Here is a 57671-nt window from a genome sequence, read left to right on the forward strand (position 1 = left end):
TGCGTATGCGCGCGGTGTGGACCAAAGAAGACGGTGCGGTGGTGATCACCGCGCTGCCGCATCAGGTCTCCGGCGCCAAAGTGCTGGAACAGATTGCCGCCCAGATGCGCAATAAGAAGCTGCCGATGGTGGACGACCTGCGCGATGAATCGGATCACGAGAACCCGACTCGTCTGGTGATCGTGCCGCGTTCCAACCGCGTGGACATGGAGCAGGTGATGAACCACCTGTTTGCCACCACCGATCTGGAAAAAAGCTACCGTATCAACCTGAACATGATTGGCCTCGACGGACGCCCGGCGGTGAAAAACCTGCTGGAGATCCTCACCGAATGGCTGACGTTCCGCCGCGATACGGTACGCCGTCGTCTGAACCACCGTCTGGAGAAAGTGCTTAAGCGCCTGCATATCCTCGAAGGTTTGCTGGTGGCGTTCCTCAATATCGACGAAGTGATTGAGATCATTCGTACCGAAGACGAGCCTAAGCCTGCGCTGATGTCGCGCTTTGGCATCAGCGAAACCCAGGCCGAAGCGATCCTCGAACTGAAGCTGCGCCATCTCGCCAAACTGGAAGAGATGAAGATCCGTGGTGAGCAGAACGATCTGGAAAAAGAGCGCGATCAGCTGCAGGCGATCCTCGCGTCCGAACGCAAGATGAACAACCTGCTGAAAAAAGAGCTGCAGGCCGATGCCGATGCTTTCGGCGACGACCGTCGTTCTCCGCTGCACGAGCGCGAAGAAGCGAAGGCGATGAACGAGCACGACATGCAGCCGTCCGAGCCGGTGACCATTGTTCTGTCTCAAAGCGGCTGGGTGCGCAGCGCCAAAGGCCACGACATCGACGCGCCGGGGCTGAGTTACAAAGCGGGCGACAGCTTCAAAGCTGCCGTGAAAGGGAAGAGCAACCAGCCGGTGGCGTTTATCGACTCTACGGGCCGTAGCTACGCGATTGATCCAATCACGCTGCCTTCCGCGCGCGGGCAGGGCGAGCCGCTCACCGGCAAGCTGACGCTTCCGCCGGGTGCCACGGTTGACCATATGCTGATGGAAACCGATGAGCAGAAACTGCTGCTGGCGTCTGATGCCGGTTACGGTTTTATCTGTACCTTTAACGATCTTGTCTCGCGCAACCGTGCCGGTAAGGCGCTGATTAGCCTGCCGGATAACGCCCACGTTATGCCGCCGCTGGTGATTGAGAACGAGAGTGACATGCTGCTGGCGATCACCACTGCCGGACGTATGCTGATGTTCCCGGTTAGCGATCTGCCTGAACTGTCAAAAGGCAAGGGTAACAAGATCATCAACATCCCGTCCGCGGAAGCGGCGAAAGGTGAAGATGGTCTCGCGCACCTCTTCCTTCTGCCGCCGCAGAGCACGCTGACCATTCATGTCGGTAAGCGTAAAATCAAACTTCGTCCGGAAGAGTTGCAAAAGGTCGTCGGTGAGCGCGGTCGTCGCGGCTCACTGATGCGTGGCCTGCAGCGTATCGACCGCGTGGAGATTGACTCTCCTGCACGCAGCACCGCAGGTGACAGCGAAGAGTAATGTCGTGATATCCCCCTCTGTCCGGAGGGGGAGTTTCAATAAAATTTCCCGTAAAATCGTTGTTAATTCGTGCGTTGCGATTAACAATACGCGCTCGTAATAAAGTCCTTACCTGGCCACAGGTGAAGTATAATTGTCAGCTGTTGGGGCTTCAGAGGTCGCTATGCTATACATTGTTCGTCTTATTCTTACCGTTATCTACTGCATTCTGGTCTGTATTTTCGGCTCTATTTATTGCCTGTTCAGCCCGCGTAATCCGAAGCATGTTGCCACCTTTGGTCATATGTTTGGTCGTCTTGCGCCGCTGTTTGGTCTGAAGGTTGAAAAACGTCTGCCAGAAGGTGCTGAGAATTTCGGTAATGCCATCTTTATCGCTAATCATCAGAACAACTACGATATGGTGACGGCCTCTAATATCGTTCTTCCTCCAACCGTCACGGTGGGGAAAAAGAGCCTGCTGTGGATCCCGTTTTTCGGTCAATTGTACTGGCTCACCGGTAATCTGCTCATCGACCGTAATAACCGTGCAAAAGCGCACGGCACTATTGCGGAAGTCGTGAATCATTTTAAAAAACGCAGAATATCCATCTGGATGTTCCCGGAAGGGACGCGCAGCCGTGGTCGTGGCCTGCTGCCGTTTAAAACGGGCGCGTTTCATGCCGCAATTGCGGCAGGTGTTCCAATTATTCCTGTGTGTGTTTCCAATACTTCTAATAAGATTAATCTTAATCGCCTGAATAATGGGTTGGTGATTGTCGAAATGCTGCCACCTGTCGATACCAGCAAATACGGTAAAGACCAGGTGCGTGAGCTGGCAGCACACTGCCGCGAGCTGATGGCTCAGCATATTGCGCTGCTCGACAAAGAAGTCGCAGAGAGAGAAGCCGCCGGTAAGATTTAATCCGGCGTTAAAGGGAAAACGAATTCCCGCGTTGTTAGTCGTTTCAGATGGAGCTTATATGTCACTCAGTCGGCGTCAGTTTATTCAGGCTTCAGGGATCGCCCTTTGTGCGGGTGCGATGCCGCTGACAGCCAGCGCCGCCGGGCAGCAACAGCCGCTGCCCATTCCGCCGTTAATTGAATCCCGTCGCGGACAACCGCTTTTCCTGACATTACAGCGCAGCCACTGGTCCTTTACCCAGGGGACGCGTGCGCCGGTATGGGGCATTAACGGGCGTTACCTTGGGCCGACCATACGCGTATGGAATGGCGATGACGTTAAACTCATCTACAGTAACCGCACGTCCGAAAATGTTGCCATGACCATCAGCGGTTTACAGGTTCCTGGCCCGCTGATTGGCGGTGCGCCGAGGATGATGTCACCCAATGCTGACTGGGCGCCAGTGCTGCCCATTCGTCAGAGTGCGGCAACGCTGTGGTATCACGCCAATACCCCTAACCGCACTGCACAACAGGTGTATAACGGTCTGGCCGGGATGTGGCTGGTAGAAGATGAGGTCAGCAAATCCCTGCCGATCCCGAATCACTATGGTGTGGATGATTTCCCGATCATTATCCAGGACAAACGTCTGGATAATTTCGGTACGCCGGAATACAGCGAGCCGGGCAGCGGTGGCTTCGTCGGCGACACGCTGCTGGTCAATGGTGCGCAAAGCCCCTACGTTGAAGTCTCGCGTGGCTGGGTGCGTCTGCGTCTGCTCAACGCCTCAAACTCGCGCCGTTATCAGCTGAAAATGAGTGATGGCCGCGCGCTGCACGTGATCTCCGGTGACCAGGGCTTTTTACCTGCGCCGGTTTCCGTCAAACAACTGGCGCTGTCGCCGGGTGAACGTCGTGAAATTCTCATTGATATGACGAATGGGGATGAAGTGTCTGTCACCTGCGGTGAAGCGGCAAGTATTGTTGACCGTATTCGAGGGTTCTTTGAGCCGTCGAGCATTCTTGTTTCTACCCTGGTGCTGACCCTGCGCCCAACCGGCCTGCTGCCGTTGGTGACCGACAGCCTGCCCATGCGCCTGCTGCCGCAGGAGATCATGAGCGGTTCGCCAGTGCGCAGCCGCGATATCAGCCTGGGCGACGATCCTGGCATCAATGGTGCGCTGTGGGACGTCAACCGTATCGATATTACCGCGCAGCAGGGCACCTGGGAGCGCTGGACCGTTCGCTCCGACATGCCGCAGTCGTTCCATATTGAAGGTGTGTCATTCCTGATCCGCAATGTGAACGGCGCGATGCCTTTCCCGGAAGACCGTGGCTGGAAAGACACCGTCTGGGTGGATGGTCAGGTCGAACTGCTTGTCTACTATGGTCAGCCTTCGTGGCCGCACTTCCCGTTCCTGTTCCACAGCCAGACGCTGGAGATGATGGACAGGGGGTCAGTGGGGCAGATGCTGGTCAACCCTGCGCCATAACCCCCCGACATTCCCGGTTCGCCGGGAATGTTTTATGCCCGCCAGAAAAAGCGCGAGAAGAGGATCAGCACCGGATAAATTTCCAGACGCCCTAAGATCATCGCTGCGCACATCAACAGTTTGGCCTCTTCTTTTAATGTCCCGAAGGTGGACGCCGTCTCGCCAAAACCCAGCCCCATGTTATTGATACAGGCCGCTACCGTTGCAAATGACGTAAACAGGTCGTAGCCCATCAGATTGAGCGCCCAGACAAAAAAGCCCGTAATCATCACGTAGAGGAAAAAGAAGCTCCATACCGAGCGCAGGACGCGTTCATTCACCACGCTTTTACCGACCTTAATGCTCAGTAGCGCGCGTGGATGTGCAAGCTGATTCATTTCCTGAATACTCTGTTTGAACATGATCAGAAAACGCAGCGCTTTGATCCCGCCACAGGTCGATCCCACGCAGCCACCAAAAAAGCTGGCGCTCAACAGCAGGAAAATGGTGTGGGCAGGCCAGTGCGCGTAATCGGCCGTCGAAAGACCGTTATCGGTCATCATCGAACTGGCCAGGAAGAAAGCATGAACAAGGCTATCCGTCGCGTTGTACATCCCCGCATGCCAGACCTGCCAGGCGGTAATGACAATCACCACTGCGGCGGCACCCAGAAAGAATTTAACCTCCGGGCTGCGGCGAATCGGCTTCAGGGTGCGTCTGACAATCGCGACGTACCAGAGGGTGAAGTTGAATGCGGAGAGCAGCGAAAACGCGCCGGCGACGAGTTCAATTGCGTGGCTGTCGTAAAACCCGATGCTCTCGCTGCGGGTAGAGAATCCGCCCAACGACACGGTCGAAAGCCCGTGACAGATGGCGTCAAAAAAAGACATTCCCGCCAGCCAGTAGGCCAGGGTGCAGGCCGCACCCAGCGCGAAATAAGTCACCCACAGCGTACGCGCGGTATCGGCAAGGCGGGGAGTCAGACGCTCCTCCTTGAACGGTCCTGGCATCTCTGACTGATAGAGCTTCATGCCGCCGATACCTAATAGCGGCAGCACCGCGACGGCCAACACGATGACGCCTAAGCCGCCAATGAAATTTAGCTGAGCGCGGTAATAAAGGTATGACTTAGGCAGGGCGCTGACGTCCCCGATCACCGTTGCCCCGGTAGTGGTTATCCCGGAAACCCCTTCAAAGAGCGCGTCAGCAAAGGAGAGCTGGAGCCCGTCATCCATCCATAACGGCATGGCGCTGATCAATGAAAACAGCAGCCAGAACAGCACAATAATTACGAAACCGTCGCGGGTACGCAGCTGAATACCGGCATGACGGGTTGCCCTCCACGTTAGTCCACCAAGGCTGAAAAAGGTTAAAAAGGTGGTTAAAAACGCAAAATAGGTCCGCTCTTTATTCAGCAGGGCGATGACCATTGGCGGCAGCATCGAAAGGCTGTACAGCAGAACCAGAAAACCGCAGAGGTGAAGGACAACCCGCAGCTGAGATATATGTAACGAATTGTTGGACTTCACAACAGAACTCCGTGCAAGAACACATTCCGGGGGCAACACGCCGGAAGATATAGTGGATATTATGATCCAAAATTAACAGGGCGCTGTATTTTAACGACTTCCACGAATATCTGTCTGCTTCATGCATCCTTTTCTTCAAATCTGGCTGATGAACAGCGTATAATCCCGCTCCTTTTGTTTATTTTTTCTTCGGAAGCATTATGAGCGCAATTTCCCTGATCCAGCCGGATCGTGACCTCTTCTCCTGGCCCCAGTACTGGGCAGCCTGCTTTGGACCGGCACCTTTCCTGCCGATGTCCCGGGAAGAGATGGACCAACTGGGCTGGGACAGCTGCGACATCATTCTGGTCACAGGCGATGCCTACGTTGACCATCCGAGCTTCGGCATGGCCATTTGTGGCCGTATGCTCGAAGCACAAGGCTTCCGCGTGGGGATCATTTCTCAGCCAGACTGGAACAGCAAAGACGACTTTATGCGTCTGGGTAAACCCAACCTGTTCTTCGGTGTGACCGCCGGCAACATGGACTCGATGATCAACCGCTATACCGCTGACCGTAAGCTTCGTCATGACGATGCCTATACCCCGGATAACGTGGCGGGTAAACGTCCGGACCGCGCCACCCTGGTGTATACCCAGCGCTGTAAGGAAGCCTGGAAAGATGTGCCAGTGATCCTGGGCGGCATTGAAGCAAGTCTGCGCCGCACTGCGCACTACGATTACTGGTCAGATACCGTTCGCCGTTCGGTGCTGGTGGATTCCAAAGCCGACATGCTGATTTACGGTAACGGCGAGCGTCCGCTGGTGGAAGTCGCACACCGTCTGTCGCAAGGGGAGCCGGTGAGCAGTATTCGCGATGTGCGTAATACCGCGATCATGGTGAAAGAGGCGCTGCCGGGCTGGAGCGGAGTAGATTCCCGTATTATTGATATGCCGGGCAAAATCGACCCGATCCCGCATCCGTATGGTGAAGATTTGCCGTGCGCGGATAACAAGCCGGTTGAGCCAAAGAAAGCGGAAGCGAAGGCGATTATTGTACAACCGCCACGCCCGAAACCGTGGGAAAAAACGTATGTGCTGCTGCCGTCCTACGAGAAGGTAAAAGCTGACAAAGTGCTTTACGCGCATGCGTCCCGTATTCTGCACCATGAAACCAACCCGGGCTGTGCCCGCGCACTGCTGCAGAAACACGGCGAGCGCTATATCTGGATCAACCCGCCAGCGATCCCGCTGTCAACTGAAGAGATGGATAGCGTCTTTGCACTGCCGTATAAGCGCGTACCGCACCCGGCATATGGCAACGCCCGTATCCCGGCGTATGAGATGATCCGCTTCTCGATCAACATCATGCGTGGTTGTTTCGGTGGGTGCTCATTCTGTTCTATTACCGAGCATGAAGGACGCATTATCCAGAGCCGCTCTGAAGATTCGATCATCAATGAGATCGAAGCTATTCGCGATACCGTACCGGGTTTTACTGGCGTGATCTCCGATCTGGGCGGCCCAACCGCCAACATGTACATGCTGCGCTGTAAGTCGCCGCGTGCAGAGCAAACCTGTCGTCGTCTGTCCTGCGTCTATCCGGATATCTGCCAGCACATGGATACCAACCATGAGCCGACAATCAATCTCTATCGCCGCGCGCGTGATCTTAAAGGCATCAAGAAGATCCTCATCGCCTCCGGGGTACGTTACGACATCGCCGTGGAAGATCCGCGTTATATCAAAGAGCTGGCGACACACCACGTCGGCGGCTATCTGAAGATTGCGCCGGAGCACACCGAAGAAGGCCCGCTGTCGAAAATGATGAAGCCGGGCATGGGCAGCTATGATCGCTTTAAACAGTTGTTCGATACCTACTCTAAGCAGGCAGGGAAAGAGCAGTACCTGATCCCTTACTTCATCTCTGCCCACCCGGGTACGCGCGATGAGGACATGGTGAACCTGGCGTTGTGGCTGAAACAGCGTCGCTTCCGTCTGGATCAGGTGCAGAACTTCTACCCGTCACCGCTCGCCAACTCGACGACCATGTATTACACCGGCAAGAACCCGCTGAGTAAGATTGGTTATAAGAGCGAAGACGTAGTGGTGCCAAAAGGGGATAAACAGCGCCGTCTGCACAAAGCGCTGCTGCGTTATCACGATCCGAAAAACTGGCCGCTGATCCGTCAGGCGCTGGAAGATATGGGTAAAAAGCACCTGATTGGCTCGCGTCGCGACTGTCTGGTACCGGCACCTACCCTGGATGAAATGCGCGAGGCGCGTCGTCAGAATCGCAATACGCGCCCGGCGTTGACCAAGCACACACCGATCGTGCACCAGCGTTCAAACGGTGGGGCGACGGCGAAGAAGCCAGCCAAACGTAAAGCGTAAAATAAAAACCCCGGCAAGCCGGGGTTTTTTTATCTATCCGCCAAACTGATCCGGGTCTGGCCCAAGCCGTTTGCCCTTATCCAGTTTCGCAATCTCACCCAACTCATCTTTGTCCAGGCGGAAATCCCAGACGTCGAAGTTCTCGGCGATGCGCGAAGGGGTGACCGATTTCGGGATCACCACCAGGCCGTTATCCAGATGCCAGCGAATCACAATCTGTGCTGGCGTCTTACCGTATTTATCCGCCAGGTCGCGAATAATTTTCTGATCAAATACGCCTTCACCGCCCTGAGCCAGCGGGCTCCAGGATTCGGTCTGGATATTGTGGGTTGCGTTCCAGGCGTGAAGCTGGCGCTGCTGCATCAGCGGGTGCAGCTCGATCTGATTGATGACAGGAGCGATACCTGTCTCGTCGATCAGGCGCTGCAGATGGTGAACCTGGAAATTACAGACACCGATACTTTTCACCCGCCCCTCTTTTTGCAGCTCAATCATTCCTTTCCAGGCGTCAACATAATGGTCGATAGCCGGAACAGGCCAGTGCATCAGCCAGAGATCGATGTAATCGAGCCGGAGCTTGTCCAGGCTCTCCTGCAGGGCTTCGCGGGGACGCTTTTGATCGTCGTTCCACAGTTTAGTGGTAATGAAAAGGTCGTCGCGGGGCAAGCCAGCGCTGGCCAGTGCCTTACCCACACCGTCTTCGTTTTTGTACGCAGCGGCGGTATCAATCGACCTGTAGCCGACTTCCAGGGCTTTATGAATGGCGGAGACGACCTCGTCGTTACCGGCTTTCCATACGCCGAGCCCCAGTTGGGGCATCACGTTGCCGTCCTTCAGCCTGATTACGGTTTGGTTTGCCATTTTTCCTCCTTCAGGTGCGCATCGTCGGAGGGTTTCTCCGACGATGGGGTGTGCATTAAGTCTGGACGAAATGTCAAAAAACGAAAGTCGGGAGGACAAAAACGCTTAGCGTGCCGCTTCGTAGATACGACGGCTCACGTCCAGCGTGATGTCGCCGTGCTCGCCCAGGTGAGTCATACCGTGTTCTTCCAGTTTCGCCAGCAGGGCAGGGATGGAGCTACCATCCAGGCCGTAGCCAGAGAGACGCGTTGGCACGCCCAGACCTTCGAAGAAGCTGCGGGTTGCTTCGATGGCGGCATCAATCCGCGCATCGTCAGAACCCTCGGTGATGTTCCACACGCGCTCAGCGTACTGCAGCAGTTTGGCGCGTTTGGTATCACGTTTTTCGTTCCACAGCGCAGGCAGAACTACGGCCAGCGTCTGAGCGTGATCCAGACCGTGCATTGCCGTCAGTTCGTGGCCCAGCATATGGGTTGCCCAGTCCTGAGGCACACCCGCACCGATCAGGCCATTAAGCGCCTGCGTTGCTGCCCACATCACATTGGCGCGAACATCGTAGTTTTCTGGCTCTTGCAGCGCTTTCGGACCTTCTTCAACCAGCGTCAGCAGAATGCCTTCCGCGAAGCGATCCTGAATTTTGGCATCCACCGGGTAGGTCACGTACTGCTCCACGGTATGCACAAAGGCGTCGACCACACCGTTAGCCACCTGATGTGCAGGCAGGGTGTAGGTGTAAACCGGGTCGAGGATGGCGAAAACAGGCTGAACATGTTCGTTCATAAAGGCCTGCTTATCACCCGTGGTTTTGCGGGAGATCACGGCACCTTTGTTGGATTCAGAGCCCGTGGCTGGCAGAGTCAGTACGGAGCCCATCGGGATAGCGCTTTTCACGTCGCTGCCACGGGTTTCCAGGATATGCCATGGGTCGATGCCGTCAGCGTAATGTGCCGCTGCGGCGATGAATTTGGTGCCGTCCAGCACAGAGCCACCGCCAACGGCCAGCAGGAAGGTGATGTTCTCTTCGCGGGCGATTTTCACTGCATTCATCAGCGTTTCGTAAGACGGGTTTGGTTCAATGCCGCCGAATTCACGCACGTCCAGACCTTCCAGGGCACTGTAAACCTGATCCAGCACGCCGGTTTTTTTCACGCTGCCGCCACCGTAGGTGATCAGTACGCGGGCGTCAGCAGGGATCTGTGCGCGCAACTCGGCAATAGCGCCTTTACCAAACAGAATGCGGGTTGGGGTGTGGAGATTAAAGTTGTTCATTGCTCGTTCCCTTATGTGGGTGAAAAATCGTGGTGGCGCAGAAGGCTACCTGATGCTGCACATTGTGGCTGTCCGGGGCTATCCTCTCAATGCACATTCCTGCCGATGTCTTGCCCATTTCTACAGAGCGCTGGAGAAAGCGCGAAAAAGCACGCACACTATCAATGTCGGAAACCGTACCCGGAGTAACGTAATATGAACCGTGAAGCGATCTGTCATCAGCTCACAATGCAGATTAAGAGACTGATAGATAATGAAAATGGTGTCAGCAATTTGCTGCCAGACATTCGCCTGCTCTATGGTACCCAACCCGGGACGCGTACGCCGGTCATGTATCAGCCTGGCATCGTTTTTCTCTTTTCTGGCCATAAAATTGGCTATATCAATGAACGTGTTTTCCGTTACGACACCAATGAATACCTGCTGCTGACAGTACCTTTACCCTTTGAATGTGAAACTTTCGCGACAGAGGCCGTTCCGCTGGCAGGTATTCGCGTCAATGTCGATATTCTTCAGTTGCAGGAGCTGCTGATGGAGATTGGTGAAGACGAGCTTTTCCAGCCATCAATGGCATCAAGCGGGATTAACTCCGCGACATTATCTGAAGAGATCCTCTGCGCCATTGAGCGTCTGCTGGACGTAATGGAAAGGCCGCTGGATGCACGAATTCTCGGCAAGCAGATTATCCGCGAGATCCTCTACCATGTACTGCTGGGGCCGGGGGGAGGGGCTTTACTCGCGCTGGTGAGCCGACAGACCCACTTCAGCCTGATAAGCCGCGTGCTCAAGCGTATTGAAAGTCAGTACACGGAAAACCTGAGCGTCGACCAGCTCGCTGCAGAAGCGAACATGAGTGTCTCGGCGTTTCACCATAATTTTAAGTCGGTCACCAGCACTTCACCGCTGCAATATCTCAAAACCTACCGTCTGCATAAGGCGCGGATGCTGATGATCCACGATGGTATGAAGGCCAGCGCGGCGGCGATGCGGGTGGGCTATGAAAGTGCATCGCAGTTCAGTCGGGAATTTAAGCGCTACTTCGGTGTTACGCCGGGGGAAGATGCGTCACGTATCAGAACCATGCAGGGAGCGTGAAGGGGAAGCGTAGGCCGGGTAAGCGGTGGCGCCACCCGGCTTTTGTTTATGCACTGCAGTACTTTTTCTTAATCACTACCGCAATGGTCCCTACCAGCCCTGCCACCAGCAGGAAAATCGGCAGCACCATCAAAAAGGTCATCACCTGATCTTCGTGGTGTTTCACGAACGGGATCATATTCAGCGCGTAGCCGAGCGTCGTGACCACACCAACCCACAGCAGGGCGCTCAGCCAGTTGAAGAACTGGAAGCGGCGGTTCGACAGACCAGAAATGCCCGCCATTGTTGGCAGCAGAGTACGAACAAACGCCAGAAAACGCCCGGCCAGCAGTGCCAACAGGCCGTGCCGATCAAACATGCAGGTCGCACGTTGATGATATTTATGCGGTAACTGCGCCAGCCAGCTTTTCACGACGCGCGTGTTCCCAAGCCAGCGCCCCTGCAAATAGCTCAGCCAGCAACCCAGACTGGCAGCGGAAGTGAGGATCACCATCGTTGGCGTGAAGTCCATGACGCCTTTGCCGATTAACGCCCCGGCAAGTAAAAGCAAACTGTCACCGGGTAAAAATGACGCTGGCAGTAATCCATTTTCCAGAAACAGAGTCGCGAACATCACGAAATAGACGATACCTAAGACGTGAGGGTTCGCCAGCGCGGCAAAATCGTGTTGCCAGAGCGCTGCGATAATATCTTGAATAACAGCCATGGACTTTCCTGTGGAACAGCAGATATAGAGCTATTGTACTCCTTTATTTGCGCTTCGGGTTTGATCCCGGGCGCAACTAATGCGGACTTTTCTGGTGGCAATGTTCACAAAAACGTCCAGGGAGTACATTTTCAGCCAGCACTCTACACGATACGTTCAAACCCTGCTGTTAAATCCGCAATTAAATCGTCTACATTTTCTAAACCGATATGCAGTCGAATCAGGGTTCCGCTGAAGTCCACTTCACCACCGGGACGCAAAGCCGCGATCTGCTCCGGTTGGTTTGGCAGGATCAGGGATTCAAAGCCGCCCCAGGAGTAGGCCATGCTGAAGAGGGTAAAATTATCCAGATAGTTTGCCAGTTCGTCATTATTCAGCCGTTTTTTAAGAACGAATGAGAACAAACCGCTACTCCCCGTAAAGTCCCGTTGCCAGTATTCATGACCTTTGCTGCCGGGCAACGCCGGATGGTTGACGCGCTCAACCTGCGGGTGTTGCGCCAGCCATTCGGCTATTTTCAGGCTGCTTTCGTGATGCTGACGCAGGCGCACGCCCAGCGTACGGAGCCCGCGGCTGGTCATGTAGGCGGTATCCGCATCCACCATTTGCCCCATCAGGTAGGCATTTTCACGCAGCTGATCCCAGCAGCGTGCATTGGATACCGCAGTGCCAATCATGCCGTCAGAATGGCCAATCAGGTATTTGGTCGCCGCCTGAATCGAGATATCAATGTCAAACTCCAGTGCTTTAAACAGCACGCCCGCCGCCCACGTGTTGTCGATCATGATGATCGCTTCTGGCGCTTTGCTACGAACCGCTTTCACGATAGCCGGGACGTCGTGGACTTCCATGGTGAGTGACCCTGGAGATTCCAGGAACACGATACGCGTGTTTGGCTGAATAAGTTCTGCGATGCCTTCGCCGATCAGCGGGTCGAACCAACCGGTTGTTACGCCGAGCTTACTGAGGATTTTGGTGCAGAAGTCCTGGCTGGGTTCATAGGCGGTGTTGGTCATCAGGATATGATCGCCATGTTCCACAAACGCCAGAATAGTATTGGCGACGGCTGCCGCCCCACACGGGAACAGCGCACAGCCCACGCCGCCTTCCAGTTCGCACATGGCCTCCTGGAGTGAAAAATGGGTTAGCGTGCCGCGACGACCATAAAAAAGTCCGCCTTTTGCGCGGTTACGCGTGGCGATTTTTTTCTCCTCAACGGTATCAAATACCAGTGAGGAGGCTCGTTGAATCACGCTATTGACCGATCCCTGGGTGTATTTTTTGCTGCGTCCTGCCTGTACCAGCGTGGTATCAAGATGCTTCTTTGTCATGTTCGCTAACCCTGTTTTTATACGTCTGGACGTCCAGACTACCACGATTGTAAAAAACTGCACCCGGATGCTTATCGAATAAGCAGAAAATATTAGCAAAAAACCGCATAAGAAATTTTTACTGCGTAAGCGCAAGGAAAGTGAGCGAAAATTACGGCACCATGTAAATACTAATGAGAACTACTATCAATTCGACGATGTTTTGATATTATTACGTTCAGATTTTGTGATTTGCGTCCTGGAGATACAGAGTGGGTAATAATTTGATGCAGACGGATCTCTCCGTTTGGGGCATGTATCAACATGCTGACATCGTGGTTAAGATTGTGATGATCGGCCTGATTCTGGCGTCCGTTGTCACCTGGGCCATCTTCTTCAGCAAGAGTGCTGAGCTGCTTTCGCAGAAGCGTCGCCTTAAGCGGGAACAACAGCAACTGGCTGAAGCCCGCTCTCTGGATCAGGCTTCAGATATGACCTCATCCTTCCACGTAAAAAGCCTGACCACCCTGTTAGTTAATGAAGCTCAGAACGAGCTGGAACTTTCCGCTGGCAGTGAAGATAACGAAGGTATTAAAGAACGTACCGGCTTCCGTCTGGAGCGTCGTGTTGCCGCTGTAGGTCGACATATGGGCCGTGGCAATGGTTATCTGGCGACTATCGGTGCGATCTCGCCGTTCATCGGGCTTTTCGGTACGGTCTGGGGCATCATGAACAGCTTTATCGGTATCGCGCAGTCTCAAACTACCAACCTTGCGGTGGTTGCGCCGGGTATCGCGGAAGCGCTGCTGGCGACGGCAATCGGTCTGGTTGCCGCAATCCCGGCTGTGGTTATCTACAACATCTTCGCGCGTATGATTGGCAGTTACAAAGCCACTCTCGGTGATGTTGCAGCACAGGTTCTGCTGCTGCAAAGTCGCGATCTTGATTTGAATGCCAGCTCGGTTAAGCCGGTGCACGCGGCGTCTAAACTGCGCGCAGGTTGATGCTATGGCGATGCGTCTGAACGAAAATCTGGACGATAACGGCGAAATGCATGAAATCAACGTAACGCCGTTTATCGACGTTATGCTAGTTCTGCTGATTATCTTCATGGTGGCTGCGCCGCTGGCGACGGTGGATGTGAAGGTGAATCTGCCTGCCTCTTCCAGCCAGCCACAGCCGCGCCCGGAGAAGCCAATCTATATCTCGGTAAAAGCGGATAAATCCATGTTCCTCGGGAACGACCCGGTGACGGCCGACTCTGTCATCCCGGCGCTGGATCAGCTCACGGGCGGCAAGAAGGACACTACGGTCTTCTTCCGTGCGGATAAAACCGTCGATTATGAAACCATGATGAAGGTAATGGACACACTGCATCAGGCGGGTTATCTGAAGATTGGGCTGGTCGGCGAAGAGAAAGCGGCCTCGAAGTGATAAAGAAGCTGGCGAAAGCCGGCTTTTTTTTGGTCTGTTGGTTTATGTTTTTTTGTTATCCGTCGGTGCGGTAGAGGCGGTTGCCAGCGCATCCTCATCAAGTGCCACGCAGGTGACGTTTGAGGTACGGTACTCACCGTCTGACAGCTTGCGCGTCAGACGCAGGGTGGCGATTTCTCTGGCAAGCAGGTACTGATAATTGGCCTCGAGACGTCCGAGAAGCTTCTCTTTCAGTTCTGGCCGCTGTTTAATGATGGCGTTCATCACCGCACCGTAAATTTCTTCTTTCACCTGTAGCGGATAAATTTCGCGGCGATTCTGCCATTTCAGACGGACCAGCGTGGCCGGGATCGATACCAGGTCTTGTGTAATACGCGTCATCTCGGTATTTTTTGTGGTTCGCAGTGCTTCGAGATTTTGCTTTAAGATAAATTCATCACTTTTTTTATCATCTAAAGTCAAATAAACGTCGTTGTTTTTAATTTCTTTCACGTTAATCTTCCCCCAGGTTATAAAAAATTGGGTTGTTTTTTTCTCGCGTAATTAAATTAAGCCAAATTTCATTGCCCGCTTCATTAATTTCTTCGGTTTTCTCGGCCATTATTTGACTTAGTTTCTGGGCATCTATTTCACCTTCGGCTTGCAGGTCATTCAACAGATGGACAAAGGCTTCAATTTTTATAGCGCGAAATAAGCGGTCCTTTATATGACGATCGTGCTCTTCCAGCAACATATTACGGGATTTCCCTGTTTGGGAAACGCCAATTAATATGTCAGGCTCGAAATCGGAGAGCTTTCTTTTTCCCTGAGTGAAACTCGCCTCTTTTTCTGCTTCCGCGGGTTGCTGTTCCACAGACGCAATGTGGTACTTAGCCGGGACGAGATAGTCGGGCAGCATTTTTAATTTCCTTTAATTTCAACAGGGTGGGGTTGGTAAAGGCGTGAGATTCGTTGACAATATCATGAGGCAATTTTAAAATCAAAAAAAATGGAGCCTACCCATGAACAGCATCTTTTTTACGGTCATCACATTACTATTACTGACCGCTGGTGTTCTTTTATTGATGCAGGAATTCAATAAAACGAAAGTGTCGAAGGACGCCAGTGAACCTCCACAACCTGAACGGATGACAAAAGAGGAAGGGGAAGATCATTTCTCCGTATTGATGAACTCAGTAACGCCTGTTTGGTACTGGCGGGTGAACCATGAATATATCGACTTTTTACATGCGACAATAAAACGCATGAAAATGTCGGAAATTAATGATACGCCCGGACTGTTTGAGGCACAGCGTCGCTGCAGCGACCTGAATTCAGCAGTGTATAAATATTATGATAATATCAAAAAACGCTGTCTGAACGGTGAGAAAGTATCATATTCCGACCTCGACGTATTAAATCTGCGTCAGTGCTTTCGTGAGTTCAGTCTGGAAGCCTATCCTGAGCTGGTGGCGCTTGTCTGGCCGGAGTACGCACGTCCGGAGGTTAACCCGGATAACGTCTGAGTGACGTACCGTTGAGTTATTGCAAACAGTCAGCGCCGTTGCGATATACTGGGCGCTGGTTTCTTTTGCAAACAGGACTTTATGGAACGCTTTTTTGAAAATGCCATGTACGCTTCTCGCTGGATACTGGCTCCCGTCTATTTTGGCCTTTCGCTGGCGCTGATCGCACTGACGATTAAGTTCTTTCAGGAAATCTGGCATGTTCTGCCGAACATTTTTTCCATCGCTGAAGCGGATTTGATTCTGGTTCTGCTGTCTCTGGTGGATATGACGCTGGTGGGCGGATTGTTGGTGATGGTGATGTTCTCCGGCTATGAAAATTTTGTCTCCCAGCTGGATATTGATGAGCGTAAAGAGAAGCTCAACTGGCTGGGCAAAATGGATGCCTCGTCGCTGAAGAATAAAGTGGCCGCGTCGATTGTGGCGATCTCCTCTATCCACCTGCTACGCGTATTTATGGACGCGAAAAATGTCCCGGATAACAAACTGATGTGGTACGTCATTATCCATCTGACGTTTGTGCTGTCAGCGTTTGTGATGGGGTATCTGGATAAGATCAGTAAGAAGTAAAATACTTGTCCCCCTCGTCCTACGGGCCGAGGGGGCGAAAAAGACCTATTTATCCGATGATGCCTGCCACAGGTTCAACTCCCCATCCACAACATGTCGATCAATTCTTTCCAGCTCATCTTCGCTGAAGTGCAGGTTATCCAGGGCCCGAACGTTTTCTTCGATCTGTGCCGGGCGACTTGCACCGATCAGCACTGAGGTGACGCGTTCATCCTTGAGCAACCAGCTCAGTGCCATCTGCGCCATTGTCTGTCCGCGGGCATGTGCCATTTCACTTAGCAAACGCAGACTGTTGAGATTGGCTTCGGTCAGCATTTTTTCCGTCAGGCCGCGCACTTTTTTACCTTCGCGCTGCATGCGAGAATCTTCAGGGATCCCGTTCAGGTATTTGCCGGTAAGCAACCCCTGCGCCAGCGGGGTAAACGCAATGCAACCCGTCCCGTTTTTCTTAAGCGTATCCAGCAGGCCGGTCTTATCTACCCAGCGGTTGAGCAGGTTGTAGGATGGCTGATGAATAAGCAGCGGAATTTTCCACTCACGTAACAGGTCAGCCATTTTCTGGGTGCGCTCCGTTGAATAGGATGAAATCCCGATATACAGCGCTTTACCGCTTTGCACTGCATGGGCCAGTGCCGCCGCAGTCTCTTCCATCGGCGTATTTTCATCGACGCGATGGGAATAGAAAATATCAACATACTCCAGCCCCATCCGCTTCAGACTTTGATCGAGACTGGCAAGCAAATATTTGCGCGAACCGCCCGACCCATACGGTCCCGGCCACATGTCGTAACCCGCTTTAGTGGAGATAATCAGTTCGTCGCGATAGCCAGCAAAATCCTCCCGCAGAAGGCAGCCAAAATTTTCTTCCGCACTACCCGCTGGTGGGCCGTAGTTATTGGCAAGATCAAAATGGGTAATACCGAGATCGAAGGCTTTATGCAGCAGCGCGCGCTGGGATTCGAGAGGGTGTACGTGGCCAAAGCTATGCCACAAACCAAGCGACAGTGCTGGCAGGCGCAAGCCGTTTTTTCCACAGTAGCGGTACTGCATATTTTCATAGCGGGCGGGGTCAGGGGTCCAGGACATGATGTCTCCTTTCTTATCGTTGAATTTTCGAAACAACGTTTTCATTCTGAACTTATCACATCACAAATGACATAACTAAGCGCGGGGATAATGGTTAATGACAGCTGTGTGACCAATGAAGCCACGCTAATCAAAAATGATCACAAAACGTTATAATTTCCCCGGTTCCTGCCGATAACGAGAGAAGTACTCGCCTCTGGGCGAATTCACCCTCACGGCAAGGAAGACTTATGAATATGCTCCGTAATTTCACGATCCGCTTCGTCATGCTGACGATCCTCGGGATCTTTTGTTTAATGTGGGCGGGTGTTGGTCTGTACAGTACCTGGTCCCTTTCGCGTGTTTCGGATGGCAATGACGTGGATCGTCAACTGGTCAAACAGATGACGGTACTCAGTCAGGGTAATGATCAATATTTCCGCTTCGTGACCCGTTTGAGCCGTGCGATGGAAGTCAAAGCCGCAGGTGGCACGCCGGATTTGGCCTCTGCCCAACAGGCTCTGGATAACATGGGTAAGAAACTCGCCGAGATGAAAGCGATCTCGCCAGGACCGATGGACGAACAGATTTCTGCTCAGGTCATTGGTACCTGGCAGGCGCTGCTTGATCAAGGTGTCACGCCGCAAATGCAGCAGGCGAAGCTGGAGACTCTGGATGGCTATCGCCAGCAGGCCAATAACGTTACCCCACCGCTAAGCCGCGCGTTTGGTGCCGCAGCTGAGAACTTTAACAACGCGGCCGCGAAGGCGCTCGACAGCACCCGCGTGGTGGTGGACAACCTGACCAGCATGACGCGAACGGTGATTATCACCGCCACCATTATTGGCCTGCTGATCCTGCTTTTCACCGACCGCTACCTGGTCGCGATGCTGGTCAAACCGCTGGGCCGCATTCGCCAGCAGTTCCGCCAGATTGCCCAGGGCGATCTCAGTCAGCCAATTGAACCCTTCGGCCGCAACTGTGTGGGGCAGTTGGTTCCTCTGTTGAGCGCGATGCAGGACAGTCTGCGCGAAGCGGTCAGCACTATTCGCTCCGGCAGTGAAAATATCTGGCGAGGTGCGACGGAAATCTCCAGCGGTAATAACGATCTCTCTTCCCGTACCGAAGAGCAGGCTGCCGCACTGGAAGAAACGGCTGCCAGCATGGAACAACTGACTGCAACCGTGAAACTGAATGCGGAAAGCGCGCGTCAGGCAAGCCAACTGGCAGATGTGGCATCGACCACCGCCAGCCGTGGCGGCTCGCTGGTGGAAGAAGTGGTCACCACCATGAGTGGTATTTCTGAAAGCTCTAAGAAAATTGCTGAAATCACTAACGTCATCAACAGCATTGCCTTCCAGACCAACATTCTGGCACTCAATGCGGCCGTTGAAGCGGCGCGCGCGGGTGAGCAGGGGCGTGGTTTCGCCGTGGTGGCGGGTGAAGTCCGTAACCTGGCAAGCCGTAGCGCCAACGCGGCAAAAGAAATTGAAGGGCTGATCGCTGATTCCGTTAATCGGGTAGAGCAGGGGGCGCAGCTGGTAGGCGACACCGGTACCACCATGGATGCGATTTTGCGCGACGTGACGGAAGTGACAACCATTATGAAGCAAATCGCCTCCGCCTCTGAGGAGCAAAGCAAGGGCATTTCTCAGGTCGGGGTTGCCATTACCCAGATGGACGGCGTTACCCAGCAAAACGCCTCGCTGGTGGAAGAGGTTTCCGCAGCAGCGGCAGCGCTGGAGCGTCAGACCGAAGAGCTTCAGCGCTCGGTGCAAAAGTTCCGCCTGACGGCATAACGCAACGTTGCAAGGCCGCCTGGTGTGGCCTTGCATTATTAACGCCTTCCTCATTCAGCGCGCGCTGAAACTGCTATTCTTTTGCTAACCCCCCTGACGTTCTGGGCTCTCTTCTATGAGGTGTTGCTATGAACAGATCGTTGTCCGTCATCCCTGTTCTCTCTTTCATGTTTCTTGTGCTGTTTTCGGTATCTGTCAGCGCCACCCAGCAGGCGCAGGAGCGGCGTGTGTCGCGTGATGTCAGGCAGGAAACCCGCGACGCGTCACGGCAGGTGAAGCAGACCTGCGTGACGAACAATAACCAGAGTAATCACGACTGCCGTCAGGACAAGCGTCAGATGAAACAGGCCGGACGGCAAAAAGCGCGGGATATTAAGTATTAATGAGATTTGCGAGGTGGTTCAGGGGATATCTCCTGCTACCTCGATATTAAAAAATAATTCCTGTTTCTTTTTTTAATATTTATTCATTCAGTTGTAACGATATATTTGGCATTTTCTGCACATTGAAAATAGCAATAATTAATATTGTCTTAATATTCTGCCGACATACTTATATTTCTTTTCTTTATCGGCAATAATACAAATTATGAACAAGCTTATTATTTTGTTCTCTGCCCTGGCAGGGTTAGCAATGGTCAATTCAGCCATCGCGCAGAGCGTTACGGTAGATGTCCCAAGTGGTTATAAAGTCGTGATCGTTCCAACGTCAGTCACAGTGCCTGAGGCGGTGGGCGTTGCTCCAGCCCCCGCACAGACACCAGCACCGGTTTATCACGCTCGTGCGCGGCATGTTGCGAGCGTAGCGGAAGGGATGGTGATTGAACATCAATACGATGATCATCATTAATATTCGCTGAAAGGAGTGAACAAGCATGCCGGGCAAAACGCAGTGTCGCCCGGCTAGACCTATCAGTGCGTCGCTTCACCGATTAACGCACCCGTGCCCGCACCAACCGCCGCACCTTTCAGCACGTTATTGCCTGTCACCGCAGCCGCGCCCGCGCCAACCACAGCACCTACGGCACCGCCCTTACGCGCGTCTTTGCCTTTTTCGCCATTTTTGAACATCGCACCGGTGCCTGCGCCAACGACGGCACCGCCAACGGTTGATTTCAGATCTTTGCCCGTGGCTGCGCCAATAGCCGCGCCTGCTACCGCGCCGGCAGCGGTTTTGTCGATGGCCATTCCCGAGGAAGAAAAAATGAGAGCGCTGATAACCAGCGTTGTTTTAATAAGTTTCATAACAGATCCTTTGTGACTGCTGTCGGTTAATTCGTCGTGTCTCACCGTCTGGTGTGAGAAAAACGGACAAATAGTGCCAGCAATATAGGGTCAGCCTTTAAGCTAATCATGCCCTGGGAAAGGATCCTTGCAGCCGGGCGGTGACCCGCCCGGCCAGTCATCATGCCTGACGTTTGTCTTCGGTATGGGTATCGAAGTCACTCGCAGCGTGGCGTTCGTGGAGCTGCTCGTTCAGCTCGCCGCTGGTGCGGTTCACGATACGTCCACGCTTCACGGCTGGGCGATGCGCAATGTCTTTCGCCCAGCGCTGAACGTTGGTGTACTTCTCCGCGTCCAGGAACTCGGCGGCGTTATACACGCTCCCCAGCGCGACGCAGCCAAACCACGGCCAGATTGCCATATCGGCGATGGTGTATTCTTCACCAGCCACGTAACGGCCGCGGGCGAGTTGTTTATCCAGCACGTCGAACAGGCGTTTGGCTTCCATGGTGAAGCGGTCAATCGCATATTCAATTTTCACCGGCGCGTAGTTGTAGAAGTGGCCAAAACCACCGCCGAGGAACGGGGCGGCCCCTTGCAGCCAGAACAGCCAGTTTAGGGTTTCTGTGCGGCCTGCCGGATCTTTTGGCAGGAAGTGACCAAATTTTTCTGCCAGGTAAAGCAGAATACTACCGGATTCAAATACGCGCGTCGGCGGAGTCGTGGAGTGATCGCGCAGCGCGGGTATTTTCGAGTTCGGGTTCACCTCTACAAAACCGCTGGAGAACTGATCGCCTTCGCCAATGCGGATCAACCATGCGTCGTACTCGGCGCCCGTCACACCCAGCGCCAGCAGCTCTTCGAGCATAATCGTTACTTTCTGACCGTTCGGTGTGCCCAGGGAGTAGAGCTGTAGCGGATGAGAACCCACAGGGAGCTCTTTCTCATGTGTCGCACCGGAGATTGGACGATTGATGTTGGCGAATGCACCGCCGTTGTTCTTTTTCCATTCCCACACTTTCGGTGGCTGATAAGTGTTGTCTGACATGTTGGCCTGCCTTTTGAGTGATGTGTTGAGGCAGTGTAGCAGGTGATAGAGGAACCGTTTAACGATGTGAGCGCAACGGTCAGTGTAGGTGTATGATAAATCCACCTCTGTCAGGTTAATTACAACGTGCAGACGACAACCCCTTAAAAAAATTGCCGCCTGCCTGTTTTAGGTTGGATACATGCGTAAAGGAAAGTTAAGCAGTGACGCGCCATTCGGGACGTTATTAGGCTATGCGCCGGGTGGCGTGGCGATTTACTCTTCAAATTACGGCAGTCTCGATCCGCGTAAGTACCCGGAAGATGCGGATTTTCGCAGCTATATCGGCAATGAATACATGGGCCACAAGTGGCAATGTGTTGAGTTTGCCCGCCGTTTCCTGTTCCTCAACTATGGTTTCGTTTTTACCGATGTCGGCATGGCGTGGGAGATCTTCTCCCTGCGCTTTTTGCGCCAGGTAGTGAACGATAACATTCTGCCGTTACAGGCCTTTTCCAACGGTTCGAAACGCGCGCCGCGAGCCGGAGCGTTGCTTATCTGGCAAAAGGGTGGGGAGTTTCATGAGACCGGCCACGTAGCGGTGATCACCCAGCTTCTGGACGATAAGGTCCGTATCGCGGAGCAGAACGTCATTCACTCACCATTGCCGCCTGGGCAGCAGTGGACGCGCGAACTGCGTTTGAGCGTCGAGAACGGGTGCTACACCATTCATGACACCTTCAACGACACTGAAATTCTCGGCTGGATGATCCAGACGGACGACACGGAACACAGCATTCCCCAGCCGGAAATCGACGGTGCGCTGTTGAAAATCAGCGGCGCGCGGCTGAAAAACAAACGTCAGTTCGACGGTAAATGGCTTAACGAAAACGACGCGTTGCAGCAGGCATATGTCCGCGCGAACGGCCACTTTATCAATAAAGATCCCTGCCAGTACTTCACCATTACCGAAAGCGCCGAGCAGGAGCTGATCAAAGCGACTAACGAACTGCATCTTATGTACCTGCATGCGACCGACAAAGTGTTGAAAGACGACAACTTACTGGCACTTTTCGACATCCCTAAAATTCTCTGGCCACGTCTGCGCCTCTCCTGGCAGTGGCGCCGTCACCATATGATTACCGGTCGTATGGATTTCTGCATGGATGAGCGGGGCATCAAGGTTTACGAGTACAACGCCGACTCCGCGTCCTGCCACACCGAGGGTGGACTAATTCTCGAAGAGTGGGTGAAAAACGGCTATCGCGGCAACGGGCATAACCCGGCGGAAGGGCTGCTGGAAGAGCTAACCGGGGCGTGGAAACACAGCCATGCGCGTCCGTTTGTGCACATCATGCAGGACAACGATGTCGAGGAGGATTATCACGCGCTGTTTATTCAGCGCTCTTTGTTGCAGGCTGGGTTTGAAACCAAAATTCTGCATGGGCTCGGCGCACTGAGCTGGGATGCTGCCGGACAGCTGATTGACGACGAAGGCCGTCACGTGAATTGCGTGTGGAAGACCTGGGCGTGGGAAACCGCGATCGAACAGATCCGCGAGGTGAGCGAAACCGAGTATGCCGCCGTGCCGATCCGCACCGGACATCCTGAAGGCGAAGTGCGCCTGATTGACGTCCTGCTGCGCCCGGAAGTTCTGGTGTTTGAACCGCTGTGGACGGTTATTCCCGGCAACAAGGCAATCCTCCCGGTACTCTGGCAGCTGTTCCCGAATCATCGTTACCTGCTTGATACCGATTTTGAGGTTAACGACCTGCTGAAACAGACCGGCTATGCCGTTAAACCGATTGCCGGACGCTGCGGCAGCAATATCGATCTAATCAGCCCTGAGGATGAGCTGCTTGATAAATCCAGCGGCAAGTTTGTCGACCGCAAAAACATCTACCAGCAGCTGTGGTGCCTGCCAAACGTTGATGGCAAGCACATTCAGGTCTGTACCTTTACCGTGGGCGGTAACTACGGCGGAACCTGCCTGCGCGGCGACGACTCGCTGGTGGTGAAGAAAGAGAGCGATATTGAGCCATTGATTGTGGTGAAAGATGAATAGCCTCCGCAGAGCGTAAGCAAAGATCCGCAAGCGACCCTTGCGGATTTTTTTTATCCGTGAGCGAAACCTTCAGGCGTTAGCGTGCGAACTATTATTCATACATCTTCTCCCTTCAGCAGGCGCTGCGGAAAGGCCCGGTGGTGCTCTATTTCTTCCCGGCGGCATTTGCCAAAGGCTGCACCCTTGAGGCTCATGCTTTCGCTGAAGCGACGGATGACTTTATAAAACTGGGCGCAACCGTGGTGGGGGTAACTGCCGGGAATGTCGATCAGGTGCACGAATTCTCGAAGCTGGAGTGTCGCGATAAGTTTGCCGTTGCGGCTGACCCTGGCGCGAAAGTGGCAGCCGAATACCTGACGTTGCTGTCATTTTGCCATCCGGTGGAGGTACATCCATTGGATTTTCTGCTGCATGTGGCGGCGGGAGTAACGATTGTGGTGACGACGATGGCTGTGGGATGGCGGTGGGTCAGAGTAAGGTGAATTTAAACTCATCGGCAGAGCGTGATTGCATCGCTCATAGCGATAATTTTCTTATATTCTTTCCGGTATTGTTCTGTGGGGACTATTGATTGATAGTTCCTGTGAATAATTTTGTGTGTATTTTATGATTTTATAAATGAATTAATAGTGCACATCATGCTGGTTGTGAGGGCTATTTTAAACATGCTTCGTCACTTCCAATCTCTCATTTTTCTTTAAAAGTACAAAATCAGATATTTCACGTATCAGGTGAGATTTTGCACGTTTCCGTACTTAAGTGAAATTGATCACTTGCTGAACACCCTTATTCCATGGGGTTTGCGAGGTGTTATAGAGAAAATTCTTATAAATCAGAAAGATGATCTCTTTGAGGTAAAAGCTTCTTTTGTAGCTTTTTGTTACATATTTTCATTTCCAGTCCCGTAGGGAACGTTCCTACACTCCTGCTATTGGGTCTTATCCGAAATTTTTTTATTTCAGAACAATACCCAAAATACAGTGTCGACATGCTGGTGAATAGAATGCGCTCGCTTTTAACTCCGGGATTTTGATTCTCGTCGGATTATGTGAACCAGGAAGATGTTCTGGCTGGGTTTGCCATTCTTATTAAATTCTCGCTGGTATTGATCGTTTTTATAACTCCATAGAACAGGGACAGCTATGTCTAACTCTTCCTATCAATCCGAAATTCCTAAGGCACGTATTAATCTAAAACTGGATCTGCATACCGGTGGCGCGAGTAAGAAAACGGAGCTTCCTCTGAAATTACTGGTGGCTGGCGATTTCAGTCATGGCCAGGAGTCCGCGTCATTATCCGAGCGTAAAAAAGTTAATCTGAACAAAAATAACTTTGACTCTGTGCTTTCCGAATATTCCCCAAAAGTAAATCTGACCGTCAAAAACACGCTTGCCGGTGATGGCAGTGAAGACAATATCAGCCTGACATTCCAGAGCATGAAGGATTTCACCCCGGAACAGGTTTCACGACAAATTCCACAGCTGAAGGCGATGCTGTCCATGCGCAATTTGCTTCGTGATTTAAAAGCAAACCTGCTGGATAACCAGGCATTCCGAAAGGAGCTGGAAAAAATTCTCCTCGACCCGGAATTGAGCGCAGAACTCAGAACTGAGCTGTCTGCTCTGGCTCCAAAACAGCCATAACGGTCACGTTGTTTAAACGGATTAATAAGGAAGATGTTGATGTCTGTAAAAAATGAGAATGCCGCTGGTGGCGAGAGTGTGGTGCTTGAACGTCCTGCAGCAGGTGGGGTTTACGCGTCTCTGTTTGAGAAAATCAATCTGAACCCGGTGTCTGAACTGAGTGCACTGGATATCTGGCAGGACGCGCAGGCGATGTCGGATGCGACTGCGGATGAACGTTTAACGGCGGGAATGCAGGTGTTTCTGGAGTGCTTGACAAAATCGGGCTCAAAAGTTGAAAAACTCGACAAAAACCTGATTGACCATCATATCGCAGAGCTGGACTACCAGATTAGCCGCCAGCTTGACGCTGTCATGCACCATGAAGACTTTCAGGCGGTAGAAAGTTTGTGGCGCGGTGTTAAATCCCTTGTCGACAAAACCGATTTCCGCCAGAACGTGAAAGTCGAACTGCTTGATATGTCTAAAGAAGATCTGCGTCAGGACTTCGAAGACAGCCCGGAAATTATCCAGAGCGGATTATATAAACAGACATACATTGATGAGTATGACACGCCGGGTGGAGAGCCGATTGCTGCGCTAATTTCCGCTTACGAATTTGACGCGTCTGCGCAGGATGTTGCCCTGTTGCGCAACATCTCGAAAGTCTCTGCAGCCGCGCATATGCCGTTTATCGGCTCTGCAGGCCCGAAATTCTTCCTGAAAGATACCATGGAAGATGTCGCGGCTATTAAAGACATAGGTAACTACTTCGACCGTGCGGAGTACATCAAGTGGAAATCGTTCCGCGAGACGGATGATTCCCGTTATATCGGCCTGGTGATGCCGCGCGTGCTGGGTCGTCTGCCGTATGGCCCGGACACTGTGCCGGTGCGCAGCTTCAACTACGTCGAGGAAGTAAAGGGCCCGGATCACGACAAATACTTGTGGACCAACGCCTCGTTTGCCTTTGCATCCAACATGGTTCGCAGCTTCATCAACAACGGCTGGTGTGTACAAATTCGTGGCCCGCAGGCCGGTGGTGCCGTGCAGGATCTGCCGATCCATCTGTATGACCTGGGTACCGGCAATCAGGTGAAGATCCCGTCAGAAGTGATGATCCCGGAAACTCGTGAATTTGAATTTGCGAATCTGGGGTTCATTCCCTTGTCCTACTACCGCAACCGCGATTATGCGTGCTTCTTCTCGGCGAACTCCACCCAGAAACCGGCGCTGTACGACACTGCTGATGCTACCGCCAACAGCCGCATCAACGCCCGTCTGCCGTACATCTTCCTGCTGTCGCGTATCGCACATTACCTGAAGTTGATTCAGCGTGAAAATATCGGCACCACTAAAGATCGTCGTCTGCTGGAGCTGGAACTGAACACCTGGGTTCGCGGTCTGGTGACAGAAATGACCGATCCAGGTGATGAGTTGCAGGCGTCACACCCACTGCGCGATGCGAAAGTGGTGGTGGAAGATATCGAGGATAACCCGGGCTTCTTCCGCGTGAAGCTGTTTGCTATCCCGCACTTCCAGGTGGAAGGGATGGACGTCAACCTGTCACTGGTTTCCCAGATGCCGAAAGCCAAGTCGTAAGGCGAGGGAAAATCAGGGATGAAAATATATCGTCCGTTATGGAACGAAGGGGCCTTGCTGGCCCCACAACAGTTCCAGCAGCAGTCTGAATGGGAGGCGTTTTCCCGTGCAGGCCTGTCCACGTTGACCAGCCCCTTCCCGTGGGGGGTCGAACGCGTGGAACTGAATGAAGCGCTCCTGGCTTCCGGACGAGTACAGGCGCAGTCGCTGCGCCTGTGGTTGCCGGATGGCACGCTGATTGATACCCAAAGTAGCGATCTGTCGCCAGAGCCTCGCGAAATTCTGCCTCCGAATTCCGGCCGTACGGACAGCGTGACCGTGTTTGTCGCTCTGCCGGTCATGCAGCCAGGGATTGTGAACGTTCAGACCGATACGGTGCCTGCGGAGCGTCCGCTACGCTATCGCGAAGAGTGGGTGACGGTTCAGGATGCCTTCGGACAGGAAGAAGAGCCGATGGCGGTGGCCCGATTTAATCTGGCATTCCGCTTCGATCACGAAAGTAACGATGCCTGGCAGACCTGTGCTGTCGCTCGTCTGCTGCGTGACGGGCAAGGTGCATGGCGTCAGGATCCTGATTTTGTGCCGCCGATGGTAATGTTCTCAGCGAGCAATCTCTTGCGTGAACGTCTGGTCTTGCTGAATCGCCAGTTGCGTTCCCGCCGTCAGCGTCTGATGGCAATGCGTCGTGAAAGTAACGATCGCATGGCGGATTTTGCCGTGGCGGACGTCTCTCTGTTCTGGTTGCTGAATGCGCTGAATACCCATGCCCGCGTGCTGACTGAGTTCGAACGCTTCCCGGCCCGGCATCCTGAACAGGTTTGGGCTGAACTGGTGCGCCTGGCTGGCAGTATGTTGACGTTCTCACTGGACCGCGATCTGGATGCCATCCCGGGATACGACCATCAGGTACCGGAAAATACCTTCCCACCTCTGTTTGAGTTGATCAGTGAACTGCTGGAAGCCAGCCTGCCGTCGCGTGTTGTTGCCGTGAACATGACCCGTCAGGACGAGCAGACCTGGAAGGCGGTACTGCACGATATTCGTCTGCGCGAAGAAGCCGATTTCTACCTGTCTGTCCGTTCGAATCTGCCTGCCTGGCAGGTGGCCGAGAAGTTTGCCGAAATGGCGATGGCTGGTACACCGGACGATGTGGGGCAGATTTCCGGTGTGGCGATGGAAGGCATTGGTCTTATCCCTCTCAGCCGCGTGCCTGCGGCATTGCCGGTGCGCCTGGAAAATCAGTACTTCGTGCTGGATATGGAGAGTCGTGCGGCACATGACATGTTGGAGCAGGGCGTGTGCCTGTTCTACGTACCGTCGCTGCTGGGTGAGCTTGAACTTGAACTATTTGCGGTGCTGCGCTCATGAGAAAGGATATCGATATCGACAGCCTGATGGCGGACACATGGCTTACCGTGGCGCAGCTGCGTCATGGTGCCAGGGCACCGGATGGGCAGGCGCTGTATAAAAACTGCTGCGTGCAGGTGGAAAGCGTACGTGAAGCACTGGAGCGGGCCGGTTATGATAGCGAGAGCATCACGCATATTTCTTATGCGCAATGCGCTTTGCTGGATGAAGCGGTGATGAACCGTAAACCTGTCGTTGCTGATCCTGAAGCGGATGCTGGTGAATCTGAGTCTGAAGGGGGGCAGAAGAACGATGTGGACGAAGGTATCAAAGCCTGGCGTGCTGCACCGCTGCAGGCCCGTTACTTTGGTTCGCTGCGTGCGGGCGGCGCGTTATACGACCGTATTGCTGAAGTGCTGCGCCAGCCGTCTCCGGTCCCGGCTGTGCTGACCTGCTACCAGCGTGTTCTTGCGCTGGGGTTCCAGGGGCAGTTCAGCCTCTCCGGCGTCGGGCAGGAGCAGCGTGAAGAAGTCATTGCTGCCCTGAATGAGCGAGTGCCACCGCTGGAGACCAGTGTGGATCTGGTCGTACAGAAAACCGGAAAACGTCGTTACAACCTTCTGCGTTCCGTGTGGTTCTGGATAATCCTGGCCGTGGTGCTCACGGTGCTGGTCTGGGCGGGTGGTCACCTGTGGTTGCAGGACCTGCTGCACCAGCAACTTCCGGAGCTGCGCTGATGCGAAGATCTGCACTATTACGGGCTGTATTTCCGGTGCTGATTTGCCTGGCTGCTGCACTCTGGGTTCTCTGGGGATTTCTGAATGTCTCTGCGCTGTTCAAAAGCGCGCTGACGCTCGCAGGGATCATTTTAGCCTTGCTGGTGATTCGTCGCCGCTATCGTCGTCAGCAGCCTGCCGGGAAGCAAGCCGATGAGGGCGTGTATCCTCCATCTGGTTTTACCGGGCCAGTTTTGTTGGTGTGCGGCGATCTCAGCGATCACCTTTTTACGGAAGGTGGGTGTCGTACCACTGCGCAGGGCTGCTATCTGAACGTCGGTGCAACGGATCAGTTAAGTAAATTTGCCGATCGCTTACTGGCGCGTGAGCCTCGCATGGCCGGACAACTGGTGGTGATGTTCCGCTGCCTGCCGGATTTGCACGAGGATGAAGGATTGCTGCGTGCCTCCCTGAAAGTGCTCCGCCAGCAGGTGAAACAGCTGAAGAATCTTTCTGGCTACCTGCCGCCAGTTGTACTGGTGGGTGAGTTTTCCGGCCCAGAAACACCGTGGATTGTGATCCGGGGTAAAACTCCGCTGGTCTGCCCGGCGGATGAACCGGCGCTGACGCTGGATGAGTGGCGGGCTCTTCCGCAAAACGTGACCCGTCTGCCATATCTATCCCATGCTATGAGCATGTTACAACAGGTGGTGATGGATGAGCTGACCAAAGTGGACAGTCTGTGCCCGGCCGTCACGCCGTTTGCGGTGGTTGTTCGCAGTGGCTCTCTTCGTACTCTTACAGAGGCTGTCTGGCCACAGTGGTTGTTCCGCCATTCGAAATTGCTCCCTCCAGTTGCAACCGCGACGTATCCCGCACTGTGGCACTTTGCAGACCCTGTTCTGCCTTTGCTTGCACCTTTTGCCATGCCACTTCAGGGCGGGAAAACCGGGCGTCGGGTGGTGATGTTCCTGCTGTTCTGCATTGTCAGTGCACTTGGTCTGTCTGTGCTACATAACCAGTCCCTAATCGGGCGTATCGCCTCCGATCTGCAGCGCTGGTATGCCATTCCAATGACGCACTACGCACCGAAGGCGCAGTCCCTGTATGCCCTACAGCAGGACGCTTTACTGCTGGAACGCTGGCAGCGCCAGGGCGAGCCGCAGCGTTATGGTCTGGGACTCTATCCGGGCGATCGCCTGTGGCTGAGCGTTCAGCAGGCCATCGATACCTACGTACCACCTCCGCCGCCGCCAAAACCAAAAGTGGTGCCGAAAATTGTTCGCCTCGACAGCATGTCGCTGTTCGACTCGGGCAAATTCGAGCTCAAATCCGGCTCCACCAAACTGCTGGTCAACTCGCTGGTGGGCATCAAGGCCAAACCAGGCTGGCTGATTGTCGTGTCCGGGCATACCGATAACACCGGCAATCCGCAACTGAACCAGACGTTGTCCCTTAAGCGTGCCGAAGCGGTGCGTGACTGGATGCGTGACACCGGTGATGTACCGGAAAGCTGTTTTGCGGTGCAGGGCTATGGCGAGAGCCGCCCGGTCGCAACCAATGACACTCCGGAGGGCAGAGCGCTCAACCGCCGTGTCGAAATCAGTCTGGTACCGCAGGCCAATGCCTGTCAGATACCCGGCAAAACCCCAGCGTCATCGCAGGATGATGACGTATCACAATCAAATGGAGAGTAACTCTCATGGCAATTCCTGTTTATCTTTGGCTGAAAGACGACGGCGGCGCGGACATCAAAGGTTCTGTGGACGTTCAGGATCGTGAAGGCAGCATCGAAGTGGTTGCACAGCAGCATAACCTGTACATCCCTACCGATAACAACACCGGCAAGCTGACCGGTACCCGTATCCACACCCCATTCCTGTTCACCAAGGAAATCGACTCCTCCAGCCCGTACCTCTACAAGGCTGTGACTACCGGTCAGACCCTCAAGTCTGCGGAATTCAAGTGGTACAAGATCAACGACGCGGGCCAGGAAGTGGAGTACTTCAACACTAAACTGGAAAACGTGAAAGTGGTGAAAGTGAACCCTGTGATGCACGACATCAAGGATCCTTCTTTCGAGAAGCACAATCACCTCGAGCAGATTGAACTGCGTTACGAAAAAATCACCTGGACCTACAAAGACGGCAACATCATTCATTCCGATTCCTGGAACGAACGCGCTACCGCGTAAGTCGCATGCGGACAGGGCCCTGTCCGCAGTTTTTTGCTGAGTGTCTGTCCGAAACGGGCTTTCAGCAAAGAAAACCACAAACTGCCAGCCTGACCATATGCGCTTTGGTCCCCTTCACGGGAAACAGCGACGGGCGGTAGCGTGTCCAGGAACCGACAAAGAGAGAGATTCATGGAAAATCCAGCCATCCTGTTGCGACGTCTGAACCCTTACTGTGCCCGTGCGATGGAAGGCGCAGCGTCGCTCTGCCAGACGCGCGCCCATGCGGAAATTTTGCCGGAGCACTGGCTGCTGAAGCTGCTCGAACAGGGGGAAGGCGACCTGACGGTGCTGGCACGCCGCTACGAGTGGGATATGGATACGCTGTGGCAGGAGTTGCTCGGCTGGCTGGATACACTTCCCCGCTCTGTTCGCAGTCGCCCGCAGCTTTCAGACAGCATTCAGACGCTGATGCAGGAAGCCTGGTTGATCGCCTCCCTTAATGGGGAAGAGCACATACGCAGTGTGCATTTGCTGATGGCGCTGGTCGATAAGCCTAAACTGGCGCGTTGCGATGGTCTGTGGCCACTGCTGACGCTCGGGCAGAGCCAGCTGGAACGCCTGCGCCCGCTGCTGGATGCGCAGTCCGACGAGCGCTCGGATGTCCAGCAGGAAGCAGAGTTAGCACAAAACCACGGTGGCGAAGTGGAATTTGTCGGACGTCCTGTTGGTGCTGAGATAAGAGAAGGTGAACTAAGTCCGGCATTGCAGAACGCACTGGATAAATTCACCCTCGACGTTACCGCCAAAGCGAAAGAGGGCAAGATCGACCCGGTCTTTGGTCGTGATACCGAAATTCGCCAGATGGTGGACATTCTCTCCCGCCGCCGCAAGAACAACCCGATTCTGGTGGGCGAACCTGGCGTCGGCAAAACGGCACTGGTCGAAGGCCTGGCGTTGCGTATCGCCGAGGGTAATGTGCCGGAATCCCTCAAGCCAGTGGTACTGCGCACACTGGATCTCGGCCTGCTGCAGGCGGGTGCAGGCGTGAAGGGCGAATTCGAGCAGCGTCTGAAAAACGTCATTGATGCCGTGCAGCAGTCGCCGGTACCGATTTTGCTGTTTATCGATGAAGCCCACACTATTATTGGGGCCGGTAACCAGGCCGGTGGCGCGGATGCGGCGAACCTGCTGAAACCTGCGCTGGCACGCGGTGAACTGCGCACCATTGCGGCCACCACCTGGTCTGAATACAAACAATACTTCGAGCGCGACGCCGCCCTGGAACGCCGCTTCCAGATGGTAAAAGTGGACGAGCCGGACGATGACACAGCGTGTCTGATGCTGCGCGGCCTGAAATCCCGATACGCCGAACATCACAACGTGCATATCACAGACGATGCGGTCCGTGCCGCGGTCACACTCTCCCGTCGCTACCTGACCGGCCGCCAGTTGCCGGATAAGGCGGTTGATCTGCTGGACACCGCCGCTGCGCGCGTGCGTATGAGCCTCGACACTATGCCGGAACAACTGACCCGCATCCGCTCGGATATCACTTCTCTGGAAATGGAAAAGCAGGCGCTGCTGGAAGATATCGCCGTCGGCAATCAGAGCCACGGTGAACGCCTGAGCGTAATTGAGCAGGAAGAGAACGACCTTATCGTTGAACTCGACGAACTGGAAACCCAGTACGGCCAGGAATTGAGACTGACTGAACAACTGCTGGAAAGCCGCCAGGATATCTCCCGCCAGAGTGAAATGCTCGCTCTGCAACAGGAGCTTAATGGCATGCAGCACAGCAACCCGCTGCTCTCCGTTGATGTGGACGTGCGCACCGTCGCCACTGTGATTGCAGACTGGACGGGCGTACCACTCTCCTCGCTGATGAAGGACGAGCAAACTGAGCTGTTAACCCTGGAAAATGAAATTGGCAAGCGCGTGGTTGGGCAGGACGTGGCGCTTACGGCCATCGCCCAGCGCCTGCGTGCGGCGAAAACTGGGCTTACGTCCGAGAACGGTCCGCAGGGCGTGTTCCTGCTGGTTGGCCCGAGTGGCGTCGGTAAGACTGAAACTGCGCTTGCACTGGCAGACGTGATGTACGGTGGTGAAAAATCGCTGATCACCATCAACCTGTCCGAGTACCAGGAGCCGCACACCGTTTCCCAGTTAAAAGGTTCGCCTCCGGGCTACGTCGGTTACGGTCAGGGTGGCATTCTCACCGAAGCCGTGCGCAAACGTCCGTACAGCGTGGTGCTGCTCGATGAAGTGGAAAAAGCACACCGTGACGTGATGAACCTGTTCTATCAGGTATTCGACCGCGGCTTTATGCGCGACGGCGAAGGGCGTGAAATAGACTTCCGTAACACCGTCATTCTGATGACCTCGAATCTTGGCAGCGACCACCTGATGCAGTTGCTCGACGAACAGCCGGAGGCCACCGAAGGCGATCTGCATGAACTGCTGCGTCCGATCCTGCGTGACCACTTCCAGCCAGCACTGCTGGCCCGCTTCCAGACCGTGATTTACCGCCCGCTGGCGGAAGCGGCCATGCGTACCATCGTGGAGATGAAGCTCGCACAAGTCAGCAAGCGCTTACACCGCCACTACGGCCTGACCACGCATATCGATGAAAGCCTGTATGACGCGCTCACATCCGCTTGCCTGCTTCCTGATACCGGAGCGCGTAACGTGGACAGCCTGCTCAACCAGCAAATTCTGCCGGTGCTGAGTCAGCAACTGCTGACCTATATGGCGGCGAAGCAAAAACCGACTTCACTGACCTTAGGGTGGAATGGGGAAGAAGGGATCGTGCTGGCATTTGACGAATCGGCTACTGAGTCTGTCAGAGGATAAACGCCATGAGTGATTCAGTGATTACCCTGGCAAAGGAAAAAATCGACGAACTTCTGGGGATGTCCCGCTACAAGCTGGACGTTCGCGAGTGCCCGCACTTTCTGGATGTCTTCAATTTCAAAGCGGAGGAGAAACTCAGCGAACCGTGGCACTACACCGTTAAGGTAACCTGTACCGCAGGCGATATTGCCAGCGACAGCATGTTGCTTAAACCAGCGTCGTTCACGTTTCAGGTTCCGTTGTATAACGGTCTGCCTGCCACGCCTGTGCGTACCGTCTATGGTGTGGTTGAGACATTCCAGCGTCTTTCGACTTCGGCGGATGAAACGTACTACACGCTGAAAATCGTGCCGCGTATCGCGCTGTTACAGCATACAAAACGCAGCGAGATTTACCTCAATCAGTCCGTTGTGGAAGTCGTGGAGCAGATCCTGCGTTCCCACGGGCTGGAAGGGGCTGATTTCGAATTCCGCCTGTCGCAGGCTTATCCGGCACGCGAGCTGATCACCCAGTGGCGCGAAACCGACCTTGAGTTCGTGCAGCGCCTGCTGGCAGAAGTGGGGATTTTCTGGCGTTTTGAAATGGACGGCCGCCTTGAACAGGATGTGGTGATTTTCCAGGACAGCCAGGAGCAGTACCAGTTTGGCGTCACCCTGCCGCTGATCCAGCCGTCACGCACCAGTGATAACGGCCAGCTCAGCGTCTGGGATATCAAAACCGGGTATCTGGTGGTGTCTGAAAGCGTTGCCAACCGCGACTACAACTACCGCGAAGCGCTGACGCCGCAGGACAGTTCCGCGTCTGTCAGCACGGCGGATGGCCTCACCACGGGGGAGGTATATCACTACGCCGAGCCTTTCCTGAGTGAAGGGGATACCGACACCCCGGAAAGCGGGGCGTATTATGCCCGTCTGCGTCATGAACGCATTCTGAATGCGCAGCAGGCGGTCACAGGGAAAACGACCAGCCCGGTGCTGGCACCGGGTGAAGTGCTCGAGCCGCAGGGCTCACTGCCTGCCAGCCTGAAAGACGGCATCGTTATTACGGGTGTGCAGAGCAGCGGGTCGCGCAAAAAAAGTTTTCAGATGACCTTTACCGGTATCCCTTACAGTGAAGCCGTGTGCTACCGCCCGCCGCTGCATAACCGCCCGGTGATCGCCGGAACGTTGCCTGCGCGCGTGGAAAGCACCGAGAAAGGCGATACCTATGCCTGGCTGGACAATCAGGGCCGCTACCGCACGAAGCTCGATTTTGACCGCAGCAGCAGTGAGCAGGGCTATGCCTATCTGTGGCTGCGTATGGCGAAGCCGTATGCTGGCGACAACTACGGCTTCCACGCACCATTGCTGGACGGTACCGAAGTTTCGGTGATGTTCGACGCGGGCGATCCCGATCGCCCGTATATCGCCCATGCCCAGCACGATTCGGAACATCCGGATCACGTCACCGACGATAACCACACGCGCAACGTTCTGCGAACGCCTGCGAACAACAAACTCCGCCTGGAAGACAAACGTCAGGAAGAGCACATTAAGCTCGCGACGGAGTTTGGTAAAACCCAGCTCAATATCGGCCACCTGGTCGATGCACGGCGTGAAAAGCGCGGTACTGGCTTTGAACTGCGCACGGATGAATTTGGTGCCGTGCGTGCCGCCCGCGGTGTTTACCTGACAGCAGATGCACAGGCCAACGGCCAGGGGCAGGTGCTGGAGATGAACCCGGCAGCCAGTCAGATTACCCAGGCCAACAGCGAGATGCAGGCGCTGAACGGCGCAGCCGAACAGGCAAAAGCGCTGACCTGCGATATTCAGACGCAGACCAACCTGCTCCAGAGCCGCCTGAAAGATTTACAGTCGGCCGTTGTGCTGGCCTCTGCCCCGCAGGGGGTGGCCCTGACCTCCGGCGAGCATCTGCAGCTGACCAGCGCAAAAAACACCATGATCACCGCAGGCCAGCATGTCGATATCGGGGCGATGAAAAATGTCACGGTGAGCGCTGAGCAGTCTCTGGGGCTGTTTGCCCATAAGGCCGGGGCGAAGGTTATCGCCAACCTGGGCAACGTTGAAGTGCGTGCCCAGCACAGCACGCTGGAAATGAGCGCCGACCAGCAGTTCACCATCACCAGCAGCCAGGATGAAATCACCATCAGCACCCCGAAAACCCTGACGCTGAACGGCGGAGGATCTTACCTCAAGCTGAGCGAAAGCGGGATCGAGCACGGAACTAAAGGGGATTTCATTACCAAAGCTTCGCGTTACCAGGTACCGATGGCGGGCGCAAATATGCAGTGTGAGCCACCCGTTTTCGATAAAACCACTCTTGAACTTCAGCCGCCTGAGTCAGACGGCGTTATGTCACGCTAAGGAATGCTGGAATGAAAATTACCTCCTTTTTTGCCGTAATGCTTTTTATCGCGTCAATAGCGAGCGCCAATGCAGCCAGTGCAAGTTGTGCTTCTCCTGAGAAAACGACTTCAGATTTCTATCACTGGTATTTGCATGAGCTTAATCAGGATAAATATCCTCTGACGTCGACTGCTGCTAAGGACAAGCAGAACCTGAATCAGTGGGTATCTCCTGAGTTGTTGCAGGAGCTCGGAAAGTCATTATCAGAAAATGATCTGGATGCAGAATATTTTACCGATGCTCAGGACATTTTCGATGATTGGGTAAATAACGTTTCAGTTCAGAAGGGGGAAGTCGCTGGGCATCATGCAAACGTCGAGTTAACGCTGGGTGTGACGAAAATTAAGAGAGACTATGACATTACGCTAGATGATAGCCATGGATGCTGGAAAATCGATCAGGTTACCTCTAAGCAATAGCTTGCATGCGTAAACTAAGGATGGATTTATGTGGGATGTACAAAAAGCCGTTCAGCATCTGAATGAGCATGCAGAAGCATCATCCAAAGGCTATTGCGCCCGGTATGTAAAAGCCGCAATCAGCGCTGGTGGAGACATAAGCAGTTGGCCTTCGATAGTTTCGGCAAAAGACTATGGACCGGCACTTATTGAACGAGGATTCAACGTCATACCTGCAACAGACAGCTTTGTAGCTGGTGACGTGGTTATTATACAAGGGTTCAATAAAGCAGATTTCCCAGAGGGTGAAATAAAGAAAGACCATCCTCATGGACATATGGCTATGTTCAATGGGCAGCAGTGGGTATCAGATTTCAAGCAAAATAGTGGCTATTACCCTGGCGGTGATTATCGTAAAGCAAAGCCCACCTTTGTTTTTTATCGGTATAAGGATGTTGATGCTCAATTGTCGGGACAAAGTGCAGCCGATAATAAACCGATGAAAACGTGCTTTCCTTCCTGCAAACAGGACGGAAAGCAATACGCCACGCTGGATGAAATGATGGGTCTTATCGGGCGGGAACCTCATGGTTCCTGGCTGGCAGGTACCAATCATATGTGGCACGGCGGTATTCACCTGACGGAAATTTCTGCGCCAGGCTCCGTGTTGAAACCTGACTCGATGGACTCAGTGGTGCCACTTCAGTGCATGGCCGATGGAGAAGTTGTGGCCTGGCGTCTGAATCAGGACTACAAAACCGACACCTATAACAGCCAGGCGTTGCAGTATTCAACAACCTTTGTGTTGGTGAAGTCGCTCTGCAAGCCAGGCCCTGAGAAAGAAAACACCTGGCTTGAGTTTTACACGCTGTACATGGGACTGGCACCGCTGTCTGAGTTCCCGCAAATTCCATGCTACAAAGTCACAGACAAAGGCGACGGGCTGAGAAAGCGGCAGTACAGCGGAACAGAGCTGGAAGGTCATAAAGCACCAGCGTCGGACGATGGCAAACTGAAGAAAGGCACGCGCGTTGCCGTCACAAAGCAAACTTCTTTTGAGCTTGATAGAAAATTACAGCCGTTTGGTCTGGCAAAAGTGCTGAATGGGAAAGGCGAACCGACAGGCAAGCCATTTTGGGTTTCGCTTGACCCGAGTTATATGGAGCCGGAGGGCACTCAGCGTGCGCTTTTACCCGCCTGGATGCAGCAAGCCGTTGCAAAGGGAGTCTTCGATTCCGTTACAAAACCGAATGCAATTCTGAAGATAAACGCTGGCGATGCAATCGGCTTTTTGGGTGACGATATTGTTCCGGTGGGGATGGGAAGAGTCAGTGGTAGCAAATACGTGCATATCGAAGTGCTCAGTGCAGATAGTCGTATGCCAGCTTTCCTGGATAACCCAGGTGCTGTGACCTCTGGGCGAAAATATATCCGTATCAAGCCCGACAGCAAGCTGTATACAAACTCCGGTAGTACCTTTACGCAGACCCCTTCTGTGGTGGGAAAAGATGTCCATGCTGTTCTCCCAGAAGATAAATGTAATCCAAAGGACAGTGGCGGTAAGAAGTATTACCAGATCAGCGAGCACGGTTGGCTGAGCCAGGATGATGTTGAAGAAGTTAATCAATACGATCTGAAGAAACTGGGTTTTTCTGCTTTCGTCCAGGAATCTACGCCTGATATGTCAAAGTCGCTGACCGAAAAGTGGGTCCAGTCTACTTTTGAGGCCTACTCTGAGCAGGTCGTTCCCGAGCGCGGTATCCAGCAACAGCAGATGTCAGACTTCTACAAAGCTATGGCAGATAAACTGGACAGCGATCAGGATGACGAGCTTTCCGGTGCCGAGCTTTATAATGCCGTTCACCATGCTGAAATAGGGATACGCGATATCGCTGCCCGGATGACGGTAAAACACGTCAGCGAATGGTTTGGCGGCAGCAGCGACCCGAAATGGGTAAAGTTCTTTGAAACCTACGATCCGATTCGTATAGGGTTTACAAAGAAGTGGCTGGATGATGTGGAATGGATGAGCCAGGTCGAACCTTTTACATCGGGGAAAGCGGTCTGGCATATGCATCCGGTTGTGTTTTTGGATGCTGTCGGTGTCAGTGATGGTGTTACCTATGCTCAGTTAAAAACTATTTTCCCACAGGCTTCTGATGCTGATTTGAATACAGTCGTTGTTGAACTACAAGGGCGATTAGAAGAGTTTAAGCTTGATACGCCAACAAGGCTACGGCACTTCTTCTCTCAAATTAAAGGAGAGGTCGGCCCTAAAATGGAAGGGCTAACAGAAAAATTCCAGTTTTCGCCAGCGGCGCTGAAATCTTTTAGTAAGTATTACAGGCAGCATCCATCTGAGGCGGATACTGATGGGTATGAAAGAAATGCTGCTGGAAAAATTTCTCGTGGAGCAGATGAACAGGCTATCGGCCGTAAGCATTATTTGAGATTGAATGGAAATAGACAGAGCAATCCGGATGATGGCTATAATTTTAGAGGTCGAGGATTAATTCAGATAACCGGTTATGAAAAATACCATGGGTTTATGATAGATTATTCAGAACATTGGCAAGGCCCATCTCCAGATACTGTTACCGACCCGGATGAGGTAAATGAAATGCCGTATGCTATTCGTAGCGCACTATGGTTCTGGATTAAATATAAGCCTTATAATGCAGACAAAGGGCGCGGGTACGACGATGTTGCTGATGTAACTAGCGTGGTGAATGGCGGTGACATGGGGCTTGCTGAACGACAAGCTGCTTATAAAATATGCGAAAAGGTTTTTTTATGAAAAAGATTTTACTCACTTTAGTTCTTTCAGTAGCTCATTATTCATATGCCAGTGAGTGCCAGCCTAATGAAACACTTATTGCGTCGTGCAATCTTTCTGGGAAAATATCTCGGTTGGCTGCATTTTGTGCAAATAAAGATGAAGATACTATCAGGTATTCGTTCAGTAAAGGGAATACCTCGGAGTTAACAGTAACTTTTAATTCTAAGAATAAACTAAAAAGATGGGTTGATTCAGCAACGTATACAACTTATCTAGGGTTTAATCGAGGTGTTTACTCTTATGTTCTCAGAATACCAGAGGAAAAACCTGGCGTAGTAGCTCTTCTTGATGTGAAAAAAAATGGTGGCATTATCAGCACAAAAAGATGTAGTTCAAACTCCTTTGGGGAAGAAGATATAAAAATTAATAGTATCGAAGATGTTGACGATAGCGTGGTTAGGAATAACGGATTTAAATTTCCTTAGTTTCGAATTACAATTTTGTAAGCAGAATGGATGAGCAGAGAATTGTAGAAATGAAAGTGCTACCATATTAATACTTATCATCTTCAACTTGGGAGTACGCTAATGAAAGTGTTAATAGTTTTGATTCTATTTAGTTTTTCTGTAATGGCTCTTGATCAAAATGAAACTGAGCTTATTTCGTGCTCTCTGCAAGGAAAGTCCTCTGCGAAGGTTCTATTTTCTATAAATGACGTAACTAAAGAAATTAGCTATAACTTTAAAAATCAGGAAAAACAGAGTTGAGCGTTGTTTTTAATAGCGAAAATAAATTAAAGCGCTTAACTGATAACAAAGTAGGTGTGACGTATTACGGATTCAATCGAGGTAAGTATAGTTATGTTATTGATATAATTAATGGCGCTGAGCAAGAGGAATATTCAATGTCATTTGATATCAAGAGAAATAACAAGGTTATTCAGTCTAACGATTGCCTTCCAGGTTCGTTTAGAAGTGATAGCATTAAAAGTAATTATATAACCGATGTTCCTTACGCCGATGATGACAATTTTATTTTTCCGTAACAATGGCTAATGAAAGAAGGAATAGGAGGTTTTATGCGCAGTTTAGTTTTTGGGTTACCTTTCTAGTTTCTTCTTTTTACACATTCGCTCAACCAGATATCGTACAAGGACCATTTAAACTTGATGGCGATGCAAATGTTTATATCCAAAAGGAAACCGATATCCATTTTCAGTTAGCCATTTATCTTGATAATAATGGTCGGAGCTTGAAAGTGGAATCTTATGAGGTTGATGGCGGTGACCCTCATGTGGAAACCGTTTTTTTTACTAAAATACATAATCAAAAAAATGTGATTGTATTAATTTCCTGGGAGCAACGACATGCTGCGGAAAAGATAAATGGAACTGCTTATCAGGTTTATGGGGTATAGCTACTCCTCCAATAGCCTTGCCATCAATTCCTCCATCAAAAATGATCAGAACCTTAATGGCCTTGATGGTGAGTTCAATGGTGAAGAGTTGAATTTTAAGTATAAAAATGCAGCAGAGATTAAACAGTATCTAAAATCGCACTATAAATAATTCCCGAAAGTACCGCTGCTGTACGCCAGGGTAATGAATTCCAGCTCATCACTTTCCACGCTAAGGACTGCCCGAATGAAAACCTGTTTCCCTGCCCGTAAGCAAAACGGAGAGAACTACACCACGCTGGATGAAATGATGGGCCTTATCGGCCAGGAACCGCATGGTTCCTGGCTGGCAGGGACCAATAACATGTGGCATGGCGGGATCCATATATCTGAGACATCAGCGCCGGGGTCTGTTCTTAAGCCGGACATGGCGGAGGCGCCGGTTCCGCTGCAGTGTATGGCGGAAGGTGAAGTGGTGGCCTGGCGTCTGAACAAGGACTACCAGAAGAGCACCTGTCTTGGCCAGCCAGTGCAATACACGACGACGTTTGTGCTGGTGAAGTCAAACTGCCTGCCGGATAAGGACAAAACTCAGACTCAGCTGGATTTTTATTCGCTCTATATGGGGCTGGCACCGCTGTCTGCATTTGAGAAACACAAATGTATGGTTGCCAAAAAGACCGTGAGCAAAAGGAAGGCCGGTAGATACGAAAGCAGCCAGAATCCAGGGGCTCCGGCCCATGCCCCTCAGGCCATAGGGGAACTGGTGCAGGGAACGCGTGTGCTTATCCTGAAAGAGGCCACGTTTCTGAATAAGCCCGTCCCGGCACCGGCCCATTCGGGCGCGACGGAGCTACAGCCATTCGGGCTGGCGCAGGCGTTTGATAAAGACGGGAAGTTAAAAGACGAACAATTCTGGGTCACCCTGTTACCGGAGTATATGGCGGCAGAGGGTGAACAGTACGCGCATCTGCCACTCTGGATGCAGAAAGCGGTTGAGCAGGGCACCTTTGATGCCGTAACAAAACCTGCGACAGCACTGAAAATCAGCGCCGGGGATGCCATCGGTTTTCTGGGTGAAGACATTGCACCTGCGGGTATGGCAAAAACCAGCAGCAGTACCTATGCCCATATCGAGGTACTGTGTGCCGACAGCCGCATGCCTGCATTCCTGGATAACCCAGGCAAGGTGACCACGGGACGAAAATACATTCGTGTTCATCCTGATGCGATGCTTTGCACCCTGTCAGGTGATACGTTCACCAGAACGACGACGCCGGTCAAAAAGGATATGCACATCATCCTGCCGGTGGATAAATGCAACCCGAAGGAAAGCGGTGGCAGGACGTATTATCAGGCCGGACAGAGCTACTGGCTGAGCGAGGATGATGTGGATCTGATCGAACAGTACAACCTGAAGGAACTGGGATTTATCGCACTGGCGGAGGAAAACACCCCGGATATGTCAGCTTCGTTGCAAGAGGGCTGGATGAAATCCGGATACAGGTGGCTTGCCGAGCAACTGAGGCCCGAACGGGGTATCCAGGAACAGCAGATGTCGACCTTCTACAAAGGGATGATCGACAAGATGGATGCCGATAAAAATGGGCAACTGTCGGAAAGAGAACTGTTTGCCGCGCTGCACCATCCCGAGATGGGTGTACGTGACATCGTTTCCCGGATGATCGTGAAACACCAAAGCGAGTGGTTTGGTGGCAGCAGCCATCAGAAATGGACCGCATTTTTCCAGGACTACGATGTTCTGCGCATCGGCTTTGCGAAGAAGTGGCTGGACGATATGGAGTGGATGAGCAAAGTTGAGCCGTTTACGTCGGGTAAAGCTGTGTGGCATATGCATCCGGTGGCATTTTTGGATGCTTTAAACGGAAGTTCGTGCGCTTGCGATCGGGACATAACTTTAGAAGAGTTTCAGAAATTTATAGTTGGAGTAAGTACTGATACTTTAAATTCTTATCTCACCGAAATGAACAATGGATTTAAAAAGTTTGGAATTACCACATGTAGAGAAAAGGCTCATTTTTTAGCACAAGTGCTGCATGAAAGTGGAAATTTCAGATTCACTAAAGAAATAAATGGCGAGCGAGCATCTTATCAACCTTGGTTTGGTAGAGGTTTAATTCAAATAACATTGCGTGCAAACTATGAAAAATATGGCGAATATATTGGTGAAGATGTAACGTCGGGAGATAGTGCTAGAGATAAGTTAACCAAGTTTCCTCACAGCGTTTTGTCCGCATTTTGGTACTATGATGTTAGTAGAAAACTGGGTGAGTTCGCCAAAAATGATGATTTTAATAAGGTCACTGCTGTAATTAATGGTGGGTTTAATGGCTATAATGATAGATTGTCAATTTTTAATTCAGCGGTTAAAAGTCTAGGTGGCGAGCATTTAAATAAGCAATGCGATAATGGTACGTTCTCATTTGAGACAAGTTCTATTTATCAAAGTAAAATTTATTCATTAGCTTGGGGCCTCTGGCACGATCCTTCTAGTCATAGAAGTGGAACTGACAAAAATTCTGAAGAGGCTCTTAAGGGATATAAAAGAGCAAAAGAATTGTTGTCCTCCTCACCTTTCCCAGCAAGTACGCCACATAAGAAAATATATGGTATCCAATATGTGAATGTGCTTGATTATATCAATCAAAGAATAGAGGTATTGCAATGAAATTATTAGCTTTAGGATTGGTTTTGGCTACCTCGTCCTGTGCTGTTTTTGCAGGAGGGGATCATTCTGTTGGATGTTTTACATCAGGTAAAACTAATGTGAAGTTTGTGCAGATTGATCGAGATGGGATTAGCTTAGGTTACGTTAAATATCAGAAATCAAAAGTAGCCATACCACTGGTTTATGTAAGCAGCACTTCAGAGGAAAATGAAGAAGGAGGCCCTAACCAGTTTACTACTAAATGGGCCGAGTTTATAAATGGTAAAGTTAATGGCTATTATACAGTAATGTCGCAAGGTGCTAGATTCTATCAGTTTGAGTATAAATCCAAAACCAATGCGATTACTAGTTTTGAAGATAACACCAATGCATACAATAGCGACGGTACTGATTGCAAGTGGTAGTTATGCCTAGAGTAGTCCTACTTGTATCCACTAATTGATTATTAATAGTAAAAGACTCGGCAATGGTAACGTTTCATCTGGTGATGGAAGTAAGTACCGCGGGAGAGGTGGAATACATCTTACAGGAAAAGTGAATTACGAAGGATTTTCTGATTATTATAAGACCCAATGGGGGAACGGTGTTGATTTCATTAATGAACCATCGACTCTTGAAGAGCCTGTTTATTGTGTTAGATCCGCAGTTTATTTTTGGCTTCGTGAAAATTATACTCATTGGCTGATTCAGGCGCCACTGGAAAGGTTGTTAATGAGATAACGGCGAAAGTAAATTTGCATACAGATAGCTATGCAAAAAGACGAGTTCACTTCGAAAGTATAATGGCTGGTAAATTTTTTGGGGAAGCATTTTAATGAGTGAAAATAAATTTTTTAAAAGGGAGGGTTTCTTTTTTTCTCTATTTGTTTTTGGTATGGTTTTTTGTAATAACAGCGATGCTAGTTCTAATTGGTATGTTGTTAAAAATTACATCGGCACGATTGGTAAGTATCCTGTCCATTTATCCATTCAGTCATATGATTTTGGTAAAGAGGTTAGCATTGAAGGCAGCTATTATTATGATCGTCATAGAGCACCAATTGCGCTTTATGGAAAAGATGTATCTGGTGTGATTGAACTGTGTGAAGCGACTACTAAAGAAAATTTTGAAAAATATATCGCTTCTGGCGACAAGTTTGATCTTTCCAAATGCCCATTGAAAGTTATTAAAAACGGTCAAGAGTTAAATGGTGAATGGCACGACGGCAAGAACAAATTAGAAGTTTCTCTTAGAAATGTTTCTTCGATGGATAAAACAAGTATCGTAAGTGAAAATGGTATAGTAGAAATCCCATTTTGGGGACAAACCGATAAACATAGCTTTATTGGTATATATGAAAAAGATGGAGCTGATATTTCTATTGCTAAGATTAAGGTCTTAGATAAAACTAATGGCAATGTAATTCAAGTTATCACGCCTCAGAAACAAGAGTGTGAATTTGGGTTTTATATGACTCCGATCTATCAAAATGTGGAAGGGTTTAATAATAATTCAATCTATTTAAATTGCTATAGCACAAGAGCTGACGTCATTGTTAATTACAAATTTGATGATAATAAGTATGTAGAACAGAAAGAATGAATGCCCGGTGAGTGAACAGAATCAGTTCCCTATAAGGACGGCAAGATGGTTTTCTAAAATTTTAACTGTAGGATTATTTGCTTTCTAATCCGGGTAAAGTGACATCGGGCCGAAAATACATTCGTGTTCACCCCACTGCGAAGCTTTGCACCCTGTCAGGTGATACGTTCACCAGAACGACGACGCCGGTCAAAAAGGATATGCATATCATCCTGCCGGTGGATAAATGCAACCCGAAGGAAAGCGGTGGCAGGACCTATTATCAGGCCGGGCAGAGCTACTGGCTGAGTCAGGATGACGTGGATCTGATCGATCAGTACAACCTGAAGGAACTGGGATTTATCGCACTGGCGGAGGAAAACACGCCTGATATGTCAGCTTCGTTGCAAGAGGGCTGGATGAAATCCGGATACAGGTGGCTTGCCGAGCAACTGAGGCCCGAACGGGGTATCCAGGAACAGCAGATGTCGACCTTCTATAAAGGGATGATCGACAAGATGGACACCGACAAGGACGGGCAACTGTCGGAGAGAGAGCTGTTTGCCGCATTGCACCATCCCGAGATGGGCGTACGTGACATCGTTTCCCGGATGATCGTGAAACACCAAAGCGAGTGGTTTGGTGGCAGCAGCCATCAGAAATGGACCGCATTTTTCCAGGACTACGATGTTCTGCGCATCGGCTTTGCGAAGAAGTGGCTGGACGATATGGAGTGGATGAGTCAGGTTGAGCCATTTACATCGGGTAAAGCTGTGTGGCATATGCATCCGGTGATGTTTTTATCATCCATATCTAATAATGACGATCGACTTATTACATACGAGCAGTTAAAAGCGATGCTTCCTGCGGCGCGGCAAGGCGAAGTTAATATTTATTTGGAACCATTAAATGAAACAATGAAACTGTTTGAAATAAATACACCCTTACGGAAATCACATTTTATGGCTCAGGTTCTCCATGAGACAGGTTTTTTTAAGTATACAGAGGAGACTGCTTCTGGAAATGCATATGAAGGTCGTAGTGATCTAGGTAACATCCATGTTGGTGATGGTCCATTGTTTAAAGGCAGAGGATTACTACAGATCACTGGTCGTGATAATTACACAAAGTGCCAAGCATATCTGAGAATAAAGCTTAATGATGAAACATTTGATATAACATCATCAGAGTCCAAAGCTAAACAACTATCAGTAAATCCAAGGTATGCGGCATTGGTGTCTGGATATTTTTGGAGATATATAAAGCCTAAGCTAAACGTTACCGCTGATAAGGATGATGCCTATTGGGTTTCAGTTTATGTCAATGGGTGGGCTGTACAAACTCATCCTTACTATCAAGACAAAGCTAAAGAGCCGAATCATATGGATGACCGTATTAATAAGTTATCCATTGCCAAAAGTGTATTTGGGGTGGAGTAAGTTTAATGAAGAGAATCTTGTTGTCATTTATTATATGTACGTTACCAGCGCTTTGTAATGCCTCGGATACTGCAGGGGCTAAATACTCTATTTCTTCTATATACACAGGAGTTATTGGTAAGAGCAATATTACAATGAATCTGATTAGTTCCAAAGGTATCATCTCGGGGAGTTATATATACGATAAATATAAGAAGAGAATTTTATTAAATGGAGTTGTTAGTCCTCATTCTATTGAGTTAAAGGAGGAAACAAAAAGCAGTTCGGCTACTATAACGCTTACTCAAACAGATAAAGGTTACATAGGTAAGTGGTGCGATAAAAAATGTGTCCCAGTAACAATGCATACTAATAACTCATTCAGAGACGGCGAGCTGAATGGTGTTGAAATGGATGGCTCTGATACAGGGACTTATAAAATAATACTGAAATTCAAAAGCAAGAATGAAACAATTATTGTCTCTGACGCGATAGACATTCCTTCTCTTGAGTTTGTAGATGTTAATGGTGACGGCTATTACGATTTGATAGTTACAACGGATCATCGGCCAAATAATGGCAGCCAGACTATTTATCTCTCTGGTGATAGTGGTTTTTCTGCAAATGATGTTTTGTCAAAAGAAGATGGTACCCTTGTATATGAACCTTATAAGAAAGAACTTTTTTTCAACTTAAAAGATGATTGCTGTAATAGTTTTAGTAAGATTGTTTATTTCTTTGAAAATGGCAAGGTTGTGAAGGTTGATAGCATTTCCTTTGATTACTCATCAAACATAGGTAAAAACTCCAAGGGTGAGAATATTTCAAAGGAACAATTTGAATCTTATTAATTGATTTTTTATGAGGATATTTTATTCAAGAGCTCGTTAGAGTTGGTGATAAATCCATTCACCGCGATTTCTCCTGAAAAAATCGACGTCAGAAAAAGTCCAAATCCACAGTAAATTATTCATGTAGGATCCGGTTGGTTGGAAGGATATCCGTGTTGATTGCTATTTAATCGGGGGTGACTTGTTTGCAAAAGGATTGTTTTGTTCGGTAACAAAAATAACCTTATTCTGCAAACATCTGAATAAGATGGGATTATGTCAAACTAAGGGTTTCTCGAATAAAAACCTGTTTTTGTGCCCGTAAATCCACTGCCAGGATATCTTTAAGTGGTTTTTTTGAGTCGTTGTTATGTTCAATTTGATGAGGTTTAAGGTGGATCGTTTGGCTAGATTTTTCTTCCTGCTTATGATTGTTTTTAATATAAATGCTTACGCAGAAGAGATTGTTAATGATCATGATATCTCTAATATATCCAGTTGCTGGAAAAAATGGAGTGAGGATAATGCTGATTTCAGTATGACGCACTCCTGTTTAAAACAAGAGTATAAGCTTTCAGATGCGCGGCTCAATAAAATTTATGGTGATGCTGCCCGTTTTATTGAACAATATCCAAGAATGTGGCATCAGGGAGGGCGTGATGTTGAACAACTCAATATGCTCAAAGATTCACAACGTGCATGGATAAAATTTCGCGATAATGAATGTACTTTAATCCTCTCTAATGAAGACACTCCAAACTTGAATGATCCGCATGCTGAGGCCACTTGGTTGTCCTGCATGATTATACAAACAAACTCACGAACACGACAGTTGCAATTATATTTCAATAGCGAGGATTTTTATCCAAGTCCTTTGCTTAGAGGGTAGGTTTTTATCAATGTAACAAATACGAGTTTGGCTCTTTTGGTATTAGATATTTGTTAAGGAGACACGATGCAAGGCATTATTCGAATCGGCGATAAAACCACTCACGGCGGCGCAGTCCAGTCGGGCTCATCTACCATGATTTTCGGTGGCATCGGCGTAGCCCGTAAAGGCGACAAAGTTTCCTGCCCGCAGCAAGGGCATGGGCCAACCGTCATCACTGAAGGTAACCCGGACTATCTCGATAATGGGATCCCGGTGGCGTTTCACGGTCACAAATGTGCCTGTGGCTGCACACTCATAAGTTCTCTGCCTGACGCTATGGTGGGTTAACTATGCCCGTTATTCTGGAAAGGATCCCGGAGAAGAAAACCAGACCGCCACGTCCGATAACCCTGCGCTGGTTGATTTTCGGCGTTGTTGTGCTGGCTGTCGGGGCGGGGCTGACTTTCCTGTTCTGGCAGGGAGAGCGTTCCGGCCCCGGGTTCTGGCTTTTTGCTGTTGCTCTCCCTGTGCTGATCTGGGGAGCCATTTTTTCAGCTCGGCGTGCGGGCTATAAGTATCTGCGCGTGGGGCAGGATGCGGCCAACAGAACCATCAATACCCGTCACGCTAATGATAAAGGTCGCGGACAGCGCTTTGCCTGGTTTGCCGGTGAATATCTGCTAAATGCTCTGGAGCGAAATCATGTGGCAACGCAAGCTGCGGCGCTGGCTAAAAAAACTGTTCTTGAGCCGGTGATGCCGCGTGGAGCTGATAAGCCCGTCAGGCACTCTCGTTTATCTGAGGAAGGCAACGCCTCTGACGTGCTGGATGTTTATCAGCACGAAGCGGTGGCACATATCAACTTACTGCTGAATGCTTTGCCTGAATCCATGACCTGCTATCTGGCGCTGGAGCTTGCCGAAGGCCTACCTGATATTTCACTCAGTTGGCTATCAAAGATTACCCGGCCAGTGATCCGCATCCGTGACCTCTCCGGGCTGCGGATCCTCGACTACTGGCTCGACTCTCACTATGCGAAACCCTCTGCGCTGCTGGTGCTCAGCGCACAGCTGAATGACGTTCCCACGGATGATTCCGGGGAAGCTCTTTCAGTGATGCTGATGACCAACTGCCGTCTTAAAGATATGCCACCTGAATCAGCGCGAATTCATCGTCCGCAGATTAATCACACGGGTGATATGAGCCATGCGTTGCGGCACGCGATGCTGTGGGCCGGGCTTGATAAAGACACAGTACTGCGTGGCTGGATAACCGGCGGTACGCTGGCCTCCAGTGATTCACTGAATACAGCCTGCGAATGCTATGCGCCAGAACTGACCGCGCAGCGTTACGTCAATATTGATAGCGTGGCAGGTTTTGCCGGAGTTACCGCGCCCTGGCAGGCCTTAATTCTTGCGACCCGTCAGTGCATTGCTGACCGCGAAGCGCAACTGGTTGTGACCGAATCATCACCAGACTACCGACAGCTCTGTGCTGTCACTCCAGAATAATAATCAGGGATTGTTACCGCTCTTTATGAAAAGACCGTCCGCACTTGCATCCATTGTTTTCCTGGCGCTCTGTATCACAGGCATAGTTGGCCTTTTCCTCTGGATCTATCCGGAAGAAACGGCCAGTGCGGTGCGCATTGGACCATTTAGCCCTATTGGGGTCATTGCTGTCTGTCTGACGCTTGGCATCATCATTATCACTCTGGGGTGGTTCGCAGAGAAACTCATGATTACGGCGGGTGAACGCGGCGGAAATCAGAATGCTGAAGACGAAAACAGCGCGGTAACCTCATCTCAGCCTGATGCGCCTCACACCGATGAAGACACCACGCGGTTTACCTCTGGCTCACTCATCGATCACCTCCGCCTGCGCTATGGCCGCCGCTGGAAATCCAAAGTCCGCTTACTGTTGGTGCAGGGCACAGATGATCATATCGAGAAAGTGGTACCGGGCCTTAAGCGTGACCACTGGCAGGAAAACAACGGCATTGTCCTGATCCATGCCGGGCTGGCAAAAGCCACGCCTGAGCCGGACTTTGTTGATGTACTGAATGAGGTTCGCCCTCAGCGTCCGGTGGACGGCATTGTGCAGGTGATGGACTGTGCCCAGCTTCCGGATGCTGCCGCGCTGGATACGCTCGTTCGCAGCCGCCAGAAAGGGGATTCGCTGTTTGGCTGGCAGGCTCCGGTCTGGCTGTGGTTTATCCGTGAAGAAGCCTGGAGCCAGGAAGGCGAGGGCGTTCCGGCGACTGGTTCATTGTTCGGGCCGGGGGCTGCACCGGAAGCGGCGGTTGAATCACTGACCACGCTGTCTTCCCGTTTACGCGATGCGGGCATGCCCGTGCTGCTGAGTGATACCCGACACGACTGGCTGCTACAACTCTCCGATCAGCTGCGCGGGCCTCTCAAACAGCAGTTAACGCCGCTGCTGACCAGCCTGATGAAAGGCCCGGCACCTTATCGTCTGCGTGGGGTGATGTTCAGCCCTGCTCAGGTGGCGACTCCCACGCTGCCGAATGCACGCTTAAGTCCGCCTGCATGGCAGGCGCTGGAAGATGATTGTCTCCATGTTCACGCCCGTAAAATCGGCTTCCACTGGCCGCGAGTTCTGCGATTCGTGTTGCTGGCGCTGGTTCTGCTGTGGGGCGCGGGAACGCTGCTTTCACTGGTGGTTAATCGGGCGCAGATTTATCAGGCGCAGGAAACGGCGCGTGTTGCTGCCGATACCCGCCAGCCGCTGACAGAACGTCTGCGCAACCAGCTGGTTCTGCAACAGGCCATCGCCCGTTTGCAGGACCGGGAAGCTCACGGCGCGCCATGGTACACAACGTTTGGCCTGAATCAGGACAGTGAAACGTTGAATTCACTCTGGCCCCTGTATGCCCGCAATAATCAGGGGCTGATGCGTGATGCGTTGGCCGATGAGCTCCACCGCCAACTGGACGCCTTCGTGCAACTGCCTCCTGCCAGTGATGCGCGAACTGCCGCCACCCAAAAAACCTATAACCTGCTCAAGGGCTACCTGATGCTGGCGCGCCCCGATAAAGCGGATGGTCCCTGGCTGGCTGCAAACATGCTGAAAGTCTGGCCGACGCGTGCGGGCGTAACTGACAGCGCCTGGCAAACCCAGGCTCCAAAACTGCTTGGCTTCTATGCTCAGAATCTGCCGTCTCATCCCGAGTGGGCAATCAAACCGGATGCCGAGCTGGTGGGGACCGTGCGACAGATTTTGCTTAAGCAGATTGGTCAGCGTAATGCGGAGTCTGGTCTGTATCAGGAAATGCTGCAGCGCATCGCCCGTAACTGGCCGGATTTAACCCTAGCAGATATGACCGGTGATACCAATGCCTCAACGCTGTTCAGTACCGAAGAAGTGGTGCCGGGGATGTTCACCCGCCAGGCGTGGGAAGAGCAGGTTGAAACTGCTATTGATGAAGTGGTGAAAACCCGCCGCGCAGAAATCGACTGGGTGCTAACGGATAAGACTCATCAGGCTGGTAGCGATATCTCGCCGGAAGCGCTGAAGCAGCGCCTGACCGAGCGTTACTTTACCGATTTCGGGAATGCCTGGTTGAACCTGGCGAACAGTATTCAGTGGCACGAGGCGGAATCGCTGTCTGAAGCGATTGCCCAGCTCAACCTGCTGGCGGATGTGCGTCAGTCACCGCTGGTGGCGCTGATGAACACGCTGGCCTGGCAGGGGCAGACGGGAGCCAAGGGCGAAGCACTGGCGGATTCAATTGTCGATTCGGCGAAGAAGCTGGTGGGCCGTAAAAAGAACGCACAGCAGTTTATTGAACAGGCTCAGGGTCCAAAAGGTCCACTGGACGGTGTGTTTGGCCCGCTCAATGGCCTGATGGTCGGGAAAGACGGCACGGGCAGTAACGGCAACCTGAGCTTCCAGTCCTGGCTGGCGCGTGTAACGCAGGTGCGCCTCAAGCTGCAACAGGTGACCAGTGCACCGGATCCGCAGGCGATGGCTCAGATGCTGGCCCAGACCGTGTTCCAGGGTAAAGCAATTGACCTGACCGACACCCGCGATTACGGCAGCCTGGTGGCGGCAAGCCTTGGACAAGAGTGGAACGGTTTTGGCCAGGCACTGTTTGTGCAGCCTCTTGAGCTGGCCTGGCGTCAAGTGCTGGCCCCGGCGGCAGGCAGCCTCAATGCCCGCTGGCAGAGCACTATCGTCTCGCAGTGGAATACGGCATTTGCCGGGCGCTATCCGTTTAAGGCTACGGGAAGTGATGCTTCACTTCCTCTACTGGCGCAGTTCCTGCGTGGTGATTCCGGGCGTATCGCGGCATTCCTCAAAACGAATCTTGGCGGGATCCTGCATCAGGAAGGCAGCCGCTGGGTGGTCGATCCTTCCGCAAGTCAGGGAGTGGCCGTCAACCCAGCATTCCTGGCGGCGATCAACCAACTGGCGGATATCTCCGATATTGTTTTTGCGCAGGGTGATGCAGGCGTGCATTTTGAACTGATGGCGCGTCCTTCACGAGATGTTGCACGTATCCAACTGGCGCTGGACGGGCAGAATCTTGATTACTTCAACCAGATGGAAAGCTGGCAGAGCTTCACCTGGCCGGGGAATACCTATTATCCGGGCGTCGACCTAAGCTGGCGCAGCAATACTGCAGGAATGCGTCTGTACGAACACAATCAGGGTAACTGGGGCTTTATCCGTCTGCTGGATAAAGCGCTGATCACCCCGCTCGACAGCAGCCGAACCCAGCTGGTGTGGATCACACAGGACGGCAATCCGCTGAAATTTATTATGCGCAGCGAGCTGGGCGATGGCCCGCTGGCGCTGCTGAAGCTACAGGGGTTCAGCCTGCCGGCATCGATTTTCTCGGTCAGCGCCGATGCTGTGAATAACACCTTTGCATCCACGGAGGGGGAATAAGATGGCAACTGCAAAAGCACTGCTGGCACTGTGCGTGCCTGATGACGCGCAGCAGTCTGCGCTGCTCGCCCATCAACAGGGCAGCCTGACACAATGGGATAACTGGCTTAAGCCGTTAACGGACGGCGACGGGGCGGGGGAAGACCCGGCCTATGACGACGATTTCCAGCTGATGCGCGAGGAAATCAACAAGCTCTCTGGTACTGATTCAGAAAAACTCTGCCAGTTGGCTGAAAAAATCCTCTGCCACACGGTTCGTGATCTGCGTGTGGTCACCTGGTATATCTTCGCCCGCCTGCAGCGGGAGGGCGAAGCCGGGCTGTGTGAGGGGCTGCAACTGCTGGCAGCCATGCTGACCCGCTACGGCGAGAAGTGCCACCCTCGTCGCCCGAATGCACGTAAGTCGGCACTGGAATGGCTGAACAGTACGAAGATGCAGGACACGCTTTCGCTGTGGCCGGATGCCAACCGTGAGCAGACCTCCCAGACGGCGGCGGTGCTGAGCTTGCTGAATACCCAACTGGAAAGCTGGCAGGAAGGGGAACGCCCTTCGCTCGACGGGCTGTGCCGTGCGCTGGAAACCCGTCTTGCAGGCTCCGGTGGGCTGGATGGCTTAACACCGCAGAGTGTGAGTTCAACGGAAAGTGCGCCAGTCTCTACCGTCAGGTCGTCAGCGCCGGATATTGTCGTTAAATCGGAAGGCGAATTCTTTAGCCAGTCGAAAGTCCTCTCCCGCTGGCTGGCCGATCAGCAGGACGGCTGGCTGGCATCGCACCGGCTGATGAAAGCGGTGCGCTGGGATACGGTGGGTCAGATCCCGGCGCTGGACGCCAGCGGCCGTACCCGCCTTTCGCCACCGAAACCGGACTACCGTGCACAGCTTAAACGGCTGTATCTGCAACAAAGCTGGACGGAACTGGTGGAGCAGGCGAGTACGATGTTCTGTGAAGGCGGCAACCGTTTCTGGCTCGATTTGCAGTGGTACCTTTGGCAGGGGCTGACCCGCGCCGGACAGCCCTGGGATGGCTGGGCGGATTACATCCTCAGCGACCTGAAGCTGCTGCTGGGCCGCCTGCATGGCCTTGAGCAGCTCTCGTGGAGCGACGGCACGCCGTTTGCCGATGAAGTGACGCTGACCTGGATTGCCGAAAAAGTGAATGACGACATGCCGGGATTTGGTAATGAACCTGCCGTGGTTGCCGGAGGAGAGCAAACGGATGACATTCTCGCGCTGGAAGCGGAGGCGATGGAAAAGGGTGACAGCGATGGCCCGGAGGCGGCGCTTGGCTGGCTTCAGAGTCGTCCGGGTATGGAGTCCTCCCGCAACCGCTGGTTACTGCGTCTGCTCATGGCCCGCGTTGCAGAGCAGTTCGGGCGCAATGAAATGGCGCTCCATCTGCTTGGCGAACTCACCAGCAGCGCACCACAACTGACGCTCAATGACTGGGAACCTGCGTTGCTGTTTGAAGTGCAGGCCCGCCGCCTGAAATTACTTCGCCTCAAAGCAGGCCGCAGCGAAAGCGACAAAACCCGCCTCGCCCCTGAAATGGACGAGCTGTTGGCTGGCCTGATTGCCATTGATCCCGCCCGGGCAATGGTGCTGTGTGGCTGATAAGGCCACATCTGATTTCCACTTTTTTTGACTACCACGATACTCAGGAAACCCGTGCATGGATGATTTAACCCTGCGCTATTACGAAGCAGAGATGCGCTATCTGCGCGAAGCCGGTAAAGAATTTGCCCGCGCCCACCCCGATCGCGCTGCCATGCTCAATCTGGATAAAACCGGTGCCCGCGACCCGTACGTCGAGCGCCTGTTTGAAGGGTTTGCCTTCCTGATGGGGCGTCTGCGCGAAAAACTCGACGATGACTTGCCGGAACTGACCGAAGGGCTGGTCAGCCTGCTCTGGCCACACTATATGCGCACCATTCCGTCACTCTCCGTAGTGGCCTTCGACCCGGAATGGCAACAGCTGAAGCAGGCCGAAGTGCTGCCTGAAGGTTTTTCGGTACTGTCGCGTCCGGTCGGGCCGGACAAAACCGTTTGTCAGTACCGCACCACTCGCGACATCACCCTGCAACCCATTCATCTGGCTGATGCGCGTTTGCAGACCGAGCCTGACGGGCGCGCGGCGATTCGTCTGCGTTTTGAATGCAGCAGCAAAGTGGACTGGGCGAAAAGTGGCATTGATAAAGTCGCCCTTTATCTTGATGCCGAAAGCCCGGTAGCGTCGGCCCTGCATCTGGCGCTGACCCGCCGGGTGCATGCAATGTATGTCCGCCATGCGGCAACGCGCACTGAACGCATCTGCTTTGATGGCTGGTGCAAGCCGATGGGCTTTGAAGACAATGAGCGTCTGTGGCCGAAAGGCGACTCGGCATTCAGCGGCTATCAGCTGCTGCTGGAGTATTTCAGCTTCCGACAGAAGTTTATGTTCGTGGAGCTACGTGGGCTGGAGCTGACCGGGCTGGATCGGGACACCACCTGGTTTGAAATCGACATCGTGCTCAACGGCGGCTGGCAATCCGATATGCCGTTCGAAACTGAAAACTTCCGCCTGCACTGCTCACCGGTGATAAATCTTTTCACTCTGGAAGCGGATCCGCTGACCATCGACCCGCTGGAAAACGAATACCTGCTGCGCCCGATGCGAGTGCAGGACGGGCACACTGAAATCTACAGCGTCGATAACATTCACGGAGCGGTGAAAAACGGTAAGCACCCGTATGTACCGTTCACCAGCTTCCGTCATCGCGGCGGCATGATGCGTCACGATGCGCCGGAACGTTACTTCCACACGCGAGTGAAGCGCGGCCCGTCTGGTCTGTACGACACCTGGCTGATTCTCGGTGGGCGTTCGTTTGAAATTGAACAACTGGCAGATAAGCCAGAATCACTCTCCATGCGCATCACCGGCACCAACGGGCAGATGCCCCGTAAGGCGCTGGAAAGTACGCTGCTAGACCGGGTCGCGAAAGCAGGCAAGGTTCCGGTAAAGGTTCTGAACCTGATTGCGCCGAGCCTGCCGCTCTATCCGCCCGCGAATGACCGTTTCCACTGGAGGGTGATGAGCCATCTGGGCTCGAGTTTCTTAAGCATGATGGATAACCCGGAAGTGCTACGCGGTACGCTGGCTCTGTACGACTGGACCGACGACGAGATGAACCGCCGCCGCCTGGAAGCCATCGTGGCGGTGAAACACACGCTGGTACGCCGCTTTGAGCGTGGCTACATGCTGCGCGGTGTGGAGATTGAAGTCACCCTTAATGCCGACAACTTTGCCGGAGAGGGCGATGTGAATCTCTTTGGCGAAATGCTGCATCGCTTCTTTGCGCTGTATGCCGATGTACACCTCTTCAATCAGCTCACGCTGGTACTGCAACCGACAGGGAAACGACTGAGATGGACAGAGAATCACAGCCAGCACGTACCGGGCTGACAGAGCTGCTTGGCAAGGATATCTGGCGGGTTAACTTTTACCGTTACTGCCAATTGCTGGAACAGGAAAATCCTGACGCACCCCAGCTGGGTACCGCTGAAAAGCCAACCGCCGATCCGGTGCGCTTCCGTCCCTGGCCGGGGATGGGCTTTCCGGCCAGTGAACTGCGAACTGTTGAAACCGACGAAGACCACCCGGAACTGCCGCCCACGGTGCGCACCACGTTCCTCGGGATGTATGGCGTAGATTCACCCCTGCCGACGGCGTATCTGGACGACATTGCCCAGCGCCGCGAGGGGTATGAAGCGACCACGGCGTTTCTCGATATCTTCAGCCACCGAATTACCACTCAGTATTACCGTATCTGGCGTAAATACGCTTACCCGGCGACGTTTGAAATGGGGGGAACCGACGACACCTCACAGTGCCTGTTAGGGCTGGTGGGCCTCGGGATCCCCGGCACGGCGGAACACGTTGCCACACCCGTTTCTCGCTTTCTGGCCTTGCTCGGTGCGATGCGCCTGCCGACCCGTAACGCCGAGGGCATTCGACAGCTCGTCAGGCTACTGGCCCCGGAGACTACCGCGACCATCATCAGCCCGGACCCGGTGAAAGTGCAGGTGGCACAGCGCAGCGGCCTGGGGAAAGGAAACCGGATAGCCCTGTCGCAGCGCGCCACGCTTGGCAAAACCGGGAAAGAAGCCTGTAGTCGGATCCTGCTGATGCTTTCGACCAATAATCCTGAAGAGGCCGAAGGCTGGCTGCCCGGTGGACAACTGCACACAGATTTGCTGGTACTGCTGCGTGTGTATCTCGGTTACCGCTCGGATGTACGCCTGCGTCTGACCGTTCCGGTGAGTGTGTTACCTGATCCTCGTCTTGGGCAAAAACGCCGTATTCAACTGGGCCGTACCGGCATTCTGGGGCTAAAAG

49 protein-coding genes (2 of these 49 only partly in view) are annotated in these 57671 nt (G+C 52.3%); 39 read left to right on the forward strand and 10 right to left on the reverse strand.

The features are described 5' to 3' along the window. The 3 genes from parC to ftsP form a co-directional block, all read left to right on the forward strand. A protein-coding gene (gene parC / locus WB237_RS18600; protein ID WP_336215234.1) for a DNA topoisomerase IV subunit A crosses the window boundary here: on the forward strand, nt 1-1544 show its 3' portion. It extends 715 nt beyond the left edge of the window; the window shows 1544 of its 2259 coding nt (coding positions 716-2259); its start codon lies off the left edge, out of view; the stop codon is at nt 1542-1544. 163 nt (nt 1545-1707) lie between these two features. Then, nucleotides 1708-2445, forward strand: coding sequence for a 1-acylglycerol-3-phosphate O-acyltransferase (gene plsC / locus WB237_RS18605; protein ID WP_336215236.1), 738 nt, complete (start codon nt 1708-1710; stop codon nt 2443-2445). A gap of 58 nt (nt 2446-2503) precedes the next feature. Continuing rightward, complete coding sequence (gene ftsP, locus WB237_RS18610; protein WP_336215239.1) at nt 2504-3916, forward strand: cell division protein FtsP; 1413 nt, start codon at nt 2504-2506, stop codon at nt 3914-3916. 32 nt (nt 3917-3948) lie between these two features. Here ftsP and WB237_RS18615 read toward each other — a convergent pair whose 3' ends face one another. After that, nucleotides 3949-5424, reverse strand: coding sequence for a TrkH family potassium uptake protein (locus WB237_RS18615; protein ID WP_336215242.1), 1476 nt, complete (start codon nt 5422-5424; stop codon nt 3949-3951). 200 nt (nt 5425-5624) lie between these two features. Between WB237_RS18615 and WB237_RS18620 the strand changes: the two genes are divergently transcribed. After that, nucleotides 5625-7796, forward strand: coding sequence for a YgiQ family radical SAM protein (locus tag WB237_RS18620; protein ID WP_336215244.1), 2172 nt, complete (start codon nt 5625-5627; stop codon nt 7794-7796). Between the two features lie 33 nt (nt 7797-7829). Here the strand turns inward: WB237_RS18620 and dkgA are convergent, their stop codons facing one another. Continuing rightward, nucleotides 7830-8657 (reverse strand): 2,5-didehydrogluconate reductase DkgA, encoded by an 828-nt coding sequence (gene dkgA, locus WB237_RS18625; RefSeq protein WP_336215248.1) that lies wholly within the window; start codon nt 8655-8657, stop codon nt 7830-7832. Nucleotides 8658-8762: 105 nt separating this feature from the next. Then, nucleotides 8763-9926 (reverse strand): alcohol dehydrogenase, encoded by a 1164-nt coding sequence (gene yqhD / locus WB237_RS18630; protein WP_336215252.1) that lies wholly within the window; start codon nt 9924-9926, stop codon nt 8763-8765. Between the two features lie 195 nt (nt 9927-10121). Between yqhD and WB237_RS18635 the strand changes: the two genes are divergently transcribed. After that, the gene (locus WB237_RS18635) at nt 10122-11021 is read left to right on the forward strand and encodes an AraC family transcriptional regulator (protein WP_049005046.1); all 900 of its coding nucleotides are present in this window, start codon (nt 10122-10124) and stop codon (nt 11019-11021) included. Between the two features lie 46 nt (nt 11022-11067). On the opposite strand, the gene yghB is transcribed toward WB237_RS18635, so the two are convergent. Beyond that, complete coding sequence (yghB, locus tag WB237_RS18640) at nt 11068-11727, reverse strand: DedA family general envelope maintenance protein YghB (RefSeq protein ID WP_336215255.1); 660 nt, start codon at nt 11725-11727, stop codon at nt 11068-11070. 143 nt (nt 11728-11870) lie between these two features. Next, entirely contained in the window at nt 11871-13058 is a 1188-nt protein-coding gene (gene metC, locus WB237_RS18645; protein ID WP_336215257.1) for a cystathionine beta-lyase, read from the reverse strand. Nucleotides 13059-13309: 251 nt separating this feature from the next. Between metC and exbB the strand changes: the two genes are divergently transcribed. Continuing rightward, nucleotides 13310-14041 (forward strand): tol-pal system-associated acyl-CoA thioesterase, encoded by a 732-nt coding sequence (gene exbB / locus WB237_RS18650; RefSeq protein WP_028019649.1) that lies wholly within the window; start codon nt 13310-13312, stop codon nt 14039-14041. 4 nt (nt 14042-14045) lie between these two features. After that, nucleotides 14046-14471: a TonB system transport protein ExbD gene (gene exbD / locus WB237_RS18655; RefSeq protein WP_114979984.1), complete on the forward strand. Its 426-nt coding sequence runs from the start codon at nt 14046-14048 to the stop codon at nt 14469-14471. Between the two features lie 42 nt (nt 14472-14513). Here the strand turns inward: exbD and WB237_RS18660 are convergent, their stop codons facing one another. Next, complete coding sequence (locus WB237_RS18660; RefSeq protein WP_336215260.1) at nt 14514-14963, reverse strand: cytoplasmic protein; 450 nt, start codon at nt 14961-14963, stop codon at nt 14514-14516. Between the two features lies 1 nt (nt 14964). After that, nucleotides 14965-15369, reverse strand: a complete 405-nt coding sequence (locus tag WB237_RS18665; protein WP_129994966.1) for a hypothetical protein — start codon at nt 15367-15369, stop codon at nt 14965-14967. 103 nt (nt 15370-15472) lie between these two features. Between WB237_RS18665 and WB237_RS18670 the strand changes: the two genes are divergently transcribed. Then, the gene (locus WB237_RS18670) at nt 15473-15976 is read left to right on the forward strand and encodes an ESA_00282 family adhesion-associated protein (protein WP_028019653.1); all 504 of its coding nucleotides are present in this window, start codon (nt 15473-15475) and stop codon (nt 15974-15976) included. 81 nt (nt 15977-16057) lie between these two features. Continuing rightward, a complete protein-coding gene (locus WB237_RS18675; RefSeq protein WP_114979988.1) occupies nt 16058-16546 on the forward strand; it encodes a TIGR00645 family protein in 489 nt (162 codons plus the stop codon). Between the two features lie 45 nt (nt 16547-16591). Here WB237_RS18675 and WB237_RS18680 read toward each other — a convergent pair whose 3' ends face one another. Continuing rightward, a complete protein-coding gene (locus WB237_RS18680) occupies nt 16592-17632 on the reverse strand; it encodes an aldo/keto reductase (RefSeq protein ID WP_336215265.1) in 1041 nt (346 codons plus the stop codon). 230 nt (nt 17633-17862) lie between these two features. Here WB237_RS18680 and WB237_RS18685 point away from each other — a divergent pair, with 230 nt between their 5' ends. The 3 genes from WB237_RS18685 to WB237_RS18695 all read left to right on the forward strand — a co-directional run bounded on the left by WB237_RS18685 (nt 17863) and on the right by WB237_RS18695 (nt 20259). Continuing rightward, a complete protein-coding gene (locus WB237_RS18685; protein ID WP_336215267.1) occupies nt 17863-19410 on the forward strand; it encodes a methyl-accepting chemotaxis protein in 1548 nt (515 codons plus the stop codon). Between the two features lie 128 nt (nt 19411-19538). Next, entirely contained in the window at nt 19539-19793 is a 255-nt protein-coding gene (locus WB237_RS18690; protein WP_336215269.1) for a hypothetical protein, read from the forward strand. A gap of 205 nt (nt 19794-19998) precedes the next feature. Then, entirely contained in the window at nt 19999-20259 is a 261-nt protein-coding gene (locus WB237_RS18695) for a hypothetical protein (protein ID WP_336215273.1), read from the forward strand. Nucleotides 20260-20321: 62 nt separating this feature from the next. Here WB237_RS18695 and WB237_RS18700 read toward each other — a convergent pair whose 3' ends face one another. Both WB237_RS18700 and yghU read right to left on the reverse strand, forming a co-directional pair. After that, nucleotides 20322-20654 carry a YMGG-like glycine zipper-containing protein gene (locus tag WB237_RS18700; RefSeq protein WP_336215275.1) on the reverse strand — a complete coding sequence of 111 codons (333 nt, stop codon included), beginning with the start codon at nt 20652-20654 and terminating at the stop codon, nt 20322-20324. A gap of 160 nt (nt 20655-20814) precedes the next feature. Further along, nucleotides 20815-21681 (reverse strand): glutathione-dependent disulfide-bond oxidoreductase, encoded by an 867-nt coding sequence (gene yghU / locus WB237_RS18705; protein ID WP_114979994.1) that lies wholly within the window; start codon nt 21679-21681, stop codon nt 20815-20817. Nucleotides 21682-21862: 181 nt separating this feature from the next. Here yghU and gss point away from each other — a divergent pair, with 181 nt between their 5' ends. The 27 genes from gss to tssG form a co-directional block, all read left to right on the forward strand. Further along, nucleotides 21863-23725: a bifunctional glutathionylspermidine amidase/synthase gene (gene gss, locus WB237_RS18710; RefSeq protein ID WP_336215278.1), complete on the forward strand. Its 1863-nt coding sequence runs from the start codon at nt 21863-21865 to the stop codon at nt 23723-23725. Between the two features lie 101 nt (nt 23726-23826). Further along, nucleotides 23827-24207 carry a redoxin domain-containing protein gene (locus WB237_RS18715; protein ID WP_336215359.1) on the forward strand — a complete coding sequence of 127 codons (381 nt, stop codon included), beginning with the start codon at nt 23827-23829 and terminating at the stop codon, nt 24205-24207. Nucleotides 24208-24867: 660 nt separating this feature from the next. Then, nucleotides 24868-25368: a type VI secretion system contractile sheath small subunit gene (gene tssB / locus WB237_RS18720; protein WP_028019673.1), complete on the forward strand. Its 501-nt coding sequence runs from the start codon at nt 24868-24870 to the stop codon at nt 25366-25368. A gap of 33 nt (nt 25369-25401) precedes the next feature. Continuing rightward, the gene (gene tssC, locus WB237_RS18725) at nt 25402-26949 is read left to right on the forward strand and encodes a type VI secretion system contractile sheath large subunit (RefSeq protein WP_028019674.1); all 1548 of its coding nucleotides are present in this window, start codon (nt 25402-25404) and stop codon (nt 26947-26949) included. Between the two features lie 18 nt (nt 26950-26967). Then, complete coding sequence (tssK, locus tag WB237_RS18730) at nt 26968-28317, forward strand: type VI secretion system baseplate subunit TssK (protein ID WP_028019675.1); 1350 nt, start codon at nt 26968-26970, stop codon at nt 28315-28317. Further along, nucleotides 28314-29033 carry a type VI secretion system protein TssL, short form gene (gene tssL / locus WB237_RS18735; protein ID WP_336215285.1) on the forward strand — a complete coding sequence of 240 codons (720 nt, stop codon included), beginning with the start codon at nt 28314-28316 and terminating at the stop codon, nt 29031-29033. Before tssK ends, tssL begins: the two co-directional genes overlap by 4 nt. Then, entirely contained in the window at nt 29033-30709 is a 1677-nt protein-coding gene (locus tag WB237_RS18740; RefSeq protein WP_336215287.1) for an OmpA family protein, read from the forward strand. Before tssL ends, WB237_RS18740 begins: the two co-directional genes overlap by 1 nt. A 5-nt stretch (nt 30710-30714) precedes the next feature. Next, entirely contained in the window at nt 30715-31206 is a 492-nt protein-coding gene (hcp, locus tag WB237_RS18745; RefSeq protein WP_028019678.1) for a type VI secretion system effector Hcp, read from the forward strand. A gap of 171 nt (nt 31207-31377) precedes the next feature. Then, nucleotides 31378-34038 (forward strand): type VI secretion system ATPase TssH, encoded by a 2661-nt coding sequence (tssH, locus tag WB237_RS18750; RefSeq protein ID WP_336215291.1) that lies wholly within the window; start codon nt 31378-31380, stop codon nt 34036-34038. 5 nt (nt 34039-34043) lie between these two features. Further along, nucleotides 34044-36401, forward strand: coding sequence for a type VI secretion system Vgr family protein (locus tag WB237_RS18755; protein ID WP_336215293.1), 2358 nt, complete (start codon nt 34044-34046; stop codon nt 36399-36401). 11 nt (nt 36402-36412) lie between these two features. Then, complete coding sequence (locus WB237_RS18760; protein ID WP_336215295.1) at nt 36413-36862, forward strand: DUF3828 domain-containing protein; 450 nt, start codon at nt 36413-36415, stop codon at nt 36860-36862. A gap of 28 nt (nt 36863-36890) precedes the next feature. Then, nucleotides 36891-39638, forward strand: coding sequence for a glycoside hydrolase family 19 protein (locus WB237_RS18765; RefSeq protein WP_336215298.1), 2748 nt, complete (start codon nt 36891-36893; stop codon nt 39636-39638). Next, complete coding sequence (locus tag WB237_RS18770) at nt 39635-40105, forward strand: hypothetical protein (RefSeq protein ID WP_336215300.1); 471 nt, start codon at nt 39635-39637, stop codon at nt 40103-40105. Before WB237_RS18765 ends, WB237_RS18770 begins: the two co-directional genes overlap by 4 nt. Nucleotides 40106-40383: 278 nt before the next feature. Beyond that, nucleotides 40384-40665 carry a hypothetical protein gene (locus WB237_RS18775; protein ID WP_336215301.1) on the forward strand — a complete coding sequence of 94 codons (282 nt, stop codon included), beginning with the start codon at nt 40384-40386 and terminating at the stop codon, nt 40663-40665. A gap of 2 nt (nt 40666-40667) precedes the next feature. Continuing rightward, nucleotides 40668-41036 (forward strand): hypothetical protein, encoded by a 369-nt coding sequence (locus WB237_RS18780; RefSeq protein ID WP_336215303.1) that lies wholly within the window; start codon nt 40668-40670, stop codon nt 41034-41036. A 226-nt stretch (nt 41037-41262) separates the two neighbouring features. Next, a complete protein-coding gene (locus WB237_RS18785) occupies nt 41263-43704 on the forward strand; it encodes a glycoside hydrolase family 19 protein (protein WP_336215305.1) in 2442 nt (813 codons plus the stop codon). Beyond that, nucleotides 43701-44108 carry a hypothetical protein gene (locus tag WB237_RS18790; RefSeq protein ID WP_336215308.1) on the forward strand — a complete coding sequence of 136 codons (408 nt, stop codon included), beginning with the start codon at nt 43701-43703 and terminating at the stop codon, nt 44106-44108. The genes WB237_RS18785 and WB237_RS18790 overlap by 4 nt, the downstream gene beginning before the upstream one ends. A 410-nt stretch (nt 44109-44518) precedes the next feature. Continuing rightward, nucleotides 44519-45286, forward strand: a complete 768-nt coding sequence (locus WB237_RS18795; protein WP_336215310.1) for a hypothetical protein — start codon at nt 44519-44521, stop codon at nt 45284-45286. A 200-nt stretch (nt 45287-45486) separates the two neighbouring features. Then, nucleotides 45487-46704: a glycoside hydrolase family 19 protein gene (locus WB237_RS18800; RefSeq protein ID WP_336215314.1), complete on the forward strand. Its 1218-nt coding sequence runs from the start codon at nt 45487-45489 to the stop codon at nt 46702-46704. 5 nt (nt 46705-46709) lie between these two features. After that, on the forward strand, nt 46710-47534 hold the full coding sequence (locus WB237_RS18805) for an FG-GAP repeat protein (RefSeq protein ID WP_336215317.1): 825 nt from the start codon (nt 46710-46712) through the stop codon (nt 47532-47534). Between the two features lie 382 nt (nt 47535-47916). Further along, complete coding sequence (locus WB237_RS18810; protein ID WP_442892518.1) at nt 47917-48402, forward strand: lysozyme inhibitor LprI family protein; 486 nt, start codon at nt 47917-47919, stop codon at nt 48400-48402. Between the two features lie 66 nt (nt 48403-48468). After that, a complete protein-coding gene (locus WB237_RS18815) occupies nt 48469-48732 on the forward strand; it encodes a PAAR domain-containing protein (RefSeq protein WP_237995041.1) in 264 nt (87 codons plus the stop codon). Between the two features lie 2 nt (nt 48733-48734). Then, nucleotides 48735-49895 carry a hypothetical protein gene (locus WB237_RS18820; protein ID WP_336215325.1) on the forward strand — a complete coding sequence of 387 codons (1161 nt, stop codon included), beginning with the start codon at nt 48735-48737 and terminating at the stop codon, nt 49893-49895. A gap of 25 nt (nt 49896-49920) precedes the next feature. Continuing rightward, entirely contained in the window at nt 49921-53298 is a 3378-nt protein-coding gene (locus WB237_RS18825; RefSeq protein ID WP_336215326.1) for an ImcF-related family protein, read from the forward strand. Nucleotide 53299: 1 nt separating this feature from the next. After that, nucleotides 53300-54910 (forward strand): type VI secretion system protein TssA, encoded by a 1611-nt coding sequence (gene tssA, locus WB237_RS18830; protein WP_336215329.1) that lies wholly within the window; start codon nt 53300-53302, stop codon nt 54908-54910. Between the two features lie 58 nt (nt 54911-54968). Then, nucleotides 54969-56738, forward strand: a complete 1770-nt coding sequence (gene tssF, locus WB237_RS18835; protein WP_336215330.1) for a type VI secretion system baseplate subunit TssF — start codon at nt 54969-54971, stop codon at nt 56736-56738. Further along, nucleotides 56702-57671 carry the 5' portion of a type VI secretion system baseplate subunit TssG gene (tssG, locus tag WB237_RS18840; protein ID WP_336215332.1) on the forward strand. The gene runs 113 nt beyond the window's last position, so 970 of the gene's 1083 nt are visible here — the first part of the coding sequence; it begins with the start codon at nt 56702-56704; its stop codon lies beyond the right edge, outside the window. Before tssF ends, tssG begins: the two co-directional genes overlap by 37 nt.

The organism is Enterobacter sp. P82 (genome assembly GCF_037053385.1).
Classification (GTDB): domain Bacteria; phylum Pseudomonadota; class Gammaproteobacteria; order Enterobacterales; family Enterobacteriaceae; genus Enterobacter.

Bases quoted from the DNA above. Each gene is read 5' to 3' on its own strand.
- plsC (WP_336215236.1), top strand. From the start codon at position 1,708: ATGCTATACATTGTTCGTCTTATTCTTACCGTTATCTACTGCATTCTG.
- ftsP (WP_336215239.1), top strand. From the start codon at position 2,504: ATGTCACTCAGTCGGCGTCAGTTTATTCAGGCTTCAGGGATCGCCCTT.
- WB237_RS18620 (WP_336215244.1), top strand. From the start codon at position 5,625: ATGAGCGCAATTTCCCTGATCCAGCCGGATCGTGACCTCTTCTCCTGG.
- dkgA (WP_336215248.1), bottom strand. From the start codon at position 8,657: ATGGCAAACCAAACCGTAATCAGGCTGAAGGACGGCAACGTGATGCCC.
- yqhD (WP_336215252.1), bottom strand. From the start codon at position 9,926: ATGAACAACTTTAATCTCCACACCCCAACCCGCATTCTGTTTGGTAAA.
- WB237_RS18635 (WP_049005046.1), top strand. From the start codon at position 10,122: ATGAACCGTGAAGCGATCTGTCATCAGCTCACAATGCAGATTAAGAGA.
- yghB (WP_336215255.1), bottom strand. From the start codon at position 11,727: ATGGCTGTTATTCAAGATATTATCGCAGCGCTCTGGCAACACGATTTT.
- metC (WP_336215257.1), bottom strand. From the start codon at position 13,058: ATGACAAAGAAGCATCTTGATACCACGCTGGTACAGGCAGGACGCAGC.
- exbD (WP_114979984.1), top strand. From the start codon at position 14,046: ATGGCGATGCGTCTGAACGAAAATCTGGACGATAACGGCGAAATGCAT.
- WB237_RS18665 (WP_129994966.1), bottom strand. From the start codon at position 15,369: ATGCTGCCCGACTATCTCGTCCCGGCTAAGTACCACATTGCGTCTGTG.
- WB237_RS18670 (WP_028019653.1), top strand. From the start codon at position 15,473: ATGAACAGCATCTTTTTTACGGTCATCACATTACTATTACTGACCGCT.
- WB237_RS18675 (WP_114979988.1), top strand. From the start codon at position 16,058: ATGGAACGCTTTTTTGAAAATGCCATGTACGCTTCTCGCTGGATACTG.
- WB237_RS18680 (WP_336215265.1), bottom strand. From the start codon at position 17,632: ATGTCCTGGACCCCTGACCCCGCCCGCTATGAAAATATGCAGTACCGC.
- WB237_RS18685 (WP_336215267.1), top strand. From the start codon at position 17,863: ATGAATATGCTCCGTAATTTCACGATCCGCTTCGTCATGCTGACGATC.
- WB237_RS18690 (WP_336215269.1), top strand. From the start codon at position 19,539: ATGAACAGATCGTTGTCCGTCATCCCTGTTCTCTCTTTCATGTTTCTT.
- WB237_RS18695 (WP_336215273.1), top strand. From the start codon at position 19,999: ATGAACAAGCTTATTATTTTGTTCTCTGCCCTGGCAGGGTTAGCAATG.
- WB237_RS18700 (WP_336215275.1), bottom strand. From the start codon at position 20,654: ATGAAACTTATTAAAACAACGCTGGTTATCAGCGCTCTCATTTTTTCT.
- yghU (WP_114979994.1), bottom strand. From the start codon at position 21,681: ATGTCAGACAACACTTATCAGCCACCGAAAGTGTGGGAATGGAAAAAG.
- gss (WP_336215278.1), top strand. From the start codon at position 21,863: ATGCGTAAAGGAAAGTTAAGCAGTGACGCGCCATTCGGGACGTTATTA.
- tssB (WP_028019673.1), top strand. From the start codon at position 24,868: ATGTCTAACTCTTCCTATCAATCCGAAATTCCTAAGGCACGTATTAAT.
- tssC (WP_028019674.1), top strand. From the start codon at position 25,402: ATGTTGATGTCTGTAAAAAATGAGAATGCCGCTGGTGGCGAGAGTGTG.
- tssK (WP_028019675.1), top strand. From the start codon at position 26,968: ATGAAAATATATCGTCCGTTATGGAACGAAGGGGCCTTGCTGGCCCCA.
- tssL (WP_336215285.1), top strand. From the start codon at position 28,314: ATGAGAAAGGATATCGATATCGACAGCCTGATGGCGGACACATGGCTT.
- WB237_RS18740 (WP_336215287.1), top strand. From the start codon at position 29,033: ATGCGAAGATCTGCACTATTACGGGCTGTATTTCCGGTGCTGATTTGC.
- hcp (WP_028019678.1), top strand. From the start codon at position 30,715: ATGGCAATTCCTGTTTATCTTTGGCTGAAAGACGACGGCGGCGCGGAC.
- tssH (WP_336215291.1), top strand. From the start codon at position 31,378: ATGGAAAATCCAGCCATCCTGTTGCGACGTCTGAACCCTTACTGTGCC.
- WB237_RS18755 (WP_336215293.1), top strand. From the start codon at position 34,044: ATGAGTGATTCAGTGATTACCCTGGCAAAGGAAAAAATCGACGAACTT.
- WB237_RS18760 (WP_336215295.1), top strand. From the start codon at position 36,413: ATGAAAATTACCTCCTTTTTTGCCGTAATGCTTTTTATCGCGTCAATA.
- WB237_RS18765 (WP_336215298.1), top strand. From the start codon at position 36,891: ATGTGGGATGTACAAAAAGCCGTTCAGCATCTGAATGAGCATGCAGAA.
- WB237_RS18770 (WP_336215300.1), top strand. From the start codon at position 39,635: ATGAAAAAGATTTTACTCACTTTAGTTCTTTCAGTAGCTCATTATTCA.
- WB237_RS18780 (WP_336215303.1), top strand. From the start codon at position 40,668: ATGGCTAATGAAAGAAGGAATAGGAGGTTTTATGCGCAGTTTAGTTTT.
- WB237_RS18785 (WP_336215305.1), top strand. From the start codon at position 41,263: ATGAAAACCTGTTTCCCTGCCCGTAAGCAAAACGGAGAGAACTACACC.
- WB237_RS18790 (WP_336215308.1), top strand. From the start codon at position 43,701: ATGAAATTATTAGCTTTAGGATTGGTTTTGGCTACCTCGTCCTGTGCT.
- WB237_RS18795 (WP_336215310.1), top strand. From the start codon at position 44,519: ATGAGTGAAAATAAATTTTTTAAAAGGGAGGGTTTCTTTTTTTCTCTA.
- WB237_RS18800 (WP_336215314.1), top strand. From the start codon at position 45,487: ATGCATATCATCCTGCCGGTGGATAAATGCAACCCGAAGGAAAGCGGT.
- WB237_RS18805 (WP_336215317.1), top strand. From the start codon at position 46,710: ATGAAGAGAATCTTGTTGTCATTTATTATATGTACGTTACCAGCGCTT.
- WB237_RS18815 (WP_237995041.1), top strand. From the start codon at position 48,469: ATGCAAGGCATTATTCGAATCGGCGATAAAACCACTCACGGCGGCGCA.
- WB237_RS18820 (WP_336215325.1), top strand. From the start codon at position 48,735: ATGCCCGTTATTCTGGAAAGGATCCCGGAGAAGAAAACCAGACCGCCA.
- WB237_RS18825 (WP_336215326.1), top strand. From the start codon at position 49,921: ATGAAAAGACCGTCCGCACTTGCATCCATTGTTTTCCTGGCGCTCTGT.
- tssA (WP_336215329.1), top strand. From the start codon at position 53,300: ATGGCAACTGCAAAAGCACTGCTGGCACTGTGCGTGCCTGATGACGCG.
- tssF (WP_336215330.1), top strand. From the start codon at position 54,969: ATGGATGATTTAACCCTGCGCTATTACGAAGCAGAGATGCGCTATCTG.